This is a genomic window from Streptomyces sp. NPDC001415 (assembly GCF_053597395.1).
The window spans coordinates 1-57,671 of sequence record NZ_JBSFIE010000034.1; the positions used below are offsets into that span (position 1 = coordinate 1).

The following is a 57,671-nucleotide window of genomic DNA, read 5'->3' on the forward strand; positions in this document are numbered from 1 at the left end:
CGCCTCGACAACAGCCTCCGCGCCAAGCTGCGCGAGTTCGGCAACAAACTCCCCGACACCCTCCGCAGCCGGACCACGCCGACTCACCAACAACAAACTCCGCACCCCATGCACCACCACCAAATGCCGAGCAACGATCCGCCCCAGACCGCCCGTACCGCCCGTGATCAGGACCGTACCGGACGGATCCCAGGCGAGGGTCTGCTGCGCCCGGGCGCGAGCCAGCCGCGGTACCAGCAGCTCGGCACCGCGCACCAGCAACTGGGGCTCATCCGACGCCAACGCCCGCCGGAACACCGCCGCTGAGGCATCATCCTCCACATCCACCAGACCGAAACGGCCCGGATGCTCCGACTGCGCCGACCGCACCAGACCCCACACCGCCGCACCCGCAAGATCCACACCCGACACCGCACCCCGCGTCACGAACACCAAACGCGAGCTGGCGAACCGGCCCTCCGCCAACCACGACTGGATCACCTCCAGCGCCCCCGCCACCGCAGCATGCACCGACTCCACCACTCCGGCGGAATCGGCCGTCACCGCCGCCAGCACCGTGCCGTACGCACGGCCGGATGCGGCCAGGGAGGCCAGATCCGCGTAGTGCTCGACGGGGGCCGCGCACCAGGCGGCCGTCGAGCCCACGGGGAAACCGATCGCTGCGACGGTCTCCGCCGTCCTGGCCTGGGGCGGGTGTACGGGGTTCCACTGGACGCGGAACAGCGCATCGTGGCCGAGCGAGTTCGTGCCGCTTTCCCACTGGTCGGCGGAGACCGACCGCAGGACGAGTGCCCCGATGGTGGCGACGGGGCCGCCCTCGGTGTCGGTGACGTCCACGGACACCGTGTCGCTGCTGTGCCGGGTGACCCGGACCCGTACGGCCGCGGCGCCGGAGGCGTGCAGCGAGACGTCCTCCCAGGCGAAGGGCACGACCTGCTGGTCGACTCCGTTGAGGGTGACGACGTGCAGGGCCGCGTCGAGCAGTGCCGGGTGCAGGCCGTAGCCAGGCGCTTCGCCTTCGGCCACAGCAGGCAGGGCGACCTCGGCGAAGACCTCGTCGCCACGGCGCCACGCGGTGCGCAGGCCCTGGAAGTGCGGGCCGTAGTCGAATCCGCAGTCGGCGAAGCGCGGATAGAAGCCAGTCAGATCGACGGGCTCGGCGTCGGCGGGCGGCCAGGGCGCCGAGGCGAAGTCGGCGGCGACCGGCTGAGGGTCGACGGCGAGTACGCCGGTGGCGTGCTGCACCCACGGGCGGCCGCCGTCGCCCTCCGTCCTGGAGCGCGCGCTGAAAATGCGGCGGCCCGCCTCGTCGGCGGAGCCCACGTGTAGTTGGAGGTGCACGCCTCCGTGCTCGGGCAGGACGAGCGGGGCGGCCAGGGTCAGTTCGTCGACGCGGTCGCAGCCCGCCTGGTCGGCGGCGCGGACGGCGAGTTCGACGAATGCCGTGCCCGGCAGCAGGACCGAACCCATGACGACGTGCCCGGCCAGCCACGGATGGGTGGCGAGCGACAGGCGTGTGGTGAACAACACACCGTCACCGTCGGGTAGTTCCACGGCGGCGCTCAGCAGTGGGTGCCCGGCCGCTTCGAGACCGACGGCACCGATGTCCCCGGTTCGGGTGTGGTCGGGGGTCGGCCAGAACCGCTGGTGTTGGAAGGCGTACGTCGGCAGGTCGACGGCGCGGGCGTCCTGGCCGGCGGCGGGGAACGCGCTCCAGTCGATCATGGCGCCGCGTACGTGCAGTTGTGTCAGGGCCGCGAGGAGGGTCTCCTCCTCGGGGCGGTCCCGGCGCAGGGCGGGGACGAGGACGGTCTCCTCGGGAGCGCTCTGGCCGGTGGCGTCGTCGTCCGGCAGCGACTCGCGGGCCATGGCCGTGAGCGTGCCGTCCGGGCCCAGTTCCAGGAAGCGCGTCACGCCCTGCGCGCTCAGGGTGCGGATGCCGTCGGCGAAGCGCACCGCGGCCCGCACGTGGGTCACCCAGTATTCGGGGGTGCGCAGCTGGTCCGGGGTGGCGAGGTCGCCGGTCACGTTCGACACGACGGACAATTCCGGCTCGCCGTAGGACAGGCCCTCGGCGACGGCGCGGAAGTCAGCCAGCATCGGTTCCATCAGCGGCGAGTGGAAGGCGTGCGAAACCCGCAGCCTGCTGGTCTTGCGGCCCTCCGCTGCGAAGTGCGCCGCGACGGCCAGCACCGCGTCCTCAACGCCGGAGACCACCACCGACGACGGACCATTGACCGCCGCGATCGACACCCCACCCGTCAAGTGCGGAAGAACCTCCTCCTCCGCCGCCCTGATCGCCACCATCGCCCCACCAACGGGCAGTTGCTGCATCAACCGGCCCCGGGCCGCCACCAGCGCGCAGGCGTCGGCCAGCGTGAAAACCCCGGCGGCGTGCGCGGCGGCGATCTCGCCGACGGAGTGTCCGGCCACGTACTGCGGCCGCACACCCCAGGACTCCACCAGCCGGAACAGCGCCACCTCAATGGCGAACAGCCCGGCCTGGGCATACACCGTCTGGTCCAGCAGCTCCGCGTCCTCACCCCACACCACGTCCCGCAGCGGACGGTCCAAGTGCTCGTCCAAAGAAGCGCACACCGCGTCGAACGCCGCCGCGAAAACCGGATAACGGCCGTACAACTCCCGACCCATCCCCGAGCGTTGAGACCCCTGGCCCGAGAAAAGGACGGCGTCCCGGCCGGTGTGGACCGTGCCGGTGTCCAGGGCGGGATCGGCCTCGCCCGCGGCCAGTGCGGTCAGGGCCCGCAGCGCGGTGGCGTGGTCGTGGGCACGGACGGCCGCGCGGTGGGCGAGGGCCGTGCGGTGCGTCATCAGCGTGTGGGCGACGTCGGTGAGCCGGGGTGCGGGCTCGTGGTCCAGGTGGGAGCGGAGTCGGGCCGCCTGGGCGCGCAGGGCGTTCTCACTCTTGGCCGAGAGCAGCAGCGGTACCGTCCCGTCGGGGGCGGTGGTGGACGGTTCGGGTTCGGTGGCCGGGGGCAGTTCCAGGACCACGTGTGCGTTGGTGCCGCTGATGCCGAAGGCGGAGACGGCCGCGCGTCGCGGGCGACCGGTCTCGGGCCAGTCGGTGTTCTCGGTGAGCAGTTCGACGGCGCCCGCGGTCCAGTCGACGTGTTCGGTGGGTTCGTCGACGTGCAGGGTGCGCGGCAGCATCCCGTGCCGCATCGCCAGCACCATCTTCATCACGCCCGCCACACCGGCGGCGGCCTGGGTGTGCCCGAGGTTGGACTTCACCGCGCCGAGCAGCAACGGCTGCTCCGCCGGCCGCTCCTGGCCGTAGGTGGCCAGCAGTGCCTGGGCCTCGATCGGGTCGCCGAGTGTCGTACCGGTGCCGTGCGCCTCCACGGCGTCGACGTCGCCGGCGGCCAGCTGGGCGTTGGCCAGGGCCTGTCGGATCACCCGCTGCTGGGACGGGCCGCTGGGTGCGCTCAGGCCGTTGGACGCGCCGTCCTGGTTGACGGCGGAGCCGCGTACGACGGCGAGTACCTGGTGGCCGTTGCGGCGGGCGTCGCTGAGCCGCTCCACCAGCAGCAGGCCTACGCCCTCGCTCCAGCCCGTGCCGTCGGCGGCGGCCGCGAACGGCTTGCAGCGGCCGTCCGGGGCCAGCCCGCGCTGCCGGGCGAACTCCACGAAGGACGACGGGGTGGACATCACGGTCACACCGCCCGCGACCGCCAGGGAGCACTCGCCCTGACGCAGCGCCTGCGCCGCCATGTGCAGGGCCACCAGCGAGGAGGAACACGCGGTGTCCACGGTGAGGGCGGGTCCTTCGAAGCCGAAGGTGTAGGAGACCCGGCCGGAGACGACGCTCAGGGCGTTGCCGGTAAGCCGGTGCCCGCTCGCTTCGTCCTGTGCCGTGTCCAGGACGGCGCCGTAGTCCTGGGTGTTGGTGCCCGCGAAGACCCCAGTGCTGCTGCCTCGGAGGGACTCCGGGTCGATGCCCGCCTGTTCGAGCACCTCCCAGGTGGTTTCCAGGAGCAGTCGCTGCTGCGGGTCCATGGCGAGGGCCTCGCGCGGCGAGATACCGAAGAAGTCGGCGTCGAAGCCGACCACGTCGGACAGGAAGCCGCCGTCGCGGGCGTAGGTGGTGCCCTGGTGGTCGGGGTCGGGGTGGTAGAGCCGGTCCAGGTCCCAGCCACGGTCGGTGGGCATGGGGGCGATGGCGTCGCCGCCCTCGGCCAGCAGCCGCCACAGGGCCGCGGGCGAGTCCACGCCGCCGGGGAAGCGGCAGGCCATGCCGACGATCGCCACCGGTTCGTCGAGGGCGGCGGCCGATGCCTGTACGACCGTGACGGGCCCCGTGGAGCCCAGGACTTCGGCGCGCAGGTATGCGGCGACCGCGGCTGCGCTGGGGTGGTCGAACAGCAGGGTGGCGGGCAGCCGCAGTGCCGTCGCGGCGGAGAGCCGGTTGCGCAGGTCGACCGCCATCAGCGAGTCGAATCCCTGCTCGCGGAAGGCGCGTTGGGCGTCGATGGTGTCCGGTGTGCGGTGGCCGAGGGACTTGGCGGCCTCTTCCCTGACCATGGCCAGGAACGCCTGTTCCTGTTCGGCGGGCGGCAGTGCGGCGATCCGGTCGCGCAGGGGGGAGCCTTCGCGGCGCGGGCCCTCCGCGGGGCGGACCGCGCGGCGGGCCTCGGGCAGGTCGCCGATGAGGGGGCTGGGGCGGAAGGCGGTCAGGGCGGGGGCGTAGGCGCTCCAGTCGATGTCGGCCACGGTCACGTGGGTCATGCCCTGGGCGAGGGCCTGGCGCAGGGCGGCGAGCGCGGGGGCCGCGGCCATGGGCAGCAGTCCGTCGCGGCTCAGCCGGTCGGCGACGTCACTATCGACGGCCATACCGTCGCCCGCCCAGGGGCCCCAGGACACGGAGGTGGCCGGGAGGCCCTGCTGGTGGCGCTGTTCGGCGAGGGCGTCCAAGTAGGCGTTGGCGGCGGCGTAGTTGCCCTGTCCGGCGTTGCCCAGGACACCGACGATCGAGGAGAACAGCACGAAGTGGTCCAGGTCCAGGTCCTGGGTGAGCTCGTGCAGGTGCTGTGCGGCCTGTGCCTTGGGGCGCAGTACGGTCTCGAAGCGCTCGGGGGTGAGCGCTTCCAGTACGCCGTCGTCCAGCACGCCCGCTGCGTGGACGACGCCGGTCAGCGGCAGGTGCGGCGGGATGTCCGCGAGGACGGCCGCCAGGGCGTCGCGGTCGGCGACGTCGCAGGCGGCGAGGGTCACCTCGACGCCGCGGTCGGTGAGTGCGGCCGCGAGTTCGGGTGCGCCGGGGGCCTGGGGGCCGCGGCGGCTGGTGAGTACGAGGTGTTGGGCTCCGGCGTCGGCCAGCCAGTGGGCGAGGTGTGCGCCGAGGGCGCCGGTGCCGCCGGTGACCAGGACGGTGCCGTGGGTGCTCCACTGGGCGTCGGTGTCGCCGCCTGGTGCGGTCCGTTCCACGCGGCGGGTGAAGACCCCGGCCGGGCGGATCGCGACCTGGTCCTCGTCGCCGGCGAGGGTGCTCAGCAGCGCGGAGACGGTCCGCCGGTCCAGGTTCTCGGGGAGGTCGACGAGCCCGCCCCAGCTCTGCGGGGACTCCAGCGCGGCTACCCGTCCCAGGCCCCAGGTCTGCGCCTGTACAGGGCTGTTGAGCGCGTCACGCCGGTCGACGGCGACGGCGCGGCGCGTCACACTCCATAAGGGTGCCTGGACGCCTGCGGCCTCCAGGGCGCGCAGCAGCGCGGTGGTGGCGGTCAGGCCGCGCGGCACGGAGGGCAGCTGCGGGTGGGGGCGCTCATCGAGGGCCAGCAGGGAGAGCACGCCGTCGACCGGGGTGTCGGGCCGGGCGAGGGCGTCGCCGGGATCGTCGGTGTCGGGCAGCTCCCGTACGTCGGTGTGCAGACCCTGGTCACGCAGGGCGTCCAGGAGGCGGACGGTCCACGGGTCGTCGTTGGCGCCGTCGGGCAGGACGACGAGCCAGTGGCCCGTGGCGGCGGCGTCGTTGGAGGCGGTGCGCGGGGTCCAGTGGGCGCGGTAGCCGAAGCGGTCCGCGGCGGCCTGGATGCGGCGTTGCCGGCGCCAGGAGGAGAGGGTGGGCAGGAGGTTGCCGAGGGAGTCCGCGTCGCTGCCGTCGATGGCGAGGACGGCCGACAGCTCCTGGAGGTCCTCGCGTTCGACGGCGGCCCAGAATCCGGCCTCGCCCGCCTCGGCGGCGGCCGCTTCCGCCGGCTCGTGTTCGGCCGGGTCCAGCCAGTACCACTGGCGCTGGAAGGCGTAGGTGGGCAGTTCCACGTGGGGAGCGCTGCGAGCGCCCAGGCAGGCGGACCAGTCGACGTGGGCGCCGTGCGCGAAGGCAGTGGCGACGCCCGTGGTGAGGGTGGGTGCTTCGGGGCGGCCGGTGCGCAGGAGGGGGACGAGGAGGGGCTCGTCGGGGGTGGTCAGACAGTCCTGGACCATGGGGGTGAGGACGGCATCGGGGCCGATCTCCACGAAGGTGGTGACGCCCTCGGCTTCGAGGGTGCGCACGGCGGCGCAGAAACGGACCGCTTCTCGGACCTGCCGGACCCAGTAGTCGGGCGAGCACAGTTCGTCGTCGGTGGCGAGCTCGCCGGTCACCGTGGACACCACGGGGATGCGGGGGGCATGGAAGGTCAGGCCGTCGGCGACGCGCCGGAAGTCCTCCAACATGCCGTCCATGTGCGGGGAGTGGAAGGCGTTACTGACCCGCAGACGTTTGGTACGGCGGCCCTGCGCCGCCCAGTGGGCCGCGATCTCGGTCACGGCTTGTTCGTCGCCCGAAATGACGGTGGAGTCGGGCCCGTTGGCGGCGGCGACGGAGACCTGCCCCTCATGGGCCGCCAGGCTGTCCCGGGTCTCCTCCTCGGTGGCCTGGATCGCCACCATGGCGCCGCCTTCGGGCAGTGCCTGCATCAGGGTGCCCCGCGCGGCGACCAGTCGTGCGGCGTCCTGGAGGGTCAGCACGCCGCTGACGTGGGCGGCGGTGATTTCGCCGATGGAGTGGCCGACGACGAACTGGGGGGTCACGCCCCAGGATTCGACGAGCCGGAACAGGGCGGTTTCCAACGCGAAGAGGGCGGCCTGGGTGTAGGCGGTCTGGTCGAGGAGGGCGGCGTCGGTGCTGCCTTCGTCGGCGAAGACGACGTCGTGCAGCGGCCGGTCCAGGTGCGGGTCGAGCTCGGCGCACACCGCGTCGAAGGCGGCGGCGAACGCGGGGTACGCGGCGTGCAGTTCGCGTCCCATGCCCAAGCGCTGCGAGCCCTGCCCGGCGAAGAGGAACGCGGTGGCGGTCTTGGCGGCGACGCCGCTGACCAGGCCGGTGGTGGTGCGGCCCATGGCCAGGGCGTCGAGGCCGTCCAGGAACGCGTCCCGGTCGTCCGCGACGAGTACCGCGCGGTGCTCCATCAGGGCGCGGGTGTCCACGAGGGCGTGGGCGACGGCGGCCGGTTCGAGGTCGGCACGCTCCCGTACGTGGCGGCCGAGGCGTTCGGCCTGGGCGCGCAGAGCCTCTTCGGTGCGGGCGGACAGGATCCAGGGCAGCGTGCCCAGCCGGGCGGCCGGCTCGGGGGCGGCTTCGGCCTCGCGGGCGGGCGCCTGTTCCAGGATGACGTGGGCGTTGGTGCCGCTGATGCCGAAGGAGGAGATGGCGGCGCGGCGGGGCCGATCGGTGCTCGGCCAGGGTTCGGCCTCGGCGAGGAGCCTGGCATGGCCGTCGCTCCAGTCGACGTGCCCGGTGGGCTCGTCCAGGTGCAGGGACTTGGGCAGTTGCCCGTGCCGCATCGCCAGGACCATCTTCATCACACCGGCGATACCGGCGGCGGACTGGGTGTGCCCGATGTTCGACTTCAAGGAGCCGATCAACACGGGCCGGTCCGCGGAGCGCTGCTGCCCGTACGTGGCCAGCAGGGCATGCGCCTCGATGGGGTCGCCGAGGGTGGTGCCGGTGCCGTGCGCCTCCACGGCGTCGATGTCCGCGGTGGTCAGGCCCGCGCCGGTCAGGGCCTGGCGGATGACGCTCTGCTGCGAGGGGCCGTTGGGGGCGGTCAGGCCGTTCGAGGCGCCGTCCTGGTTGACGGCCGAGCCCTTCACCACGGCGAGTACGGGGTGGCCGTTGCGCACCGCGTCGCTGAGCCGCTCCACCAGTAGCAGGCCGACGCCCTCGCTCCAGCCCGTGCCGTCCGCGGTGTCCGCGAACGGCTTGCAGCGGCCGTCGGGAGCCAGGCCGCGCTGGCGGGAGAACTCCACGAACAACTGCGGCGTGGACATCACGGTCGCGCCGCCCACCAGGGCCATGCCGCACTCGCCGCGCCGCAGCGCGTGCATCGCCAGGTGCAGGGCGACCAGCGACGAGGAGCAGGCCGTGTCCACGGTCAGTGCGGGGCCTTCCAGACCGAGGAAGTAGGAGATCCGGCCGGAGGCGATGCTGATGTGGTTGCCGGTCAGCAGGTGTCCGCCGACCTCGTCGGCGCGTCGGCCCGCCTCGGCGTCGTAACCGCCGTAGTCGGTGCCGACGAAAACGCCGGTGCGGCTGCCGGCGAGGGATTGCGGGTCGATGCCGGCGCGTTCAACGGCTTCCCACGCGGTTTCCAGGAGCAGTCGCTGCTGGGGGTCCATGGCGAGCGCCTCGCGCGGGGAGATCCCGAAGAAGGCTGGGTCGAACTCGCCTGCGTCATGGAGGAATCCGCCCTCCCGGGCGTAGGCGGTGCCCTGGTGGGCCGGGTCGGGATGGTAGAGCCCCTCCAGGTCCCAGCCACGGTTGCGGGGGAACGAGGAGATCGCGTCGACTCCGTCGCGCAGCAGTTCCCAGAGCTCTTCCGGCGCGCGGACGCCGCCGGGGAAGCGGCAGGCCATCGAGACGATCGCGATCGGCTCGCGCTGCTTCGCCTCCGTCTCGTCCAATTGCTGACGAGTCTCGTGAAGGTCTGCGATCGCGCGCTTGAGGTACTCGCGCAGCTTCTCCTCGTTCGACATCAGGACGCCAATCGTTCGGTGGAATGCCGGACTTCGGGAACAGAACGTCGACACGCACGCCCGACCGGTTCCCCGCCATCTTCCACGCGGTGGACTGCGGGTTTCCGTAGTTGAGTGCCGGAATGCGCCGCGGCGGGCGGCCCGTTGGCCGCCCGCCGTGACGATCTGTTCCTGTGCGCTGGTCAGGTGTGTGCCGTGGTTACGCCTCGCCGAGGGTGGCGAGCCATTCCTTGACGATCCGCGCGGTCTCCGGAGCGTCGTCGCGCACCATAGAGAAGTGATCGGCTTCCACGAGGCGCACCTCGGCCGTCGGGAACACCTTGCTCTCCGTGTCCTCGGCCGCAGCGGCCGCGATGGCCTCCAAGGCGACGGTCTCCTGGGTGGCGCGGACGACCAGCACGGGGGCGGTCGTGTGCGACACCTCAAGTTGGCTGAGCAGGTTCATCCACCGTCCCATGCCGGACAGCCTGGAGTTCGTCATCCGCACCGGTGATTCCTCGTCGACCCGGAAGTTGTGGTGCATCAGCCTGTCGTAGTCGATCTCGTCCTCATCGTCGTGCCGGATGCTGACCGAGTCCAACAGCACCACCGCTGCGGGCCTGATGCCCCAGGTGGCCTCCAGCAGACCGGCGGCGGCGTAGGCGTAGGTACCGCCGGAGGAGTGCCCGGTCAGGATGAACGGGTTGCCGTCGCTAGCGCGCAGGGCGCTCTCCGCGATGGTCCTGACCGCGGTCATCACCGTGGTCGGTACCCGTTCCCCGGCGGCGAAGCCGACCAGGGGCAGCGCGCAGACGTGCCGTTCGCCCCGGAAGGGTGCGGCGAACCTGGCGTACTCGTGGACGCCGCCGTTGGCGGTGGGTGTGCTGACGCAGATCATCCGCGGTTCGGCGGGGCCTTCGGCGAGCGTGGTCGCCAGCGGCAGTTCCTCCAGTTCGGCCGTGTTCTCGAAGGTCTGGCGCAGGCCGGTCAGGGCCCGCAGCATGAGCCTGGCCTCCGGGAACTTGCCGTTGTCCATGGCGTCGAGGAACAGCCGCTCCAGCGAGTCGGGTTCCGGCCCGGCCAGGAGCAGGCTCCCCGCGGACGCGGAGCCGGCGAGTCCGGGCTGTGCGGCGAATTCGCTGCGCAGCCGTGCGCCGAGGTCGGCGGAGGTCTTGGTGTCGAAGACCAGCGTCGCCGGCAGTTGCAGTCCGGTGGCCGTGGCGAGCCGGTTGCGCAGCTCGATCGAGGTCAGCGAGTCGAGACCGAGTTCGTAGAAGTCCCGGCGGGGCTCGATCTCCGCCGGGGACGCGTAGCCGAGGATGAGGGCGGCCTCGCCGCGGACGAGGTCGACGAGGTGGCCGACGCGCTCGCCTTCCGGCAGCTCCAACAGTTGCTGGGCGAAGGTGGCCGGGGTGCCGGACGTGCTCGTGGCGTTCGAGGCGGTCCGCCTGCTGTGGCGGACCAGGCCGCGGAACATCGGCGGAATCTCCCCCTGCGGCACCCGGGCGCCGGGGATCAGACCCACCGCCATCACGACGGGCTCGACGTAGTCGCGAGCGCTGTCGAACAGTTCCATGCCCTCCTTGATGGAGACCGGCGCCATGCCGTTGAGCCGCATGCGCGCCACGGTGGCCTGGTTCAGCGATTCGGCCATGCCGCCGCCGTCCCAGTGGCCCCACACCAGCGACTGGCCCGGCAGGCCCAGGGCGGCGCGGTGCCGGACCAGGCCGTCGAGGAAGGCGTTCGCGGACGCGTAGTTGGCCACGCCCGGGGCGCCCAGCACGCCGGAGACGGAGGAGAACATGATGAACCCGGCCAGGCCGAGGTCCTTGGTGGCCTCGTGCAGATGCCAGGCGGCGTCCACCTTCGGGCGCAGCACCGGCGTCAGGCGCTCCGGAGTCAGCGCGGTCACCACGCCGTCGTCGAGGACACCGGCGAGGTGGACGACCGCGGTCAGCGGGTGCTCCGCCGGGACGGCGGCCAGGAGTCCGGCGAGCGCGTCCGGGTCGGCCGTGTCACAGGCCACGATCGTGGGCAACGCACCCAACTCCCGCAGTTCCTCGGCGAGTTCGTCCGCCCCGGAAGCCTTCGGGCCGCTGCGGCTGACCAGCAGCAGGTGCCGGGTACCGTTCGCGGCGAGCCACCGGGCCAGTTCGATGCCGAGGCCGCCGGTACCACCGGTGATGAGTACGGTCCCCTCGGGGTCCCACTGCGACGGCCGTGTCTCGGCGTCGGTGGGCAGCCACGCCAGCCGCCCCATGAGCACCGCCTTGTCGCGCACGACGAACTGGGTCTCACCGGAGGGCAGCAGGCCGGGCAGCGCCTCGACGAGCACCGCCAGGTCGCCGCCGTCACCGTTCTCGCCCAGTTCCTCGACGTCGGCCAGGACGAAGCGGCCGGGGTGTTCCGCGATCGTCGAGCGCACCAGGCCCCAGAGGGCGGAACCGGCCAGGTCACCGCCGTCCACCGCACCACGCGTCAGGAACACCAGCTGGGAGGTGGTGAAGCGTGCGTCGGCGATCCACTCCTGCGCCAGCAGCAGGGCTTGGGTCGTCAGCTCGTGCACCGCCGCCGGGAAGCCGTCCCGCGCGCGGGGCACGGGAACCATGACCAGGTCCGGGGTGCCCGTGATGTCGGCGAGTGAGGCGGTTCCCAGAGGCGCCAGGAGGGTGCTCCGGAGATCGGGCACGTCCTCCGTACGCGGTGCCGGGATCCACTCCAGGCGCAGGAGCCGGTCCCGCCGGCTGCGGACGGCCCGCTTGGGTGCTTCCGCCAGGGCGCGCAGCGTGAGGTGGCGCACCGACAGGACGGGTTCCCCGGAGGCGTCGACCGCCACGACGCTGACGGAGTCCGCACCGGTCTTCGTGATCCGTGCCCGTACCGCCGAGGCGCCGGAGGCGTGCAGCGACACGTCCTTCCAGGAGGCGGCGTACGAGAGGTGCTCCTCGTCGCCCGCGCCGCTGAACGCGGTGCCGTGCAGGACCGCTTCGAGCAGCGCCGGGTGCAGGCCGAAGGACGGGGCGTCGGAGGCGAGGCCGTCCGGGAGTGCGGCTTCGACGAACGTGTCGGCGCCACGCACCCAGGCCGCCTGCAGCCCGCGGAAGGCGGCGCCGAGCTCCGTCCCGTCGTAGTAGCCGTCCACGTCGACGTCGGAGGCGTCGCGGGGCGGCCAGTCGGACGCGTCGAAGTCCGCGGTGTGCTCGCCGGTGGTGAGGGTGCCGGTGGCGTGCCGGGTCCACGGTTCGTCCGGTGTGGCCTGGGGCCGTGAGAAGAACCGGATCTGCCGGTCGCCCGCGTCGTCGGGGGCGCCCAGCCACACCTGGAGCACCAGGGCCGTGCCGTCGGTGAGCGCCAGCGGTGTGTCGAGGGCGAGTTCGGCGACGCGGTCGCAGCCGAACTGGTCGCCGGACCGGACTGCCAGTTCGACGAAGCCGGAGGCCGGGAAGACGGCCGTGCCGCCCGCCACGTGGTCCTTGAGCCAGGGGTGGGTCTCCATCGACAGACGGCTGGTGAACAGCATGCCGTCGCCGTCCGCCAGCGGCACCGCCGCGCCGAGCAGCGGGTGCTCGGTGGTCAGCAGACCCGCGGAGGTCACATCGCCCGCCAGTGCCCTGCGCTTCGGCCAGTACCGCTGGCGCTGGAACGGGTAGGTGGGCAGGTCGACGTGGCGGGCGCCGGTGCCGTCGAAGATCCTGGCCCAGTCCGCGTCGACTCCGGCGACGTGCAGCTGCGCCAAGGTGGTGAGCAGGGCCGTCTCCTCGGGGCGGTCCTTGCGCAGGGCGCTGACGGCGACGACGGTGCCGCCGGTGCCATGCACGTTGTGCGGGACCATCCCGGTCAGTACCCCGTCGAGGCCCAGCTCCAGGAAGGCCGAGACGTCCTCGGCGGCCAGGGTGCGTATCGCGTCGGCGAAGCGGACGGGCTCGCGGACGTTGCGGACCCAGTAGTCGGCGCAGCGCATCAGGTCGTCCGAGGCCCGTTCGCCGGTCACGGTCGAGACCAGGGGAATGCGCGGCTCCTGGTAGGTGAGGCCCTCGGCCACCTTGCGGAAGTCGTCCAGGATCGGGTCCATCAGCGGGCAGTGCCCGGCGACCTGCACCGCCACCTGCCGCGTCTTGCGGCCCTCGGCGGCGAATGCCTCGGCGATGCGCTGTGTGGCGGGTCCGTCGCCGGCGATGACGACGGCCTGCGGTCCGTTGATCGCGGCGATCGAGACGCCGTCGACGAGCCGCGCGGTCGCCTCCTTCTCGCTCGCCTGGATCGCCACCATGATGGCGCCCCGGCCCTCAAGGGTGTTCATCAGCCGCCCGCGGGCGGCCGCCAAGGTGCAGCCGTCCTCCAGCGAGAGGACCCCGGCGACGTGCGCGGCGGCGATCTCTCCGAACGAGTGCCCGCCGACGAAGTCGGGGCGGATGCCCCAGGATTCGACGAGCCGGAACAGCGCCACCTGGATGGCGAACATGGCCGGCTGGGTGAACACGGTCCGGTCCAGCCGCTCGGCGTCGGCGAGCATCACCTCCCGCACCTCGTCGTCGAAGTGGGCCAGTACCGCGTCCAGTGTCTCGGCGAACACCGGGAACCGGTCGTACAGTTCGCGGCCCATCCCGACCCGCTGCCCGCCCTGGCCCGGGAAGAGCATCGCCAGCGAACGGTCCTCGGCCGTACCGCGCGCCACCTCGTCCCCGGTGCCCCCGGCCAGCAGCACCGCGCGATGCTCGAACAGCGGCCGCCCGGTGGCCAGCGAGAAGCCCACATCGGCCGGCGCGAGTTCCGGCCGCTCACCGACCCAGTCCCGGAGCTGCCCGATCCCGTCGGCCAGCGCCTGGGGCGACCTGCCCGACACCAGCCACGGGACGGCCTGCGGCTCGACGGGACGGGTGTCCCGGTCCGGCCGCTCGGCGCTCTCCGGTGCCTGTTCGAGGATGGCGTGGGCGTTGGTGCCGCTCATGCCGAAGGAGGAGACCGCGCCGCGGCGCGGGCGGCCGGTGTCCGGCCAGTCGGTCTGCTCCGTGAGGAGCTTGACGTCGCCAGCCGTCCAGTCGACGTGTGAGGACGGCGTGCCGATGTAGAGGGAGCGCGGCAGCACACCGTGCCGCAGCGACAGGACCATCTTGATGACGCCGGAGACGCCGGCCGCCGCCATGGTGTGGCCGATGTTCGACTTGAGCGAGCCCAGCATCAACGGCTGTCCCTCGGCCCGGTCCTGACCGTAGGTGGCGAGCAGCGCCTGGGCCTCGATCGGGTCGCCCAGGGTCGTGCCGGTGCCGTGCGCCTCGACGGCGTCCACATCGCCCGTCGAGAGCCCGGCGTTCGTCAGGGCCTGGCGAATGACGTGCTGCTGGGACGGGCCGTTGGGGGCCGTCAGGCCGTTGGAGGCGCCGTCCTGGTTGACGGCCGAGCCCCGCACGACGGCGAGGATCTCGTGTCCGTTGCGGCGGGCGTCGGACAGCCGCTCCAGGACGAGTACGCCCACGCCTTCGGCCCAGCTCGTACCGTCCGCGTCGTCGGAGAACGCCTTGCACCGGCCGTCCGACGCCAGTGCACCCTGCCGGCTGAATCCGGCGATGCTCATCGGCGTCGACAGCAGCGTCACACCGCCGGCCAGCGCCAGCGAGCATTCGCCGCTGCGCAGTGCGTGGGCCGCCAGGTGGAGCGAGACGAGCGAGGAGGAGCACGCGGTGTCGACGGTGAGGGCCGGGCCCTCAAGCCCGAACGTGTAGGAGAGCCGCCCGGAGAGGACGCTGCCGGCGAGCCCGGTGCTGGCGTGGGCCTCGACGTCCTCGCTGGAGTTCATCAGGATGCTGCCGTAGTCGGAGCCGCTCGTGCCGACGAAGACGCCGGTCTCGGTGCCCCGCAGGGACACCGGGTCGATGCCGGCCCGTTCGATGGCCTCCCAGGAGGTCTCCAGCATCAGCCGCTGCTGCGGGTCCATCGCCATGGCTTCGCGAGGGGAGATGCCGAAGAAGGGGGCGTCGAAGTCGCCGAGGTCGTCCAGGAAACCGCCCCTGGACGAGGAACTGCGGCCCTGGTCGCCCTCTCCCCCGCCGAGCAGGGTCTCCAGGTCCCAGCCGCGGTCCGTCGGGAAGGCGGAGATGCCGTCGCGCCCGTCGACGACGAGCCGCCACAGGTCCTCCGGGGATCGCACACCGCCGGGCAGCCGGCAGGCCATGCCGACTATGGCGACCGGATCGTCGGTGGACGCCGCGCTGATCGCGGCGGGGGCGTGGGCCTCGTCGTGCTCGTCGAGGAGGACAGCGATGAGGTGGCCGGCGAGTGCGGTGGGGTTGGGGTAGTCGAAGACGAGGGTGGCGGGCAGTCGCAGGCCGGTCGCCGTGGCGAGCCGGTTGCGCAGTTCGACGGCGGTCAGCGAGTCGAAGCCCAGGTCGTGGAAGTCCCGCCGGGTGTCGATCGCCTTGGCCGAGGCGTGCCCGAGCACGGCGGCGGCCTCGGTCCGTACGAGATCGACCGTGAAGGCGCTCCGCTCGTCCGGGGTCAGCTCCGTCAGTCGACGGGTGAGTCGCAGGACCGCTTCGGTGCCGCCGGCGGAGACCGCGGCCGTACGGCGGGCGCCCTTGACCAGGCCCCGCAGCACCGGAGGCACGGTGCCGCGGCTCCGGGCGCCCGGAGCCAGGGGCCCGACGGGGACGAGGTGAGCCTCGTCGGTCTCGGTGGCGGCGTCGAACAGCGCCAGTCCCCGCTCGACCGACAGCGGCGGCACGTCCAGGGACGCGATCCGCTCGGGTTCCGCAGCGGCCGACGCCCGCGTGCTCCCGTCCTTCTTCGCCCAGGCGCCCCAGGCGAGGGACTGGGCGGGCAGGCCCTGCGCCGTACGGTGGCGGGCCAGCGTGTCGAGGAAGGCGTTGCCCGCGGCGTAGCCGCCGTGGCCGACGCTCCCCATGACGCCCGAGACGGAGGAGTACAGCACGAACGCGGCGAGGTCGAGGTCCTTGGTGGCCTCGTGCAGATGCCAGGCCGCGTCCACCTTCGGACGCAGTACGGCCGACAGCCGCTCGGACGTCAACGCGGACACCACACCGTCGTCCAGGACACCGGCGGTGTGGATCACCGCGGTCAGCGGGTGCGCGGTCGGAATGGCGGCCACCAGCCCATCGACGGCACCCCGATCGGCCATGTCACCGGCCCGCACGGTCACCTCGGCGCCGTGGCCGGCCAGTTCATCCCGCAGGTCGGCGACGCCCGGAGCATCCGGGCCGCTGCGGCTGACCAGCAGCAGGTGCCGTACGCCCCGCTCGGTCACCAGGTGTCGGGCCAGCTCGCCGCCCAGCGCACCGGTGCCACCGGTGATCAGCACCGTGCCGTCCGGGTCCCAGGGCCGCGGCAGAGTAAGCACGATCTTCCCGATGTGCTGCGCCCGACTCATGAACCGGAACGCCTCCGGCGCCCGCCGCACATCCCAGGAGGTCACCGGCAGCGTGTGCAACGCGTCCTGGCCGAACAACTCCAGCAGCGCGGTGAGCATCTCCCGGGTGCGCTCCGGACCCGCGTCCGCGAGGTCGAAGGCGCGGTAGTGCACCCCGGCGGCGGACCGCGCATCACGGATGTCCGTCTGGCCCATCTCCAGGAAGTGGCCGCCCGGGGCGGTCAACCGCAAGGAGGCGTCGATGATTTCGCCCGTGAGGGCGTTGAGGACCACGTCCACACCGCGGCCACCGGTGACCGCCCGGAAACGCTCCTCGAAGTCGGTGGTACGGGACGACGCGATGTGGTCGTCCGCGACACCCAACTCCCGCAGCGTGTCCCCCTTGCCCTCACTCGCCGTGGCGAACACCTCAGCACCCAGATGCCGGGCCAACTGGATCGCCGCCATGCCCACACCACCGGCCCCGGCATGCACCAGGATCGACTGACCGGGCTGGAGATCGGCGAGGTCCTTCAGGGCGTAGTACGCGGTCAGGAAGACCATCGGTACGGAGGCGGCCTGAGCAGCCGACCAGCCCTCGGGGATGCGGGTCAGCAGCCGCTCGTCGGCGACGGCCTCCGGGCCGTAGCCTCCGAAGACCAGGCCGGTCACGCGGTCGCCCGGGTGCAGTGCGCGCACTCCCGGCCCGGTCTCGGTGACCACACCGGCCGCCTCGGCACCCAGCGGTCCGGCTTCGCCCGGGTACATGCCCAAGGCGTCCAGGACGTCGCGGAAGTTGACGCCGGCAGCCTGCACCTGAATGCGGACCTGGCCCTCGGTCAGGGGCTCCAGGGCTTCCGGGCAGGGGGCGAGAACCAGGTTGTCCAGGCTGCCCTTGGCCGCACTGTCCAGCCGCCACGGCACGTCGGCCGGCGGCAACAGCCCCGCACTGCTGCTGATCGAGGCCAGTCGCGCCACCCGGACGGCACCGTCGCGGACCACGAACTGGGAATCGTCGGTGGCCAGCAGACGCGGCAGGTCCGCAAGCACCCCGGTCAGGTTTCCGTCCTGCCCGTCCTGCCCGTCCTGCCCGTCCTGCCCGTCTTCGAGGTCCAGGAGCACGAACCGCCCGGGGTTCTCCGACTGCGCCGAACGCACCAGACCCCACACCGCGCCCGCGGCCACATCCCGTACGGCCTCGCCCTCGACGGCGGAGACGGCGCCGCGGGTGACGAACACCAGACGCGCGGCTGCGGGCTCCTCCTGCCCCGCCCACCCTTGGAGGAGGTCCAGGACCCGGGAGGTGAGTTCGTGCGCCGAGGCTGGCACGTCGTCGCCCGTGCCACCGGACACGGGGACCACCACGAGGTCCTCGGCGCCCGTGAGATCCGTCAGGGACGCGACCGACGCGCCCACACCCAACTCATCGGCGCCCAGGGACACACACCGGACCTCGGCGGGCTGCACCTCCGGCGCCGCCACCCAGTCCAGCGACAGCAACGCGTCGTACTCCGCGCGACGCCGTGCCGTCAACGGGCTTGCCGCATCTGCCAGTTGGCCGCGAAGGACGAGCGCCTCGGCGGACAGCACGGGGGCGCCTTCGACGTCGACTGCCGCGATCGACACCGAGTCGTCCCCGGTCTTCACCGCCCGGGCCCGCAGCACCGCCGCTCCTCCGGCATGCAGTGACACACCGCGCCAGGCGAACGGCAGAAGGAGTTCCTGCTCGCTGCCGACCCCGGCCAGCCGGTGGGACTGCAGCACCGCGTCCAGCAGCGCCGGATGGATCCCGAACGCCCCGGCTTCCTCTGCGACCTGGGCTGGCAGCGCGGCCTCGACGAAGACCTCGTCCCCGCGCCGCCACACGCCGCGCAGGCCCTGGAAGGCCGGGCCGTAACCGGTCCCGTCGTAGAAACCCGCCAGATCCACGACCACGGCGTCCTGCGGCGGCCAGACCTGGGAACCGAAGTCCGCGATCCGCTCACCGCTGGTCAGGGTGCCGTGAGCGTGCTGAATCCACGGCTGATCAGCAGATCCGTCAGCGGGTCCGTCGGCCCGCGAGTGCACCGAGATCGTCCGGACGCCCGTCTCGTCCGGGGCACCGACCAACACCTGAACCTGTGCGGCGCCGTCCTCCATAAGTGTCAGGGGCGCGAGCAGGACGAACTCGTCGATCCGGTCGCAGCCGACCTGGTCGCCGGCGCGCATCGCCAGCTCCAGGAAACCGGTCGCCGGGAAGAGAACGCTGCCGCCCACCTTGTGGTCGGCCAGCCACGGATACGCCTGCAACGACAGCCGACCCGTGAACACCACCTCCCCGGAGTCGGCAAGAGTGAGGGTCACGCCCAGCAGCGGATGCTCCGCGGGCCGAAGACCCGCACCGGTGACGTCCCCGGCGAGCGCGGCGGGCCGGGGCCAGTACCGCTCGTGCTGGAAGGGATAGGTGGGCAGGTCCACACGCCGGGCACCCGTGCCCGCGAACCACGCCTCCCAGTCCACCGCCACACCCGCGACATGCAGCCGCGCCAACGCCGTCACCAACGCCGACTCCTCAGGACGGTCCTTGCGCAGCGCGCTGACGAACACCGAAGCCTCGTCCGCGCCATGCTGCGCCATCGCCGTCAACACACCATCCGGGCCCAACTCCAAGAAGACCGAAGCACCTTCAGCCTCAAGCGCCCGCACACCATCCGCGAAACGCACCGTCTCCCGCACATGCCGCACCCAGTACTCCGCCGAGCACACCAACTCCTCGGAGGCGAGCGCCCCGGTCACGTTGGACACCATGGGGATCTCCGGCGCCTTGAACGCCAGCCCCTCGGCCACTCGCCGGAAGTCCTCCAGCATCGGCTCCATCAACGCCGAGTGGAAGGCATGGCTCACCGACAGCCGCTGCGTCTTGCGTCCTTCGGCCGCCAGCTCCCCGGCCACCCGGAGCACCGCGTCCTCTTCACCAGCGAGCACCACCGCCTCGGGGCCGTTGACCGCCGCAATCGACACCCCGTCGACCAACCGGGCCGCCACGTCGTCCTCGGCTGCCTGGACGGCCACCATCGCCCCGCCCGCAGGGAGCGCCTGCATCAGCCGGGCCCGCGCCGCCATCAGCACACACGCATCCTCCAGCGACAACACCCCCGCCACGTGCGCCGCCGCGACCTCACCGATCGAATGCCCCGCCACGAAATCCGGCCGGACGCCCCAGGACTCCACCAACCGGAACAACGCCACCTCGACCGCGAACAACGCCGGCTGAGTGAAACCCGTCTCGTCCAGACCCTCCGCGTCACCGAACATCACCGCACGCAGATCGCGCAGCTCGCCGTCGAACTGCCCCAGGACCGCGTCCAGCGCCTCGGCGAACACCGGGAACCGGCCGTACAACTCCCGGCCCATCCCGACCCGCTGCGCACCCTGCCCCGAGAACAGCACCGCGGTCTTTCCGGCCGTGTCCTCGGCGAAGCCGCGGGCCACCTCGACGGTCTCGTCGCCCTCGGACAGCAATACCGCACGGTGCTCCAGATGCGCCCGGGTGGTCGCCAGCGAGAATCCCAGGTCGATCGGCGACGGGCCGGTCAGCGCGGTGATCTGCTCGCGCTGTGCGGCCAGTGCCTCTTCGGACTTGCCCGACAGCAGCCACGGCACGACCGCCGGCGCAAGCCGGGGAACGGACTCGGGGGCGGTCTTCGGGTCGCTCTCGTCCTGCTCGCCGGGCTCCTCGGCGAGCGGCGCCTGCTCGATGATGACGTGGGCATTGGTGCCGCTGATGCCGAAGGACGACACACCCGCCCGCCGCGGCCGATCGGCCACGGGCCACTCCCGGGACTCCGTCAGCAGCTCCACCGCACCGGAATCCCAGTTCACATGCGACGACGGCACATCGGCGTTCAGCGTCCTCGGCAGGACGCCGTGCCGCAGCGCCAGGACCATCTTGATGAGCCCCGCCGCACCGGCGGCCGCCTGTGTGTGGCCGAGGTTGGACTTCACCGAGCCGAGGAACAGCGGCCGCTCGGGGTCGCGGTCCTGACCGTAGGTGGCCAACAGGGCCTGCGCCTCGATCGGGTCGCCCAAGGTCGTGCCCGTGCCGTGCGCCTCGACGGCGTCCACGTCCGAAGGCGAGAGACCGGCGCTCGCCAGGGCCTGCTGGATCACCCGCTGCTGCGACGGGCCGTTGGGGGCCGTCAAGCCGTTGGAGGCGCCGTCCTGGTTGACGGCCGAGCCCCGCACGACGGCGAGGATCTCGTGTCCGTTGCGGCGGGCGTCGGAGAGGCGCTCCACGACGACGATGCCGACGCCTTCGGACCATCCGGTGCCGTCGGCGTCGTCGGAGAACGCCTTGCACCGGCCGTCCGACGCCAACCCGCCCTGCCGGGTGAATCCGGCGAAGCTCATCGGCGTCGACATCACGGTCACACCGCCGGCCAGTGCCAGCGTGCACTCGCCGCTGCGCAGTGCGTGGGCCGCCAGGTGGAGCGAGACGAGCGAGGAGGAACACGCGGTGTCGACGGTGAGGGCCGGTCCCTCAAGCCCGAAGCTGTACGAGAGCCGCCCGGACAGAATGCTGCCGGCGAGCCCGGTGCTGCCGTGGCCCTCGATGTCCTCGCGGGAGTTCAGTACGGCATTGATGTAGTCGACGCCGCTCGTGCCCACGAAGACGCCGGTCCGGGTGCCCCGCAGGGACACCGGGTCGATGCCGGCGCGCTCCAGCGCTTCCCAGGAAGTCTCAAGGAGCAGCCGCTGCTGCGGGTCCATCGCCACGGCTTCACGGGGCGAGATGCCGAAGAAGCCCGCGTCGAACGAAGCGGCGTCAACGAAGCCGCCTTCGGCGGTGGCGCTGCTGCCGCCCCCGTCACCGCCGAGAATGTCGAGGTTCCAGCCACGGTCCGTGGGGAATGCCGAGATGCCGTCGCGACCGTCGTCCAACAACTGCCAGAGGTCTTCCGGCGACCGCACTCCGCCCGGCAGCCGGCAGGACATGCCGACGATGGCTATCGGCTCCTGCTTGGCGGACTCGGCCTCCCGCAGCCGCTGGCGGGTCTGGTGCAAGTCGTTCGTGACCCACTTGAGGTAGTCGACGAGCTTCTTGTCGTTCGGCATGACGTGGAACCTTCCGTATAAATGCGTGGGTCTGACTCAGAGTTCGCTCTGCCGGCCGAGCTCGTTGTCGATGAAGGCGAAGATCTCGTCGGTGCTGGCGGATTCGATCCGCTCGGAGACCTCCTCGCCGTCCTCCTCCGCCGGGGTCCCGCGCCAGTCGTCCAAGATCTGTGCCAGGCGGCCGGCGACGGCGGCCCTGGTACGGGCGTCGGGCTCGCTGACGGCGAGCGCGGAGCCGAGCCGTTCCAACTCGGCGAGGAGGTCCGGGCCCGTGGCGGACTCGTCCACGAGCTCCGCGACGAGGTGTTCGGCGAGTGCGGTAGGGGTGGGGTAGTCGAAGACGAGGGTGGCGGTCAGCCGCAGGCCGGTGGCCGTGGAGAGCCGGTTGCGCAGTTCGACCGCGGTCAGCGAGTCGAAGCCCAGGTCGTTGAACTCCCGCCGGGCGTCGATGGCCTTGGCCGAGGCGTGCCCGAGCACGGCGGCGGCCTCGGTCCGTACCAGGTCGGTCGCCAGGCGCATACGCTCCTCCGGCCGTGCCTCCCGCAGTCGATGGCCGAACGTCGCCGCGGCGCCGGTGCCGCCCGCGGCGGCCGCCGTCCGGCGGCCGCCTTTAACCAGGCCCCGCAGCACCGGAGGCACCGAGCCGCGGTCCGGAGTGCCCGTGGCGACCGGCCCGATCGGGACGAGGTGCGCCATGTCGGTCGCGGTCGCGGCGTCGAACAGCGCCAGCCCCTGCTCGGTGGTCAAGGGCGTGGCCCCGTAGGCGGCGATCCGCTTGAGGTCCGCGTCCGACAGGGCGGCGGTCATCCCGCCGCTCGGGGCCCAGGCGCCCCAGGCGAGGGACTGGGCGGGCAGGCCCTGCGCCGTACGGTGGCGGGCCAGCGCGTCGAGGAAGACGTTGCCCGCGGCGTAGTTGCCCTGACCCGGAGTGCCGAGTACGCCCGATATCGACGAGTACAGCACGAACGCGGCGAGGTCGAGGTCCTTGGTGGCCTCGTGCAGATGCCAGGCCGCGTCCACCTTCGGACGCAGTACGGCCGACAGCCGCTCGGACGTCAACGCGGACACCACACCGTCGTCGAGAACACCGGCCGTGTGGATCACGGCGGTCAGCGGGTGCTCGGCCGGTACGGAGGCCACGAGCGCGGCGACGGCAGCCCGGTCGGCCATGTCACCGGCCCGCACTCTCACCTCGGCGCCGTGGCCGGCCAGTTCATCCCGCAGTTCGGCGACGCCCGGAGCATCCGGGCCACTGCGGCTGACCAGCAGCAGGTGCCGCATGCCGCGCTCGGTCACCAGATGCCGGGCCAGCTCACGGGCCAGTCCCCCAGTACCCCCGGTGATCAGCACCGTGCCGTCCGGGTCCCACGGGCGCGGCAGAGTAAGCACGATCTTCCCGATGTGCTGCGCCCGGCTCATGAACCGGAACGCCTCCGGCGCCCGCCGTACGTCCCACGTCGCGATCGGCAGGGGGCGCAGCGTGCCCTGGGCGAAGAGATCCAGCAGTTCGCCGAGCATCTCCTGGACCCGGTCGGGGCCCGCTTCGGCGAGGTCGAAGGCACGGTAGTGCACTGCGGCGGCGGACTCGGTGCCTCGGATGTCGGTCTTGCCCATCTCCAGGAAACGGCCACCGGGGGCGGTCAACCGCAGCGAGGCGTCGACGAACTCACCTGCCAGGGCGTTGAGCACCACATCCACGCCCCGGCCCTCGGTGACCGCCCGGAAACGCTCCTCGAAGTCGGTGGTACGGGACGACGCGATGTGGTCGTCCGCGACACCCAACTCCCGCAGGGTGTCCCACTTGCCCTCGCTTGCCGTGGCGAACACCTCGGCGCCGAGATGCTTGGCCAGCTGGATCGCCGCCATACCGACACCGCCGGCACCCGCGTGCACCAGAATCGACTGGCCCGGCCGCAGATCCCCCAGGTCCTTCAGGGCATACAGGGCGGTCAGGAACACCAGAGGCACCGACGCCGCTTGAGCCGACGACCAGTCCTCCGGGATACGGGCCAGCAGCCGCTGATCGGTCACCCCCACCGGCCCGTAGCCGCCGAAGACCATGCCCAACACCCGGTCACCCGGACGCAGTCCGCGCACGCCGGGCCCGGTCTCGGTGACCACACCGGCGGCCTCCGCGCCCAGCAGCCCGGCCTCACCCGGATACATCCCCAAGGCATTCAGAACGTCGCGGAAGTTGACGCCGGCGGCCTGGACCTGGATGCGGACCTGGCCCTCGGTCAGGGGCTCCAGGATCTCCGGGCAGGGCGCGAGCACCAGACCGTCCAGGCTGCCCTTGGCCGCGCTGTCCAGCCGCCACGGCACTCCGACAGGGGGCAACAGCGCGGCTCCACTGCCGAGTTGAGCCAATCGGCCCACCCGTAGCGCACCGTTGCGCACCACGAACTGGCTCTCTCCGACGGCCAGTTGGCCCGGCGCGTCCGCGAGCACCGCGGCGAGATCCTCACCCTCCGCCCCGTCCTCCAGGTCCACCAGCGCGATCCGGCCGGGGTGCTCCGACTGCGCCGAGCGCACCAGCCCCCACACCGCGGCAGCGGCCACATCCCGTACGGACTCCCCGGCATCCGCCGAGACGGCGCCACGGGTGACGAACACCAGACGCGAGGTGGCGGATTCCTCCCGGTCCGCCCAGTCCTGAAGCACACCGAGAACCCGTGCGGAGAGCTCGTGAGCACCGGCGGGCACGTCGTCGCCCGCACCGGACACGGGGATCACCACAAGATCCTCGTCCCCCGCGAGATCCGCCAGGGAGCCGACCGACGCGCCCACACCCAGCTCATCCGCGCCCAGGGACACACACCGCACGTCGACCGATCGTTCGTCGACCGACCGCGTCTCGGGAGCCGCCACCCAGTCCAGCGACAGCAGCCCGCCGTGCCCCGCACCGCGCCGAGTCGTCGACCGGCCCGTACCGGGGTCCCGGTACGCCCGCATCACCATCGCCTCGGCGGACAGCACGGGTGCGCCTTCGACGTCGACGGCCGCGAGGGACATCGAGTCGTCACCGGTCTTCGCCACCCGCACCCGCAGCACCGCCGCGCCTCCGGCGTGCAGCGAAACGCCCTTCCAGGCGAACGGCAGAAACTGGTCGTCGGCGCCGCCGACCCCGGCCATCCGGTGGGACTGCAGCACCGCGTCCAGCAGCGCCGGGTGGATCCCGAAGGCCCCGGCCTCCCCGGCGACCCGGTCCGGCAGCGCCACCTCGACGAAGACCTCGTTCTCGCCCCGCCAGACCGCGCGGAGCCCCTGGAACGCGGGTCCGTAGCCGGTCCCGTCGTAGAAGCCCTCCAGGTCGACGTTCACGGCGTCCCGCGGCGGCCAGACCGGGGAGCCGAAGTCGGCTACCCGCTCACCGCGGGTCAGCGTGCCACCCGCGTGCTGAGTCCACGGCTGACCGGGGTCGGCGTCCGGGCGCGCATACACCGAGACGGCGCGGGCGCCCGTCTCGTCGGCGGCTCCGACCAGCACCTGGACCTGCGCGGCACGGTCCTCCTGGAGCACCAGCGGCGTCATCAGGACGAGGTCCTCGACCCGGTCGCAGCCGACCTGGTCGCCGGCGCGCATCGCCAGTTCCAGGAAGCCGGTCCCGGGGAAGAGGACGCTGCCGCCCATGACGTGGTCGACCAGCCACGGATGCGTGTGCAACGACAGCCTGCCTGTCAGCACCACCTCGCCGGAGTCCGCGACGGTGAGCGACGCCCCCAGCATCGGGTGCTGGGCCGGGAGGAGCCCGGCACCGGTGAAGTCCCCGGAGAGCGCGGCGGGCCGGGGCCAGTACCGCTCGTGCTGGAAGGGGTAGGTGGGCAGGTCGACACGGCGGGCACCGGTGCCCGCGAAGATGCCGGACCAGTCCACCCCGACGCCCACGACGTGCAGGTGCGCGAGAGCGGTGACCAGCGCGGTCTCCTCCGTCCGGTCCTTGCGCAGGGCCGGAACGGCGGTCGCGGCGTCGTCCAGGGTGTGCTGGGCCATCGCCGTCAGCACCCCGTCCGGCCCCAACTCCAGGAAAACCGAAGCCCCTTCGGCCTCCAGGGCATCAACGCCATCGGCAAACCGCACGGTTTCCCGCACATGCCGCACCCAGTAGCCGGGCGAGCACACCAGCTCTTCGGTGGCCAGCCCGCCGGTCACGTTGGAGACGAGCGGAATCTGCGGGGCCCCGTACGACAACCCCTCCGCCACCCGGCGGAAGTCCTCCAGCATCGGCTCCATCAACGCCGAGTGGAAAGCGTGGCTCACCGGCAGCCGCTGCGTCTTGCATCCATCGGCAGCCAACTCATCTGCGATACGTGCCACTTCGGCCTCGCGACCGGAAAGGACGACCGCCCGGGGGCCGTTGACCGCCGCGATCGACACCCCGTCGGTCAGCCGCGCCACCACCTCATCCTCGGCGGCCTGGACGGCCACCATCGCGCCACCGGCCGGCAACGCCTGCATCAACCGCGCCCGGGCCGCCACCAGCACACACGCATCCGCCAGCTCCAACACCCCGGCCACATGAGCCGCCGCGATCTCACCGATCGAATGCCCGGCCACGAAGTCCGGCCGCACGCCCAACGACTCCACCAACCGGAACAACGCCACCTCGACCGCGAACAACGCCGGCTGCGTAAACCCGGTCTCGTCCAACCGCTCCCCGTCCTCGAACATCACCTCCCGCAGATCCCGCAGCTCACCATCGAAGTGCGCCAGCACCGCATCCAATGCCTCCGCGAACACCGGGAACCGGCCGTACAACTCCCGGCCCATCCCGACCCGCTGCGCCCCCTGGCCCGAGAACAACACCGCCAGCGGGCGCGCCTCCTCCGCGCGGCCTCGGGCCGCCTCGGACAGCTCGCCGTCCTCGGACAGCAGCACCGCACGGTGCTCGAAGGCCGAGCGGCCCGAGGCGAGCGAGAACCCCATATCGACCGGTGTTTCCGCACCGCTGCGCGACGAGATCCGCTCGATCCCTGCCGCCAGCGCCTCCTCGGTCCTGCCCGACACCAGCCACGGGACGACGGCGGGCACCAACCCCGGTTCGGTCTCCGGCTCTTCGGCCGGTTCCGCCTGCTCGATGATGACGTGGGCGTTGGTGCCGCTGATGCCGAACGACGACACCCCGGCGCGCCACGGCCGGTCGGCCTTGGGCCACTCCCGGGACTCCGTCAGCAGTTCCACCGCACCGGACGACCAGTCCACGTGCGACGACGGCTCGTCCACGTGGAGCGTCTGGGGCAGCACACCGTGCCGCATGGCCAGGACCATCTTGATGATCCCCGCCACACCGGCCGCTGCCTGCGTGTGGCCGAGGTTGGACTTCACCGAGCCGAGGAGCAGCGGCCGCTCGGGGTCGCGGTCCTTGCCGTAGACGGCCAGCAGGGCCTGCGCCTCGATCGGGTCGCCCAGGGTCGTGCCCGTGCCGTGCGCCTCGACGGCGTCCACGTCCGAGGCCGACAACCCGGCCCCGGCCAGCGCCTGCCGAATCACCCGCTGCTGCGCAGGGCCGCTGGGGGCGGTGAAGCCGTTGGAGGCGCCGTCCTGGTTGACGGCCGAGCCCCGCACGACGGCGAGCACGGGGTGCCCGTTGCGGCGGGCGTCGCTGAGGCGCTCGACGACGAGGACGCCGACGCCTTCGGACCAGCCGGTGCCGTCGGCGTCGTCGGAGAACGCCTTGCACCGGCCGTTGGCCGCCAGCCCGCCCTGCCGGCTGAACTCCATCAGGGAGCCGGGGGACGACATCACGTTCACTCCGCCGACCAGGGCCAGCGAGCACTCCTCGGCCCGCAGGGCGTGGGTCGCCGTGTGCAGGGCGACGAGCGAGGAGGAGCACGCCGTGTCGACGGTCACCGCCGGGCCTTCCAGGCCCAGCGTGTAGGAGAGCCGGCCGGACGTGGCGCTGGCGGCGATGCCGGTGCCGATGTCGCCGGTGGCGTCGGCCAGCGAGCGCACCAGCAGGTAGGCGTAGTCCTGGCCGTTGGTGCCCACGAACACGCCGGTGCGGCTGCCGCGCAGAGCGGTCGGGTCGATGCCGGCGCGCTCGACGGCCTCCCAGGAGGTCTCAAGGAGCAGCCGCTGCTGCGGGTCCATGGTGACGGCCTCGCGCGGGGAGATGCCGAAGAAGCCGGCGTCGAAGTCCCCCACGCAGTCGAGGAAGCCCCCTTCCTGGCTGACGGCGTTGCCGCGCGCGTCGACCCCGGCGGTCCGCAGGGCGTCCAGGTCCCAGCCGCGGTCCGTGGGGAACGCGCCGATCGCGTCCTTGCCCGCGGCCAGGAGCTCCCACAGGTCCTCGGGCGACTGCACGCCGCCCGGATACCGGCAGGCCATCGCCACGATCGCGATCGGCTCCGTGGCCGCGGCGACGAGTTTGTGGTTCTGTCGGCGCAGGTGCTCGGCTTCCTTCAGCGAGGCGCGGAGGGCTGCGACGACGCTTTCACTGGATGTGGTCATGGTCCGCTCTTTCAGCGCTCTTGGGAGGAGTTGCCGTCGAGTGCCGCCTGTACCAAGTCGGCGACGTCCATCGCGTCGATCGACTCGTCGTAGGCGTCCGGTGCCTTTCCGGCGGCCGCGCCGTCGGATGCCGCGGCCTGTTGGGCGGCGAGCTTCATCAGGGGGTCGAGCACACCGATCTCGCGTAGTTGGTTCATGGAGACGGAGGCGAGCAGGGCCCGGATGCCGGAGGGGTCCGGGTCGCTGTCGCCGGCCCCGTCCCCCGGTCCCTCGTCGGGAACGAGCAGGCTCAGGAGGTGGTCCGCCAAGTCGGCGGAGTTGGGGTGGTCGAAGACGAGCGTGGCGGTCAGGGTCAGTCCGGTGGCGGCGCCGAGCTGGTTGCGCAGTTCGACGGCGCTGAGGGAGTCGAATCCGAGGTCGCGGAACGCCCGGTCGGCGCCGACGACGTCGACGGTGGAGTGTCCCAGTACGGCCGCGGCTCGGCCGCGGACCAGGTCCAGTACGGCTCGGGTGCGCTTGGCGGGCGACAGGCCGGCGAGCTTCTCGCGCAGTGCGTCGCCGGTGGTGCCCTCGCCGGTGTCCCCGGCCGTCTGGTGCTCGGTGACGGCCGGCTCGCCGAGCAGCGGGCTGGGCCGTACGGCGGTGAAGGAGCGGACGAACCGGTCGCGGTCGATGTCGGCGACGACCTCGGTGGGTCGCCCGTCCATGACGGCCCGGCGCAGCGCCACGACGGCGAGGTCCGGGTCCAGCGGGCGGATGCCGGTGCGCCGGGCCGCTTCGGCCGCCCGGTGGTCGGCAGCCATTCCGTCGCCGCCCCACACTCCCCAGGCGAGCGAGGTGGCGGCCAGGCCCTGGGCGCGGCGCTGTTCGGCGAGCGCGTCCAGATAGGCGTTGGCGGCGGCGTAGTTGGCCTGGCCAGCGTTGCCGACCGCTCCGGAGGACGAGGAGAACAGGGCGAACACGGCCAGGTTCAGGTCCCGGGTGAGGTCGTGCAGGGCCAGGGCCGAGGCGGCCTTGGCGCGGAACACGGCCTCGTAGCGGTCCGGGGTGAGACTGTCGAGGACACCGTCGTCCAGGACGCCCGCCGTGTGGATCACGCCGGTCAGCGGCGCCTCGTCGGGGATCGCGGCGAGGACCTCGGCGAGCGCGGCGCGGTCGGCGGCGTCGCAGGCGGTGAGGGTGACCTCGGCGCCCAGTGCGGTGAGTTCGGCCCGCAGTCCGTCCGCGCCGGGGGCCTCGGCGCCCCGGCGGCTGATGAGCAGCAGGTGCCGGGCGCCCGCCTCGGCGAGCCGGCGCGCCACGTGACTGCCCAGGGCTCCGGTGCCGCCGGTGATCAGAACGGTGCCGGTGGGGTTCCACTCCCGCGTGCCGGGTCCGGCCGGTACGGGTACCAGTCGGCGGCCGAGGGCGGCGGAGGGCCGGATCGCGATCTGGTCCTCGCCGCCGGGAGCCGCGAGGGTTTCGGCGAGGCGGGCCGCGGACCGCACGTCGAGGGTGTCGGGCAGATCGATCAGACCGCCCCAGCGCTGCGGGTACTCCAGGGCGGCGACCCGGCCCAGGCCCCATACGGCGGACTGGGCGAGCCCGGGTACCGGCTCGGCGGGGGTGGTGGCGACCGCGCCGCGGGTGACGCACCACAGGGGTGCGACGAGGTCCGCGTCACCGAGTGCCTGGATGAGGGCGGTGGTCAGGGCCAGTCCCTCGGGGGCCTCCGCACCGTGCCCGGGTGCGGCGGCAAGGGCGAGCAGCGACACCACTCCGGTGAACTCGTGTCCATCGGCGGCCAGTTGACGCAGCCGTGCGGCCAGCGCCGCACGGTCGGGTCCGGGCACTTCCAGGCGCACGGTGTCCGGGCCCAGGGCGGCGACTGCGTCGGCGGCCCAGGGGTCGTCAAAGTGGCCGGCCGGAAGCACGGCGAGCCGGGTGCCGGCCAGGGTGCGGACGGATTGCGGGGTCAGCGGCTGCCAGGTGATCTGCTGCCGCCAGCCGTCGATGGTGTGCTCCTCGCCCCGCCGGCGGCGCCAGTCCGCGAGCGCGGGCAGCACCTTGGCCAGTGCGTCGCCGTCGACGTTGAGGGTCGTCTCCAGCGAGGCGAAGTCGGCCTCGTGGACCGCCGACCAGAAGCCGTCGTCCGCGGCGCCCGGCGCTGCGGGGTCGGCGGCCGCCTGGGTGACCGGCCAGTACCGCTCGTGTTGGAAGGGATAGGTGGGCAGGTCTGTGCGGCGGGGCGCGGTCGCCGTCCCGTCGAACAGGGTGTCCCAGTCAGGGGCGGCTCCGTCGACGTACAGCCGGGCGAGGGCGCTGACCAGGGACTCCTGTTCACCGCGGTCCTTGCGCAGCGCCGGTACGGTGACCGGCCGCGCGGGCAGGGCGACCAGGGTGTCCAGGGTGTCCTGGGCCATGGCGCCGAGTGAGCCGTCGGGGCCGAGCTCCAGGAAAGCGGTCACGCCGCGCTCGGCCAGGGTGCGGATCCCGTCGCCGAAGCGGACCGTTTCGCGGACGTGGCGCACCCAGTAGTCCGGGTCGCACACCTGCCGTTCGGTGGCCACCCGGCCGGTGACGTTGGACACGATCGGGATCGCCGGGGCGTGGTAGGCAACGCTTTCGGCGACACGTCGGAAGTCCTGGAGCATGGCATCCATGTGCACGGAGTGAAACGCATGGCTCACCCGCAAACGCGTAGTCTTCCGCCCGTCGGCGGTGAACTTCTCCGCGATGTCGGACACGGCCGCCTCGTCGCCGGAGAGGACCACCGATCGCGGTCCGTTGGCCGCGGCGAGGGACACCCGGTCGGTCAGGTGCGGCCGGATCTCCTCCTCGGTGGCCTGCACGGCGACCATGGCACCGCCCGTGGGCAGGGCGTTCATCAGCCGGGCCCGTGCGGCCACCAGTCGGCACGCGTCGTCCAGGGAGAGGACCCCGGCCACGTGCGCGGCGGCTATCTCGCCGACGGAGTGTCCTGCGGCGAAGTCCGGGCGGATGCCCCAGGATTCGACCAGGCGGAACAGTGCCACCTCGATGGCGAACAGTGCGGGCTGGGTGAAGCGCGTCTCGTTCAGCCGCTCCGTGTCCCCGAACATGACGTCCCTCAGGGGGAGTTCCAGTTCCGCGTCCAGGCGTGCCGTCACCGCGTCGAGGGCCTCGGCGAACACCGGGTAGCGGGCGTGGAGTTCCCGGCCCATGCCCACGCGCTGCGAGCCCTGGCCGGAGAACAGCACCGCGAGCTTGCCGCGGCGCTCCGTCGCCTCGCCCCGCAGGACCTGGGGGGTGTCGAGTCCGTCGGCGAGCGCGGCCAGGCCCGTGAGCAGTGCCTCGCGGTCTTCGGCGAGGACGGCGGCCCGGTGGGTGAAGGCCGATCGGGTGGTGGCCGTGGACCGTGCGAACTCGGCGACGGCGAGGTCGGGCCGAGCGACCACGTAGGCGTGCAGTTGTCGGGCTTGGGCCCGCAGTGCATCCGGCACGGTGCCCGTCACGGGGACCGGCAGCGGGCCGACGGTCCCCTGGGGGCGCGCGGGCTCGTCCGTCGTGGTCTCCGCGGGCTGTTCGATGATCACGTGGGAGTTGGTGCCGCTGGCGCCGAACGCCGAGATTCCGGCCCGGCGCGGGCGTCCCGTACGCGGCCAGTCGGCCGCTTCCGCCAGAAGTTCGACGGCTCCGGCGGTCCAGTCGACGTGTGCCGACGGCTCGTCGATGTGCAGGGACCTGGGCAGCACGCCGTGGCGCATCGCCAGCACCATCTTGATCACGCCGGCGACGCCGGCGGCCGCCTGGGTGTGGCCGATGTTGGACTTCACCGACCCCAGCAGCAACGGCAGTTGGGGGTCACGTCCCTGGCCGTACGTGGCCAGTAGCGCCTGCGCCTCAATGGGGTCGCCCAGGGTGGTGCCGGTGCCGTGCGCCTCCACGGCGTCCACGTCGGCCGGCGCCAGCCCCGCGTTGGCCAGCGCCCGCTGGACGACGCGGCGCTGCGAGGGACCGTTGGGCGCGGTGAGGCCGTTGCTGGCGCCGTCCTGGTTGACGGCCGAGCCGCGCAGCACCGCGAGGACCTGGTGCCCGTTGCGGTGGGCGTCCGAGAGGCGTTCCAGGACGAGGACGCCCACGCCCTCGGACCAGCCGGTGCCGCCCGCGGCGGAGGAGAACGGCCGGCAGCGGCCGTCCGGGGCGAGGGCTCCCATCTCCCCGAACTCGACGAAGTTCACCGGGCTGGACATCACCGTCACACCGCCGGTGACCGCGAGGGAGCATTCGCCCGCCCGCAGGGCCTGGGCGGCCAGGTGGAGTGCCACCAGGGACGACGAGCAGGCCGTGTCGACGCTGACGGAGGGGCCCTCCAGGCCGAAGTGGTACGCCACCCGGCCAGAGAGCAGGCTCGCCGACTGCGCGGTCTGCGCGTGGCCCAGCTGGCCCGCTTCGGGCCGGTAGTCGCCCGATCCGCCGCCGACGAACACGCCGGTGTCGCCGCCGCGCAGCTGGGCGGGGTCGATGCCGGAGCGTTCCAGTGCCTCCCAGGTGGCTTCCAGGAGGATGCGCTGCTGCGGGTCCATCACCATGGCCTCGCGCGGGGAGATCCCGAAGAATCCGGGGTCGAAGTCCGCGACGTCGTAGAGGAATCCGCCTTCGCTGGTGACGGTCCGGCCGCGGCCGTCCCGGTCGCCGTGCAGCAGTCGGTCCAGATCCCAGCCGCGGTCCGTGGGGAAGCCTCCGATGGCGTCGACTTCGCCCGTGACCAGCTGCCACAGGTCTTCGGGCGAGCGGACCCCGCCCGGGTAGCGGCAGCTCATGCCCACGATGACGACCGGGTCCTCGGAGGTGTGGGAGTGCTGCGCCCGCACCGCCCCGCGGAGTTCTTCCGCTTCCTCGCCGAGGAGTTCGGCCCGCAGGTGACCGGCGAGCGCCTCGGCCGTGGGGTAGTCGAAGACGAGGGTTGCGGGCAGGGTCAGGCCCGTCGCGGTGGCGAGCTGGTTGCGCAGGTCGACCCCGGTCAGCGAGTCGAAGCCGAGGTCCCGGAACGCCTGGCCGGAGGGTACGGCGTCGGCGTCCGCGAACCCGAGCACCGCGGCGACCCGGGCGCGGACGAGGGCCAGCAGGACCTCGGTGCGTTCCGTGTCCGTACGGGCGGCAAGTTCGGCCCGCAGGCCGGTCGCGGTGCCCGCGGTGCCCGGCTCGGTACCGCCCGGCTCCGCCAGTGCCTCGTGGGCCTCGGGCAGCTCCGCGAAGAGGGCGCTGCGCCGGTTGCGGGTGAAGGCGGGCACGAACCGGTCCCACTGGACGTCGGCCACCGTCACCGAGGGGGTGTCGGTGCCGAGCGAGCGGGCGAGCGCGCTCAGGGCCCGGGCGGGGTCCATCGGGGGCAGCCCGTTGACCCTCAGGTGGGTGGCCAGGCTGTCGGACTCGGTGTCGGCCCAGCCGCCCCAGGCGACCGTCACGGCAGGCAGTCCGCGGGTGCGCAACGTGCGGGTCAGGGCGTCGAGTTGGGCTCCGGCCGCGGCGTCGGTGGCCCGGCCGCCGGCACCCCAGGTCCCGGCGACCGAGGAGAAGAGGACGAACGCGTCCAGGGGACGGTCGCCGGTCACCGCCTCGGTCACCTCCGCCAGGTCCGCCACGTCGGCGCGCAGCGCGGCCAGGGCGGCGTCGGGCTCCTCGGTGTCGGACGGCGTTTCGGCGTAGACGACGGCGGTCAGCGGTGTCTCTGCCGGCAGTGCGGCGAGCGCGGTCAGCAGTGCCTCGCCGTCGGTCGGGGCGCAGTCGAGCACCGTCACGGGTACGTCGAGGCCGTCGAGTGCGGCGTGGGCCCGTGCGGGGTCCGGTGCGGTGGGGTCGGCCAGCACCAGGTGCCGGGCGCCGTGTTCGGCGAGCCAGCGGGCGCAGTGTCCGCCGGTGCCGGCTGCCGGGCCGACGATCAGGACCGTGCCGGTCGGCTGCCACGGGGTCGCCGGGCCGTCGTTGGCGGCGCGCACCAGTCGTCGCCCGAAGAGGCCGGAGGCACGCAGCGCCACCTGGTCCTCGTCGCCGATGCCCCCGAGGACGGCACGGAACCTTTCGGTCGAGCGCGGGTCGAGCACCTGCGGCACGTCGACCAGGCCGCCCCAGCGGTCCGGGTGGTCCAGGGCGGCGACCCGGCCGAGTCCCCAGACCGTCGCCTGGGCGGGGCTGACCTCGGTCTCGGAGCGGCCCACCGACACCGCGTCGCGGGTGACGCACCACAGCGGGGCGTCGATTCCAGCCTCCGCCAGTGCCGCTATCGCCTCGTTCGGCCAGGCCGGTCCGGCGGGGACGGCGTCGGTGTACGGGGCCGCGAGCAGCGAGACGACACCCGCGAACTCGACGTCCTGTGCAGCGAGTTCGGCCAGCGGACCGCCGAGTGCGGCACGGTCGGTCGGGTCGGCTTCGACGATGACGGCCGACTCGCCGAGGGCCGCGAGGACGGCGGCGGTCCACGCGTCGGCGGCGCCGCCCGTCGGGACGAGCGCCAGCCACCTGCCGGTGAGGGTGGCGGGCGGGGTGCCGGTCAGCGGGGTGAAGGTAACGCGGTAGCGCCAGCCGTCGACGGTCGAGCGTTCGACGCGCTTGCGGCGCCAGGCGGACAGCGCGGGTACGAGGGCCGACAGTGCGGCGTCGTCCAGTTCGAGGCCGTCCGAGAGCGAGGAGAGGTCCGCGCGCTCCACGGCGTCCCAGAACTCGGCGTCCACGGAGTCCTGCGGGCCGTCCTGAAGGTGCCCGGCGGCCCCGGCCTCCGGCCAGTACCACTCCTGCTGGAAGGGGTAGGTGGGCAGGTCCACGCGGCGGGCGCCGGTACCGGCGAAGATCGCCGACCAGTCCACCCCGACGCCCACGACGTACAGGTGGGCGAGTGCGGTGAGCAGCGCGGTTTCCTCGGGCCGGTCCTTGCGCAGCGCCGGAACGGCGGTCGCGGCCCCGGCCAGGGTGTGCTGGGCCATCGCCGTCAGCACCCCGTCCGGGCCCAACTCCAGGAAGGCCGATGCGCCTTCCTCCTCAAGCGTCCGCACACCGTCCGCGAACCGCACGGTCTCCCGTACGTGCCGCACCCAGTAGTCGGGCGAGCACACCAGTTCCTCGGCGGCGAGTCCCCCGGTCACGTTGGACACGAGGGGGATCTGCGGAGCGGCGTACGACAGCCCCTCGGCCACCCGCCGGAACTCCTCCAGCATCGGCTCCATCAGCGGCGAGTGGAAGGCGTGGCTCACCGCAAGACGCTGTGTCTTGCGGCCCTCGTCCGCCAACTCCCCGGCGATCCGGCGGACTTCGGCTTCGTTCCCGGCGAGGACGACCGCCTCGGGGCCGTTGACCGCCGCGATCGACACCCCGTCGACCAGTCGCGGCCGGACCGCGCTCTCGGCGGCCTGGACGGCCACCATCGCGCCGCCCGCAGGCAGCGCCTGCATCAGCCGCGCCCGGGCCGCCACCAGCGCGCAGGCGTCCGCGAGCGAGAACACTCCCGCCACGTGCGCCGCCGCGATCTCACCGATCGAGTGCCCGGCCACGAAGTCCGGCCGGACGCCGAGGGACTCGGCCAGTCGGAACAGTGCCACCTCGATCGCGAACAACGCCGGCTGGGTGTAGCCGGTCTCGTCCAGGCCCTCCGCGCCGCCGAACATCACCTCCCGCAGCGGACGCTCCATCGCGTCCTCGGCCTCGAAGTGCGCCAGCACCTCGTCCAGGGCCGCCGTGAACACCGGGAACCTGTCGTACAACTCCCGGCCCATGCCCACCCGCTGGGCACCCTGGCCGGAGAACAGCACGGCCAGTTTCCCGCCGGCCTCCTGGGCGACACCGCGTGCGAGTTCCCGTACGCCCGCTGCGTCGGCCGCGAGAACCGCGCGGTGGGCGAACGTGGAACGGCCGGTGGCGAGGGAGTGGCCCACGTCGAGCGGTGACGTGCCGGTCAGTGCCGAGACCTGCTCGATCTGTGCCGTCAGCGCGGCCGCGGACTTGCCCGACACCGGCCAGGGCACGAGGCCCGGCAGCGTGGCGGGCTCCGGTGCCACCCGTTCCTCGGTGTCCGGTGCCTGCTCGATGATGACGTGGGCGTTGGTGCCGCTGACGCCGAAGGCGGAGACGCCGGCCCGCCGGGCGTGCCCGGTCTCGGGCCACTCCTGCTGCTCGGTGACGAGCGCGACCGTGCCGTCGGTCCAGTCGACGTGCGAGGACGGGGAGTCGATGTGCAGGGTCTTGGGCAGGACGCCGTGGCGCATCGCCAGGAGCACCTTGATGGCGCCGGCGACGCCGGCGGCGGCCTGGGTGTGGCCCAGGTTCGACTTGACGGCGCCGAGCAGGAGCGGGTGTTGCCTGTCCTGCCCATAGGTGGCGATGAGGGCGCCTGCCTCGATGGGGTCACCGAGGGTGGTGCCGGTGCCGTGGGCCTCGACGACGTCGACGTCGGCGGGGGTGAGGCGGGCGTCGGCGAGGGCCTGGCGGATGGCGCGCTGCTGGGCCCGTCCGCTGGGCGCGGTCAGCCCGTTGGAGGCGCCGTCCTGGTTGACGGCGGTGCCGCGCACGATGCCCCATACGTCGTGGCCGTTGCGGCGGGCGTCGGAGAGCCGTTCCAGGACGAGGACGCCCACGCCCTCGGACCAACTGGTGCCGTCGGCGGCGTCGGCGAAGGGCTTGCACCGCCCGTCGGGGGCCAGTCCGCCCTGGACCGTGAACTCGGTGAAGGAGCCGGGGCTGGACATGACCGAGACGCCGCCGGCCAGGGCGAGGGTGCACTCGCCGTTGCGCAGCGCGTTGGCAGCCAGGTGCAGGGCGACCAGCGCGGAGGAGCAGGCGGTGTCGACGGTGACGGCCGGGCCCTCCAGGCCGAACGCGTAGGAGAGCCGGCCGGACATGACGCTGGCGGTGTTGCCTGTGGCGACGTGGCCGCGGAGGTCGGCGGTGCCGGTGCCCTGGCGCAGGAGCGTGGCGTAGTCCTGGCCGTTGGTGCCGACGAACACGCCGGTGCGGCTGCCGCGCAGGGTGTTCGCGTCGATGCCGGCGCGCTCGAACGCCTCCCACGAGGTCTCCAGGAGCAGTCGCTGCTGCGGGTCCATGGCCAGCGCCTCGCGGGGCGAGATGCCGAAGAAGCCGGCGTCGAAGAGGCCGACGCCGTCCAGGAATCCGCCTTCGAGCGTGGCCGAGGCGCCCTGGGCGAGCGCGTCGAGGTCCCAGCCGCGGTCCGCGGGGAAGCCGCTGACCGCGTCCTCACCGCGGGTCAACAGCCGCCAGAGGTCTTCGGGGGACCGTACGCCGCCGGGGAAGCGGCAGTTCATGCCGACGACGACGACGGGATCGTCGTCCGCCGCCCGGCCGGCCGGGGCCGGGATGTCGGTGTCCGGCTCGGGCAGGGTGCCCAGGAGTTCGGCGAGCAGGAAGTCGGCGAGTGCGGTCGGGGTCGGGTAGTCGTAGACGAGGGTCGCGGGCAGTTTCAGGCCGGTGCCGGCCGTGAGCGTGTTGCGCAGTTCGACGGTGGTCAGCGAGTCGAAGCCGAGGTCGCTGAAGGCGCGTTCGGCGCCGATGCCCGAGGTGCCGGTGTGTCCGAGGACCGCGGCCACCTGGGTGCGTACCAGGTCCAGGACGAAGCTCGGGCGGGCGGCCGGGGAGAGTCCGGCGAGCCGCCGGCGCAGGGCCGGTTCCCTCAGGGCGGCGTGCGGTGTCCCGGCGGACGGTGTGGTCTGGCGCAGTGCGGGCAGGTCGCCGACGAGGCGGCTGGGGCGCGTCGCGGTGAACACCGCCGCGTAGCGCGACCAGTCGATGTCCGCGAGGGTCGCCGTCGGGGCGCCGTGCTCGATCGCCCGCCGCAGGGCGGTGAGGGCGAGGTGGGGTGCCATGGGGACGAAGCCGCCGCGGCGGATCCGAGCCTGGACGCCGGTGCCGTCGGCCGCCATACCGGTCTCGGCCCAGGGGCCCCAGGCCACCGAGGTGGCGGGCAGGCCGTGGGCGCGACGCTGTTCGGCGAAGGCGTCGAGGAAGGCGTTGGCGGCCGCGTAGTTGCCCTGGCCGGGTGCGCCGAGGGTGCCGGCGACGGAGGAGAAGAGCACGAACGCGCTCAGTTCCTGGTCGCGGGTGGCCTCGTGCAGGTTGACCGTGGCGGTGACCTTGGCGCGCAGGACCGCGGTGAACTGCTCGGCGGTGAGGGTGTCCAGGGTGCCGTCGGCGACGGTGCCGGCGGTGTGGAACACCGCGGTGAGCGGGTGCTCGTCGGGGATCGCGGCCAGGACGGCGGTCAGCGCGTCGCGGTCGGCGGTGTCGCATGCCGCGAGGGTGACCTCGGCTCCCAGCTCTTCGATTGCCGCGGCCAGTTCGGCGGCGCCGGGGGCGTCCGCGCCTCGGCGGCTGACCAGCAGCAGGTGCCGGGCGCCCGCCTCGGCCAGCCATCGGGCGACGTGTCCGCCGAGCGCGCCGGTGCCGCCGGTGACGAGCACGGTGCCGGTGGGGTTGAAGGTGTCTGTCCCGGGGGCCGGTTCGGCTCGGTGGTGGGCCAGGCGACGGGCGAACGCCGCGGTGGTGCGCAGCGCGAGTTGGTCCTCGCCACCACTGGCGGCGAGGACGGCGGCCAGGCGGCGCAGGGTGTTGCCGTCGAGCTCGTCGGGCAGGTCGATCAGACCGCCCCAGCGCTGCGGCTGCTCCAGTGCGGCCACCCTGCCCAGGCCCCAGACGGCGGCCTGGGCAGGGTGGACCAGGTGTTCGGTGCGGTCCACGGCCACCGCGGTGCGGGTCACGCACCACAGGGGGGCCTCGATGTCCGCGTCGCCCAGGGCCTGGACGGCGGTGGCCGTCAGCAGCAGACCCGTGGTCGTGGTGTCAGTGACGTCCTGGGTGTCGTCGCCGGCGGTGGCCAGCAGGGACAGGACGCCCGTGAACTCGCCGTGTACGGCGGTCAGTTCGCGCAGCCGGTCGGCCAGGTCCCGGCGCTCCGGGGCGGTGACGACCAGGCGTACGGAGTCGGTGCCCAGCACACCGGCGGCCGCGTCGAGCCATCCCGGCTCGCCGTCGGCGGGTGCGAGCACCAGCCAGGTCCCGGTGGGGCGTGCGGTGGCAGGGGCGGCCAGGCGCTTCCAGGTGGTGCGGTAGCGCCAGCCGTCGACGGTGGAGCGCTCCCGGCTGCGGCGCCGCCAGGAGGAGAGAGCCGGGACGACGGCGGTGAGGGTGTCGTCGTCCAGGTCCAGCGACGAGCCCAGGGACTCCAGGTCCGCCCGCTCGACGGCCGACCAGAAGTCCGCGTCCGCCGCGTCGGCGGGGTGGGCGGGTGCGGTGGTTCCGGTGGCCGCCTCGGGCCAGTAGCGCTCGCGCTGGAAGGGGTAGGTGGGCAGATCGATCCGGTGGGCTCCGCTGCCCGCGAACACGGCGTTCCAGTCGACCCGTACCCCGTGGAGGTGCAGGTGAGCCAGTGCCGTGGTCAGGGCCGGGGCCTCGGGCCGGTCCCGGCGCAGTGCCGGGACGGCGGTGGCGTGGGTCTCCTCGTCGGTGCCCTCGCGTACCGCGCCGCTGAGCACGGCGTCCGGGCCGAGCTCGAAGAAGGTGCGCACGCCGTGCTCGGTGAGATGCCGTACGGCGTCGGCGAAGCGGACGGTGCCGCGGACCTGTCCGGTCCAGTACTCCGGCACGGCGAGTTCTTCGTGCGTGAGGAGCGTCCCGGTGACGGTGGACACCAGCGGCACGGTGGGTGCGTGACAGGTGACGGAGCGGACGACGCGGGCGAAGTCCGCCAGCATCGGGTCCATGTGTGGCGAGTGGAAGGCGTGGCTGACGCGCAGCCGCTTGGTGCGGCGGCCCTGCTCTTCGAAGTGCGCCGCCACGGCGAGCACCGCGTCCTCGTCGCCCGAGACGACGAGGGAGGTCGGGGTGTTGACGGCGGCGACCGCGGCCCGTCCCTCGTACGGGGTGAGCGCGGCGGCCACTTCGTCCTCGGTGGCTTCGACGGAGGACATGGCGCCGCCCCGGGGCAGTGCGGCCATCAGCCGGCCACGGGCGGCGACCAGGGTGCAGGCGTCCTCCAGGGAGAGGACTCCGGCGGCGTGCGCGGCGGCGAACTCGCCGATGGAGTGGCCCGCGACGTAGTCGGGGCGCAGGCCCCAGGACTCGGCGAGGCGGAACAGGGCCACTTCGAGGGCGAAGAGGGCAGGTTGGGTGTAGCGGGTGTCGTCCAGCAGCGCCGCCTCGGGTGAGCCCGGGGCCGCGAAGAGGATCTCCCTTAGCGGACGGTCGAGTTCGAGGTCGAAGCGGGTGAGTACGGCGTCCAGTGCCTGGGCGTAGACCGGGTGCTGGTCGTAGAGCTCGCGTCCCATTTCGGGGCGCTGGCTGCCCTGGCCGGTGAAGAGGAAGGCCAGCCGGCCGTGGTCCGGGCGGCCGGTGAGCAGCCCGGCGTCGGGGGTCGCGTCGCGCAGCGCGGTCAGGGCCCGGGTGAGGGTGTCGGGGCCGTCGGTGAGGACGGCCGCGCGGTGCTCCAGGGCGGCGCGGGAGGTGGCGAGCGAGAACGCGAGGTCGGTGAGCGGGAGTTGGGGATGGTCGGTGAGGTGGGTCAGGAGCCGTCCGGCCTGGGCGCGCAGGCCCGCTTCGGTGCGTCCGGACAGGACCAGGGGGACGGGGGTGGGGTCGGCCGGGCGGGCCGGTGCGGTGGCTGTGATTGCGCCGTCTGCCCCGGATGCCTCGGACCGGTCTGCCGGGGCCTCTTCGAGGATGGTGTGGACGTTGGTGCCGCTGAGCCCGAAGGAGGAGACGCCCGCGCGGCGCGGGTGTCCGGTGCTCGGCCAGGGCAGCGGCTCGGTGAGCAGTCGGAGGGCGCCGGAGCTCCAGTCGACGTGCGAGGAGGGCCGGTCGATGTGCAGGCTCCGCGGCACGGTGCCGTGGTGCATGGCCATGACCATCTTGATGATGCTGGCGACGCCGGACGCCATCTGGGTGTGGCCGATGTTGGACTTGACCGATCCCAGCAGCAGCGGGTGCTCGGGGTCGCGGCCCTGGCCGTAGGTGGCGAGCAGGGCCTGCGCCTCGATGGGGTCGCCGAGGGCGGTGCCGGTGCCGTGTCCGTCGACGACGTCGATGCTGTCGGGGTCCACGTTGGCGTTGGCCAGGGCCTGGCCGATGACGCGCTGCTGGGACGGGCCGTTGGGCGCGGTCAGGCCGTTGGAGGCGCCGTCCTGGTTGACGGCGGAGCCACGGATGACGGCCAGGACCCGGTGCCCGTTGCGGCGGGCGTCGGAGAGCCGTTCGACGAGGACCAGCCCGACGCCTTCGGCCAGGCTCATGCCGTCGGCCTGGTCGGAGTACGCCTTGCAGCGGCCGTCGGCCGCCATCGCGCGCTGCCGGCTGAAGCCGACGAACGCGCCGGGCGTGGACATGATGCTGACGCCGCCCGCGAGGGCCAGGGAGCTCTCGCCGTTGCGCAGGGACTGGCAGGCCAGGTGCAGGGCGACGAGGGAGGAGGAGCAGGCGGTGTCGAGGGAGACGGCCGGGCCCTCGAAGCCGTAGGTGTAGGAGAGCCGGCCGGACAGGACGCTGGAGATGGTTCCGGTGATCAGGTGTCCCTCGGCGCCTTCCGGGCCGGCGCCGGAGGCTCCGTAGTCCTGGTAGCTGGCGCCGATGAAGGTGCCGGTGCTGCTGCCGCGCAGGGTGGCGGGGTCGATCCCGGCACGTTCCATCGCCTCCCAGGAGGTCTCCAGGAGCAGGCGCTGCTGGGGGTCCATGGCGAGGGCCTCGCGGGGCGAGATACCGAAGAAGGAGGCGTCGAATTCGGTGGCGTCGTGGAGGAATCCGCCCCGGGTCGAGTAGGTGTGGCCGGCCCGGTCGGGGTCCGGGTCGTAGAGGCCCTCGGCGTCCCAGCCGCGGTCGGTGGGGAATTCGCTGGTGGCGTCGCCCCCCTCGGCGACCAGGCGCCACAGGTCCTCCGGTGAGCCGATGCCACCGGGGTAGCGGCAGCTCATGCCGATGATGGCGAGGGGCTCGTCGTTGGCGGCGGTGGTGTGCGTGGTCGGGACGGTGGTGCCGGTGGCGGATCCGGCGAGGGATTCGCGCAGGAACGCGACGAGGGCGAGCGGGTTGGGGTGGTCGAAGACCATGGTGCTCGGCAGGGCGAGCCCGGTCACGGCGGCGATCCGGTTGCGCAGGTCGACGGCGGTCAGCGAGTCGAAGCCGACGTCGCGGAAGGCACGTTGTTCGGAGAGCACGTCGGGTGAGGCGTGGCCGAGTGCGGTGGCGGCCTCGCCACGGACGAGGTCCAGCAGGAGCCGGTCCTGTTCGACGACGGCCAGCCCGCGCAGCCGGGTGGCGAACTCGCTGCCGGAGTCCTTGGCCTGGTTGGTGTCGTCCTCGACGAGTCGCCGGACCTCGGGCAGGTCCGCGAAGAGCCGGGTGGGCCGCGCGGCGGTGAAGACGGGGTAGTAGCGCTCCCAGTCCACGTCGGCGACGGCCAGCAGCGTCTCGTCGTCGTCGAGGGCCTGGCGCAGGCCGGTGAGGGCCAGTTCGGGGTCCATGAAGACCAGTCCGCTGCGGCGGATCTGGCCGGGGTCGACGCGGCCGAGCTTGAGGTCGTCGGCCCAGATGCCCCAGGAGACGGCGGTGGCCCGGGCGCCGCGGGCGCGGCGGTGTTCGGCCAGGGCGTTGAGGTGGGCGTTGCCGGCGACGTAGGCGGCGTGGGCGCCGCTTCCCCACATGCCGGCGGTGGAGGAGTACAGGACGAAGGCGTCGAGGTCGTCGCCGAGGAGTTCGTCCAGGTGCCGGGCGCCGTTGACCTTGGCGTCCATGACCTTCGCGAAGTCGTCGAGGGTCGTCTCGTCCAGCGTCGCCAGCTCGATGGTGACGGCGGTGTGCACGACGGTGCGTACGGTGCGGCCCTCGGCCGTGAGCGCGGTGAGCATCTGGGCGACCGCGTCGCGGTCGGTCAGGTCGCAGGCGACGACGTCGGCCTCGCAGCCCAACTCGGCGAGTTCCCGGACGAGTTCGTCGGATCCGGGGGCCGCGGGGCCGCGGCGGCTGGTGAGCACTACGTGCTCGGCGCCCTGCTGGGCGAGCCAGCGGGCCAGGTGCGGGGCGAGGGTGCCGGTGCCGCCGGTGACGAGGGTGGTGCCCCTCGGCGTCCAGGAGCGGGCCGGAGCCGGGTCCGCGGGGGTGGCGCGTACGACGCGACGGGCGAGGACGCCCGAGGCGCGGACGGCGAGTTGGTCCTCGCCGGTACGGCCGGTCAGGACCGCGGCCAGGCGCTCGGCGGCCCGCCGGTCCAGTTCCTCGGGCAGGTCGACCAGGCCGCCCCAGCGCTGCGGGTGTTCGAGGGCGGCCGTCCAGCCGAGGCCGAGGATCTGGGCCTGGTCGGGGCGGGTGAGCCGGTCCGCGCGGCCGGTGGAGACGGCGCCCTGGGTCAGGCACCACAGCGGCGCGTCGACGCCGGCGTCGCCGAGTGCCTGCACGAGCATGACGGTCAGGGCCGTCGCGCGGCTGAGCGCCGGATGGTGCGGGCTCGGCCCCTCGGCCGCGGCCAGCAGGGACACCACGCCCGCGAGGTCCGCGGTGCCGTCGAGTTCCGTGAGGCGCGCGGCCAGGGTCGCGCGGTCCGTGCAGGCGTCGTCCAGGACGAGGGTGCGGGCGTCGGCGCCGTGCGCGGTGAGGGCGCCGACGAGGTCGTCGTCGGTGGTGCCTTCGCTGGTGACGACGAGCCAGGTGCCGGTCAGTGCCGCCGTGGGCAGGGTGGTCAGCGGCTGCCATGTGGCGCGGTAGCGCCAGGAGTCGACGGCCGCCAGGTCGCGCCGGCGTCGGCGCCAGTCGGAGAGGGCCGGAAGGACGGGCTCCAGGGCGGCGCGGTCCAGGCGCAGGCGGGAGGCGAGGGAGTCGACGTCGTCCTCTTCCACCGCCGTCCAGAATTCCGCGTCCACCGGGTCCGCCGCGGGCCGGTCCTGGGACCGGTCGGGGATCGCCCACAGGTGCTCGCGCTGGAAGGCGTACGTGGGCAGTGGTACCCGGCGGGCGCCGGTCCCGGCGAAGACTGCGGACCAGTCGACGCCCGCGCCCCGGACGAAGGCTTCGGCGAGGGAGGTCAGGAAGCGGTCGGTACCGCCCGCGTCACGCCGGAGGGTGCCGAGCACCGCGGCCGCGCCGCCGACTTCTTCGGCGGTCGCCTGGATGCCCATGGAGAGGACGGGGTGGGAACTGACCTCGATGAAGAAGCGGTGGTCCTGGGCGAGGAGTTCAGCGATGGCGGGCTGGAAGCGGACCGTCTGCCGCAGGTTGGTGTACCAGTAGTCGGCGTCCATGCCCGTGGTGTCCAGCCAGTCGCCGGTCACCGTCGAGAAGAAGGGCACCTGCGCGGGGCGGGGGCGCACCGGCGCGAGGACGCGGTGCAGTTCGTCCCGTACCAGCTCGACCTGTGCGGAGTGCGAGGCGTAGTCGACGGCGATGCGCTTGGCCCGGACGTCCTCGGCGACCAGCTCGGCCTGGAGGGCGTCCAGCGGCGCGGTGGCGCCGGAGACGACGGTGGACTGCGGGCCGTTGACGGCGGCGATCGACAGGCCTTCGTACCGAGTGAAGCGCGCTTCGACCTCGGCGGCGGGCAGCGGGACCGACATCATGCCGCCGGATCCGGCCAGCCCGCGGGCGATGGCCTGGCTGCGCAGCGCGACGACGCGGGCCGCGTCCTGAAGGGAGAGCGCCCCGGCGACGGCCGCCGCGGCGATCTCCCCCTGCGAGTGGCCGACCACGGCGTCCGGGGTGATGCCGTGCGAGGTCCACAGTGCGGCGAGCGAGACCATGACGGCGAAGGAGGCGGGCTGTACGACGTCGACGCGGTCCAGCGTCGGCGCGCCGTCCACCTGGCGCAGCACGTCGAGCAGGGACCAGTCGACGAACTCCGAGAGGGCGGTGGCGCATTCGGTCAGGCGCTCGGCGAAGACCGGGGACTCGTCGAGGAGCCGCGCTCCCATGCCGGCCCACTGGGAGCCCTGGCCGGGGAAGACGAAGACGGTCCTGCCGTCGGTGTCGGCCGTGCCCTGGACGACGCCGGGCGCGGAGCCGCCGGTGGCGAGGGCGTCGAGGGCCGCGCGCCGGGTCTGCTCGTCGGTGCCGACGACGACGGCGCGGTGGTCGAAGAGGGTGCGCGCGGTCACCAGGGAGTGGCCGACGTCGAGGGCGCCGGGTGCCTGTTCGTCGTCGAGGTGGGCGGCGAGGTTGGTTGCCTGGGCGCGCAGCGCGCCCGGGGTGCGGGCGGTCAGCATCCAGGGGATGGCGTCGCCGGCCGGGGGCACCCTCCGCTCGGGGGCCGCCTCCTGCGGGCGGGGGGCTTCTTCGAGGATGGTGTGGGCGTTGGTGCCGCTGATGCCGAAGGAGGAGACCGCGCAGCGGCGCGGGCGCTCGCCCTCGGGCCAGTCGGCGGGCTCGTGCAGCAGGGCGACGGTGCCGGAGGTCCAGTCGATGTGGCTGGAGGGGGTGTCGGCGTGCAGGGTGCGCGGCAGTGTTCCCCGGCGCAGGGCCAGGACCATCTTGATGACTCCGGCGACGCCGGCCGCCGACTGGGTGTGGCCGATGTTGGACTTCACGGAGCCCAGCAGCAGCGGGCTCTGCGGGTCGCGGTCCTGACCGTAGGTGGCGAGCAGAGCCTGCGCCTCGATGGGGTCGCCGAGGGCGGTGCCGGTGCCGTGAGCCTCGACGGCGTCGATGTCCTTCGGGGCCAGCCCCGAGTTGGCCAGGGCCTGGCGGATGACGCGCTGCTGGGAGGGGCCGTTGGGGGCGGACAGGCCGTTGGAGGCGCCGTCCTGGTTGATGGCCGAGCCGCGGACGACGGCGAGGATCTCGTGTCCGTTGCGCTCGGCGTCCGAGAGGCGCTCCAGGACGAGGATGCCGACGCCTTCGGCGAGGGTCATACCGTCGGCGCCGTCCGAGAACGCCTTGCAGCGGCCGTCGCCGGCCAGGGCCCGCTGCCGGCTGAAGGCGATGAACGGGTTGGGGTTGGTCATCACGGTCGCGCCGCCGGCCAGGGCCAGGGAGCTCTCGCCGTTGCGCAGGGACTGGCAGGCCAGGTGCAGGGCGACCAGGGACGAGGAGCAGGCGGTGTCGACGGTGACAGCCGGTCCTTCGAGACCGAAGAGGTAGGCCAGGCGCCCGGAGAGCACGCTGGGGCTGGTGCCGGTCACCAGGTGGCCGGCGGAGCCGTCCTCGATGCCGAGGCCGTACTCCTGGTAGGTGGAGCCGATGAAGGTGCCGGTCGCGGTGCCGTGAACGCGGGTGGGGTCGATGCCGGCCTGCTCGAACGCCTCCCAGGTGGTCTCCAGCAGCAGCCGCTGCTGGGGGTCCATCGACAGCGCTTCGCGCGGCGAGATACCGAAGAAGGAGGCGTCGAACTCGCCCGCGTCGTGCAGGAACCCGCCCTGGGTGGAGTACGTCGTGCCGGGGTTGTCCGGGTCGGGATGGTGGAGGCCGGTGTTCCAGCCGCGGTTGACAGGGAAGTCGGTGATGGCGTCGGCGCCGTCGCTGACCAGGTCCCACAGCTGCCGCGGGGAACGGACGCCGCCGGGGAAGCGGCAGCTCATGCCGACGATGGCGATGGGCTCGTCGAAGCCCCCCGGGGGAACGGCCGCGGGCGTGGCCGCGGCGCCGGTGCCCAGGAGTTCCGCACGAAGGTGGCGGGCGAGGACGGTGGGGGTCGGGTAGTCGAAGACGAGGGTGGCGGGCAGGGCCAGGCCGGTGAGGGCGGCCAGCCGCTTGCGCAGTTCCACGGCGGTCAGCGAGTCGAAGCCGGCGTCGCGGAAGGCCCGCCGCTCCGAGATGGCGTCCGCGGAGTCGTGGCCGAGGGCGATGGCCGCCTCGGCACGTACCAGGTCGGCCAGCAGCCGCGTCTGCTCGTCCTCGTCGAGGCCCCGCAGGCGGGCGGCGAATTCGGGTGCGGCGCTCGCGTCCTCCGTGCGGGCGAGGGCCTGGACCTCGGCCAGTTCGTCGAAGAGGGCGCTGGGGCGGGTGGCGGTGAAGACGGGGTGGTAGCGCTCCCAGTCGATGTCGGCGACCGTGACGGTGACGTCCTTGCCGACGACGGCACGGCGCAGTTCGGTGAGGGCGTTCGCGGGCGCGAGGAAGCGCAGGCCGCGCTTGCGCAGTGCGTCGGTGACCGCCTCGTGGGTGGCCATTCCGGCCTCGGCCCAGGGACCCCAGGCCACCGAGGTGGCGGGCAGGCCGCGGGCCGCGCGGTGCTCTGCCAGGGCGTCAAGGTAGGCGTTGGCGGCGGCGTAGGCGCTCTGCCCGGCGCTGCCCCACACTCCGGCGATCGAGGAGACCAGGACGAAGAAGTCCAGGTCCTGGCCGTCCAGGAGGCTGTCGAGGTGGGCCGCGCCGAGCATCTTGGCGGCCATCGCCTCGGCGGCGGCGTCCAGGGGGGTTTCGGCCAGGGAGGCGTTCTGGCCGACGCCAGCCGCGTGCACGACGCCGGTCAGCGGGTGCTCCGTGGGTACGGAGGCCAGGAGTGCGGCGAGCGTGCCGCGGTCGGCGGTGTCGCAGGCCGCGATGGTGACCTCGGCCCCCAAGTCCCGTATTTCTGCTGCCAGTTCGGCCGCTCCCGGGGCATCGGGGCCGCGGCGGCTGGTGAGGAGGAGGTGGTCGGCGCCGCTGCGGGCGAGCCAGCGGGCCGCCTCGGCGCCGAGCGCTCCGGTGCCGCCGGTGATGAGCACGGTGCCGCCCGCGGTGAAGGCGTCGGCGGGGGGCAGTTCGGCCTGCGGGTGGCGCACCAGGCGCCGGCCGAGCGCTCCGGTGGCCCGGAGGGCGATCTGGTCCTCGCCGCCCCGTGCGGCCAGCGCGCTGACGAGGTGCTGGGTGGCGGGGGCGTCGAGGGCGGCCGGCAGGTCGATCAGGCCGCTCCACAGCTGCGGGTGCTCCAGGGCGGCGACCCGGCCCAGTCCCCAGACCGCGGCCTGGAGGGGGTTGGTGAGCGGGTCGTCGGAGCCGGTGGTGACGGCGCCGCGGGTCAGCGTCCACAGCGGGGCGGCGAGGTCGATGTCGACCAGTACCTGGGTCAGGACGAAGCTCAGCGCGAGCCCGGTGGGCAGCTCAGCGCCGCCCTCGGCGCCGGGCCGGTCGGCGAGCGGGAGCAGGGACAGGATGCCGGCGAAGGCGCGGTCCTGCGTCCGTACGGCGTCGAGCCGGGCGGCGAGTTCGGTGCGGTCGCGGCAGGCGTCGTCCAGGGTGAGGGTCTCGAACTGGGCGCCGTGGCCACGCAGTGCGTCCAGGATCTCGTCGCTGTCGATGCCGTCGGCGGTGACGAGCAGCCAGGTGCCGTCGAGTACGGGCGCGGCGGCCGCCGTCGCGGGGCGCCAGGCGACGCGGTAGCGGGTGGAGTCCAGCAGCGCCTTCTCGTGCCGGTGCTGGCGCCAGGAGGACAGTGCGGGCAACAGCGCGTACAGGGAGGCGTGCTGTTCGTCGCGCAGCCCGAGGAGAGTGGCCAGCTCGGCGGCGTCGCCGCGTTCGACGGCGCCCCAGAGCTCGGCGTCCGCGGGGTCGGCGGCGGCCGGCGCGAGGCCGAACGGGGCCGGCTCGGGCCAGTAGCGCTCGTGCTGGAAGGCGTAGGTGGGCAGATCGACCGGGCGTGCTCCGGTGCCGGCGAGGTACGCGGGCCAGTCGACGGCCGTGCCGCGCACGTGCAGACGGGCCAGGGCGGTGGCCGCACAGCGCTCCTCGCCGCGCCCGGCGCGCAGCAACGGGACGATGTGCGCGTCCGCCGCGTCGCCGAGGGCTTCCTGGGCGGCGGCCGACAGCACGCTGTCGGGGCCGACTTCGAGGAAGGTGCCGGCGCCGAAGTCGTGTGCGGCGCGCAGGGTGTCGGCGAAGCGGACGGCGCCGCGGGCGTGCGCGACCCAGTAGTCGGCGGAGCGCAGTTCGTCGTCGGTGGCGGGTCGTCCGGTCAGGCCGGAGATGACGGTCACGTCCGGCGCGTGGTAGGTGAGCCCGGCCGCGACCTCGCGCAGCCCGTCCAGCGCGGGCTCCATGAGCGGCGAGTGGAAGGCGTGGCTGACCGTCAGGCGCTTGATCTTGCGGCCCTGGGCCGCGAAGTGGGCGGCGATCTCCTCGGCGGCGGCCAGGTCTCCGGCGACCACGACGCTGTGGGGGCCGTTGACGGCGGCGAGGGAGACCTCGTGCTCGCGCCCGGCGAGCAGCGGCGCCGTCTCGTCCTCACTGGCCTGGAGGGAGATCATCGCGCCGCCGGCGGGCAGCGCCTGCATCAGCCGTCCCCGGGCGGTCACCAGGCGGGCCGCGTCGGACAGCGAGAGGACGCCCGCGACATGCGCGGCGGTGATCTCGCCGATGGAGTGGCCCAGCAGCACGTCGGGGCGGATGCCCCACGTGCCCAGCAGCCGGTGGAGCGCGACCCCGACGGCGAACAGCGCGGGCTGGGTCCACTCGGTGTGGTCGAGCAGCGCCGCCTCGGGGCTGCCCTCCGGGGCGAACAGGACGTCCTTGAGGGGACGGTCCAGGTGCGGGTCGAGGGCGGCCGTGACCTCGTCGAGGGCCTGGGCGAACGCGGGGAAGCGGGCGGCGAGTTCACGGCCCGCGCCGGGGCGCTGGCTGCCCTGCCCGGAGAACACCACGGCCAGCTTGCCCGCGCCGCCGATCTCGCCCTCGGTGAGCGCGGAGCCGGGCCGGTCGGCGGCCAGGTCGGCGAGTGCGCGCAGCAGTTCGTCGCGGTCGCCGGTGACGACGGCGCGCTGGTCGAAGGCCGTCCGGGTGGTGGCGAGGGAGAGCGCGACGTCGACCGGGTCGAGAGTTGGGCGCTCGTCGAGGAAGGACCGCAGGCGGGCGGCCTGGTCCCGGAGGGCGGCGCGGCTCTTGCCGGACAGCGTCCAGGGCACGACGGCCGGGGTGAGCGCCGACTGTTCGCGCTGGTCGGGGGCGGCCGACGGCTCCTCGACGATGAGGTGGGCGTTGGTACCGCTGAAACCGAACGAGGAGACGGCGGCGCGACGCGGCCGGCCGGCCTGCGGCCAGGGCGTCTCCTCGGTGAGCAGGCGCACCGCTCCGGAGCCCCACTCCACGTGCGAGGACGGCTCGTCGGCGTGCAGGGTACGGGGCAGCACGCCGTGGCGCATGGCCATGACCATCTTGATGACGCCGGCGACGCCGGCCGCGGCCTGGGTGTGGCCGATGTTGGACTTCACGGAGCCCAGCAGCAGCGGGCTCTGCGGGGCGCGGTCCTGGCCGTAGGTGGCGAGCAGAGCCTGGGCCTCGATGGGGTCGCCGAGGGCGGTGCCGGTGCCGTGAGCCTCGACCGTGTCGATGTCCGCGACGGACAGGCCGGCGGCGGACAGCGCCTGCCGGATCACCCGCTGTTGGGCGGGGCCGTTGGGGGCGGTCAGGCCGTTGGAGGCACCGTCCTGGTTGACCGCGGAGCCGCGGACGACGGCCAGGACGTGGTGCCCGTTGCGGCGGGCGTCGGAGAGGCGTTCCAGGACGAGGACGCCGACGCCTTCGGACCAGCCGACGCCGTCGGCGCCGTCGGAGAACGCCTTGCAGCGGCCGTCCGGGGACAGGCCGCGCTGCCGGGAGAACTCGATGAGGGCGCCCGGCGTCGACATGACCGTGACGCCGCCGGCGAGTGCGAGCGAGCACTCCCCCGCGCGCAGTGCCTGCATCGCCCAGTGCATGGCGACCAGCGACGACGAGCAGGCGGTGTCGACGGTGACGGCGGGGCCTTCCAGCCCGAGCGTGTAGGAGATCCGCCCGGAGGCGACGCTCGGGGCGGTGCCACTGCCCTGGTGGCCCTCGAACTGTCCGGCGGAGAGGACCGTGGCGTAGTCGTTGTACATCACGCCCGCGAACACGCCGGTCCGGCTGCCGCGCAGGGACGCCGGGTCGATGCCCGTGCGCTCGATGGCCTCCCAGGACGCTTCGAGCAGCAGCCGCTGCTGGGAGTCGGTGGCCAGGGCCTCGCGGGGGCTCATGCCGAAGAAGGCGGGGTCGAAGTCGGCGGCATTGTGCAGGAATCCGCCGAAGCGGGAGTAGGAGGTGCCGATGCGGTCCGGGTCCGGGTCGTAGAGCGCGTCCAGGTCCCAGCCCCGGTCGGTGGGCAGGCCCGAGATGGCGTCGGTGCCCTCGCTGACCAGCCGCCACAGGTCCTCGGGCGAGGCGACCCCGCCCGGGTAGCGGCAGCTCATGCCGACGATGACGATGGGGTCGTCGTGGGTGGCGCTGCCGGCGGCACGGGGAGCGCTGGTCGCGGTGGCGGCTTCGGAGCCCATGAGCTCGGCGAGGATGTGCGTGGCGAGGGCGTCGACGGTCGGGTAGTCGAAGATCATCGTCGCGGCGGTGCGCAGGCCGGTGGCCGCGCTGAGCCGGTTGCGCAGTTCGACGGCGGTCAACGAGTCGAAGCCCAGCTCCCGCAGCGGGCGCCGCGCGTCGATGTCGGCGGTGCTGGAGTGGCCGAGTACGGCGGCCACTTGACCGGCCACGAGGTCGAGCACGACCTCCCGGCGGTCGGTCTCCGCCAGCCGGGACAGCTTCTGTACGAGGGTGACGGCGGTCTCCGAGGCCGAGACCACCGAGCGGCGGGCCGGGGTACGGATCAGGCCGCGCCACAGCGGCGGTACCGCGCCCTGGGCACCTTGGAGGCGCAGCACGGACAGGTCGATCCTGGTCGGCAGCAGGACGGCGGCGTCCATGGCGGTGGCGGCGTCGAAGAGGGCGGTGCCCTGTTCCACGGTGAGCGCCGGGGTACCCATACGGGCCAGCCGCGCGAGGTCCTCGTCCGTCAGGCCGCCGGTCATTCCGGCGGTGGGCTCCCACGGGCCCCAGGCCAGGGAGAGCCCCGGCAGGCCCTGGGCGCGGCGCAGTTGGGCGAGCGCGTCGAGGAAGGCGTTGGCGGCGGCGTAGTTGCCCTGGCCCGCCGTGCCCACGGTGCCGGAGAGGGAGGAGAAGACGACGAAGGCGGCCAGGTCCAGATCCCGGGTGGCCTCGTGGAGGTGCCAGACGGCGTCGGCCTTGGGCCGCAGGACCGTGCTGATCTGCTCGGGGGTGAGTGACTCGATCACGCCGTCGTCGAGGGTGCCGGCGCTGTGCACGACGGCGGTGACAGGGTGCTCGGCGGGCACACCGGCCAGCAGCCGGTCCACGGCGGCACGGTCGGCCAGGTCGCAGGCCGCGATGGCCACCTGGGCGCCGTGTTCGGTGAGTTCGGCCACGAGTTCCCGGGCGCCCTCGGCGTCGGCGCCGTGGCGGCTGACGAGCAGGAGGTGCCGTACGCCGCGCTCGGTGACCAGGTGCCGGGCCAGTACGCGGCCCAGGCCGCCGGTGGCCCCGGTGAGGATCACGGTGCCGTCAGGGGCCCATTCCGCAGTGGTCTGCGATGCCTGGGCGCGGGCGAGCCGCGCGGTGAGCACGGCGGTGCCGCGGACGGCGGTCTGCGGCTCGTCCAGGGCCAGGGCCCGCAGCAGCGGCTGCACAGTGGGCTCGTCGAGAGCGGGGTCGAGGTCCAACAGGCCGAAGCGGCCGGGGTGTTCGCTCTGCGCGACGCGCACCAGGCCCCAGACGGCGGCGGCCACCGGGTCCGGCGCCTGTCGGGCGTCGGTGGCGACGGCGCCACGCGTGACGAAGACCAGCCGGGACCCGGCGTACTGCTCGCTGGCCAGCCAGCTCCGCAGGCATGCCAGGACGTGGGCGGTGCGGGCGTGCACGGAGGTGACGACCTCGTCACCGCTGTCGGCGTCCGCACCCGCGAGGGGGGCGAGTACCACGTCCGGTGCTCGGGTGCCGTCCGCGCCGGGCAGCGCCATGACGGTGAGGTCCGGCGACGAAAGCGCCCGCTCCAGGCCGAAGAGGTCCGGGCCGAGGACGCCGACCGAGGCGGGCGCCGTCTGCGGGGACTGGTGTGCTGCGGTCCAGCGCAGTTCGAACAGGGCTTCCCGGACGAGGGAGTCGGCGGCGCCGAACCGCTCGTCGGGCACCGTGCGCAGGACCAGCGAGCCGATGGAGACGACGGCGGCGCCGGTGGTGTCGGCGACGGCGATCGCCACGGCGTCGTCGCCGGCCGGGGTCAGCTTCACCCGGACCGTCGTCGCCCCGCTCGCGTGCAACGTCACGTCCTGCCATGAGAAGGGCAGGCCGCCGCGGGCGTGCTCGCCCAGGTCGGCGAAGGCCGCGGCGTGCAGGGCGGCGTCCAGCAGGGCCGGGTGGATCCCAAACGATGCCGCGGAGTCGGCGTCGGAGCCGTTCGTGTCGGGCAGCGTCACCTCGGCGTAGACGTCGTCGCCACTGCGCCAGGCGGCGTGCAGGCCCTGGAACAGCGGGCCGTAGCCGAAGCCGGTGTCGGCCATCCGGTCGTAGAAGCCGTCGAGGTCCAGCGGCTGGGCGTCGGCGGGCGGCCAGGCGGTGGCGTCGAAGTCGGCGTGGTGCTCGCCGGCGACGAGGGTGCCCGAGGCGTGCTGGGTCCAGGGGAGTTCCTCCGGCCCGTCGGGGCGGGAGTGGACGCTGACGGCGCGGCGACCCGACTCGTCGGGGCTGCCCACCCAGACCTGCACCTGGACGCCGCCCTCCTCGGGCAGCAGCAGCGGGGCGGCCAGCGTGAGTTCCTCCACGCGACCGCAGCCGGCCTCGTCCCCGGCGCGTACGGCCAGTTCGAGGAAGGCGGTGCCCGGCAGCAGCACCGTGCCGCGTACGGCGTGGTCGGCGAGCCAGGGGTGGGTGCGCCGCGACAGCCGGCCGGTCAGCAGCAGGCCGTCGGAGTTGGCGACCGACACGGCCGCCGTCAGCAGCGGGTGGTGCGCCGCGCCCAGGCCGGCGGCGCGTACGTCACCGCCCGTCGCGGGGGTGCTCCTGGGCCAGTAGCGGCGGCGCTGGAAGGCGTAGGTGGGCAGGTCGGTGCGCCGGGCGCCGGTGTCCTGGAAGTAGGGCTCCCACTGGACGGCCACGCCGCGGGTGTGCAGACCGGCCAGCGCGGCGGTGAGGGTCTCGGCCTCGGGGCGGCCCGGCCGCAGCACGGCGAGCGTGGCGGGGACGCCATCGGCGAGGACGGCGTCGGCGGGGCCTGCGGCGTCGGCGGAGTCGGAGGCGCCGTCGGCGGTACCGGTCGCGGCCAGGGAGTTCTGGGCCATGGCGGACAGGACGCCGTCGGGCCCCAACTCCAGGAAGGTGGCGGTGCCGTGGCCGTGGAGCCAGTCGAGGGCGTCGGCGAACCGTACGGTGTGCCGGGCGTGGTTCACCCAGTACTCGGGGGAGGTCAGTTGCTCCACCGTGGCGAGGGTCCCGGTCAGGCCGGAGACGACCGGGATGACGGGGGCCTGCGGTGTGAGCCGGGAGACGGCGGTGCGGAAGTCCGCCAGCATGGGCTCCATGAGCGGGGAGTGGAACGCGTGCGAGACGCGCAGCCGCTTGGTCTTGCGGCCCAGCGCGCCGAAGTGCTCCGCGACGGCGCTGACCTCGTCGGTCCGGCCGGCGACGACGACGGCGGCGGGCCCGTTGACCGCGGCGATCGAGACGCGGTCCGACAGGTCCGCCAGCAGGGGCAGGACCTCCTCCTCGGTGGCTTCGAGGGAGACCATGGCGCCGCCTTCGGGCAACGCCTGCATGAGGCGGCCGCGGGCGAGCACCAGGGCCGCGGCGTCGGCCACGGTGAAGACCCCGGCCACGTGCGCCGCGGCGATCTCTCCGATGGAGTGCCCGGCGAGGAAGTCCGGCGTGATGCCGAAGGACTCGGCGAGCCGGTACAGCGCCACCTCGATCGCGAACAGTGCGGGCTGGGCGTAGCCGGTCTCGTCGAGCAGGGCGGCCTCGGGCGTGCCCTCGGCGGCGAACAGCACCTCCTTCAGGGGCCGTTCGAGGCCCTGGTCGAGGTGGGTGAGGACCTCGTCGAGGGCGGTGGCGAAGACGGGGAAGCGGGCGGCCAGTTCACGCCCCATGCCTGGCCGCTGGGAGCCCTGGCCGGCGAAGAGGAAGGCGAGCTTGGACCGCGTCCGGGCGGTGTCCTGCACCAGGCCGGGGGCCGGAGCGCCGTCGGCGAGCGCGGTGAGGGCAGCGCGGGCCCGGCCCAGGTCGGCCGCGGTGAACGCGGCACGGTGTTCCAGGCCGGAGCGGGCCGTGGCCAGGGAGTAGGCCACGTCCACAGGCGCGAGACCGGGGTGGGCCGTGAGGTGTTCGAGCAGCCGCGCCGCCTGGGCGCGCAGCGCCTCGCGGGTGCGGCCGGAGACGAGCCAGGGGACGGCGCCCGCCGCCAAGGATGCGTCGGCGGCCGGCGGCGCGGTGCCCTCCTGGTCCTCCTGGCCGGCCTCGGGGGACGGGGCGGCCGGGGCCTCCTCCAGGATCGTGTGGGCGTTGGTGCCGCTGAGCCCGAACGAGGAGATGCCGGCACGCCGCGGCTGTTCGCCCTGCGGCCAGGAGACTTGCTCCGTGAGCAGGCGCACGGCGCCCTGTGTCCAGTCGACGTGCGAGGACGGCGCGTCGACGTGGAGTGTGCGCGGAAGCAGGCCGTGGCGCATCGCCAGCACCATCTTGATGACGCCGGCCATGCCTGCCGCCGCCTGGGTGTGGCCGAGGTTCGACTTGACGGAGCCCAGCAACAGCGGGTGGTCGGCCTCTCGGCCCTGGCCATAGGTGGCCAGCAGTGCCTGGGCCTCGACCGGGTCGCCCAGCGCGGTGCCGGTGCCGTGCGCCTCGACGACGTCGACCTCGTTGGCCGAGAGGCGCGCGCTGACCAGCGCCTGCTCGATCACCCGTTGCTGCGAGGGGCCGTTGGGCGCGGTCAGCCCGTTGGAGGCGCCGTCCTGGTTGACGGCGGATCCCCGGATGACGGCCAGGATCTCGTGGCCGTTGCGGCGGGCTACCGAGAGGCGCTCCAGGACCAGGACGCCCACGCCCTCGGCCCAGCCGGTGCCGCCTGCGGAGTCGGCGAAGGAGCGGCAGCGGCCGTCGGCGGAGAGCCCGCCCTGGCGGCTGAACTCCACGAAGGTGGTGGGGCTGGACATCACGGTGACGCCGGCGGCCAGCGCCAGGGAGCACTCGCCCTGACGCAGGGAGTGGGCGGCCAGGTGCAGGGCCACGAGGGAGGACGAGCAGGCGGTGTCGATGGTGACCGCCGGGCCCACGGTTCCGAAGAAGTACGCGAGCCGGCCCGAGATGACGCTGGTGGTGGTGCCCGTCAGGGCGAAGCCCTGGACGTCGTCGTCCGGACCCACCCGGTACTCCTGGGGCATCGCCCCGACGAACATGCCTGTCCTGCTGCCCCGGACCGCCGCCGGGTCGATGCCGGACCGCTCGAAAGCCTCCCAGGAGGACTCCAGCAGCAGTCGCTGCTGCGGGTCCATGGCGAGTGCCTCGCGGGGGGATATCCCGAAGAAGGAGGCGTCGAACTCGGCCGCGCCGTGGAGGAATCCGCCGGAGAACTCCCCCGCGTCCCCGGCCAGTTGCTCCCAGCCGCGGTCATCGGGGGAGGTCGTGATGCCGTCCCCGTCGGCGGCGAGCAGGGACCAGAGCTCTTCGGGGCTGCTGACGCCACCCGGGAAGCGGCAGCTCATGCCCACGATCGCGATCGGCTCGCGAGTCGCCGCCTCCAGCTCGCCCACCCGCTGCCGGGAGCGCCGCAGGTCGGCGCTGGCCCGCTTCAGGTAGTCGCGGAGTTTCTGTTCCTGATCCATGTTCGCCACGTTCCAACCCATCTCAAGACCGTCGGACAGCAGAGGATTTCGAGGTGGACAGCCCGCATTGGGGACTGCTGTTCCACAGCTAATGAGTTATCTGCGTGCCCTGCACGAGGCAGCTCGACTTCCCGCACGCCACCCGCCCAGTCTCTCCGGGGGTGACCATGGAATTCCGTAGAGTCGGCCGGGCCCGGGGCCGGCCGCGCGCAGACATGCCGGGGGCGCCGCGGATGCTCAGCTGCGCCCGCGGCGCCCAGTACCTCCCCGGCTCGCCCGCGGAGCGGTCCGGGTCGCGAAGGCAGACCTCGGCCCGCGTCCGCGCGGCGGACCACCAGAATGCGGGTGGGGGTGCTACTTGATGAAGTCCTCAACGACGCGGGGCGGCCAGGTGCCCACCGTCAGCGCCCCCATCGCATACGCGCGGGAGACCAGTGCCGCGCGGTTGGGAGCCTTCAGTTTCCGCAGCAGACTGGTGACGTGATATTCCACGCCATGTTGGCTGAGATACAGCCGGGACGCCAGCGGAACCGTGGACAGGCCCGCCGCGATTCCCTCCAGAATTCGCGCGTCGATCTCGCTGAGCAGTTTCCTTTTCGGTGCCACGAATGCGTCGTCCTCCGAGCTCTGGCCCGACTGCATCACCACGAGGACGGCGGCCGGGGCGGGGCCGTAGCCGCTGACGGCGGCGGCCGTGAGGCTGCCGGTGAACACGTCGCCGGTCGGCCGCAGCGCCACCACATTCGTGGCGAAGCGGTCCCGGCGGCCCTCCAGGAGCCGCTCGAACTGCCGCATGAGCGGCTGCCGCACGCTGGGGTGCACCAGATCGCGGAAATTACGCCCGAAGATGTCGGGTGCCGCCGTCGAGGAATCGGAGGGGGGAGGGGCGAGTACGTCGACGGAAGGCGCGGCGGAGGTCGCGAAGTGACGGAAGAAGTCCTGATTGGCCTGACGGATCGTCAGTGCCGGATCGAGTACGGATATGCACACGCTCGACCGCTCCTCCCCCCGGACCGCCGTGCCGGTCGCGCCGACCGCACTTTGGCCTGCCGAAAACTGCAGAGAATCCATCAGAGCAGGAAGCATCAAGGGACTGACATCCTTTCCAACCCCCGTCTGTGAACCAGAAATCAAGAGACATCGAGCGAGAAGGAGAAAACCGGAGAATGAAGCGGGCCACGGGAACCGAGGGCCACCCGGAAGCTGCTGGAAAGAAATTCCGAACTCCCGGGCACAATTGACACTAA

5 protein-coding genes are annotated in these 57,671 nt (G+C 73.3%); all 5 read right to left on the reverse strand.

Annotated elements, in window-relative coordinates:
• A partial coding sequence (locus ACWC2B_RS31200; RefSeq protein WP_450722507.1) for a type I polyketide synthase occupies positions 1–8,976 on the reverse strand: 8,976 nt, incomplete at its 3' end.
• A 196-nt stretch (positions 8,977–9,172) separates the two neighbouring features.
• Positions 9,173–21,406, reverse strand: a complete 12,234-nt coding sequence (locus ACWC2B_RS31205; protein WP_450722480.1) for an SDR family NAD(P)-dependent oxidoreductase — start codon at positions 21,404–21,406, stop codon at positions 9,173–9,175.
• A 36-nt stretch (positions 21,407–21,442) separates the two neighbouring features.
• Entirely contained in the window at positions 21,443–27,868 is a 6,426-nt protein-coding gene (locus ACWC2B_RS31210; protein ID WP_450722509.1) for an SDR family NAD(P)-dependent oxidoreductase, read from the reverse strand.
• A complete protein-coding gene (locus ACWC2B_RS31215; protein ID WP_450722482.1) occupies positions 27,865–56,424 on the reverse strand; it encodes a type I polyketide synthase in 28,560 nt (9,519 codons plus the stop codon). The genes ACWC2B_RS31210 and ACWC2B_RS31215 overlap by 4 nt, the downstream gene beginning before the upstream one ends.
• A gap of 354 nt (positions 56,425–56,778) precedes the next feature.
• Positions 56,779–57,510, reverse strand: coding sequence for a LuxR C-terminal-related transcriptional regulator (locus ACWC2B_RS31220; RefSeq protein WP_450722484.1), 732 nt, complete (start codon positions 57,508–57,510; stop codon positions 56,779–56,781).
• Positions 57,511–57,671 lie beyond the last annotated feature (161 nt).

Bases quoted from the DNA above. Each gene is read 5' to 3' on its own strand.
- ACWC2B_RS31205 (WP_450722480.1), bottom strand. From the start codon at position 21,406: ATGCCGAACGACAAGAAGCTCGTCGACTACCTCAAGTGGGTCACGAAC.
- ACWC2B_RS31215 (WP_450722482.1), bottom strand. From the start codon at position 56,424: ATGGATCAGGAACAGAAACTCCGCGACTACCTGAAGCGGGCCAGCGCC.
- ACWC2B_RS31220 (WP_450722484.1), bottom strand. From the start codon at position 57,510: ATGCTTCCTGCTCTGATGGATTCTCTGCAGTTTTCGGCAGGCCAAAGT.